This is a genomic window from Protofrankia sp. BMG5.30 (assembly GCF_001983005.1).
Lineage (GTDB): Bacteria > Actinomycetota > Actinomycetes > Frankiales > Frankiaceae > Protofrankia > Protofrankia coriariae.
Map to the genome: position 1 here is coordinate 1 of NZ_MOME01000017.1, position 57,671 is coordinate 57,671.

A 57,671-nucleotide genomic window follows, 5' to 3' on the forward strand; every position below is an offset into this window, starting at 1 on the left:
CCTACTTCCACGGCTGCTACTCGGTTGGTGAGGATCGGCTGTGGGGAGTCAACCGGCGTCGTAAGGGAACGGGGAACACCCTGGCCGCGTTGCGGTCGATCCGCGCGGCCCGTCCGGACGGCGCCCCGATCTGCATCGTCCTGGACAACCTCTCCGCGCATACCGGAACGAGGATCCGGTCCTGGGCTCGGCGGAACAGGGCCGAGTTGTGCTTCACGCCGACCTACGCCTCCTGGGCGAACCCGATCGAGGCCCACTTCGGCGCGTTGCGCCAGTTCACGATCGCTAACAGCGAGCATCCGAACCACACCGTCCAGACCCGCGCGCTGCACGACTACCTGGCCTGGCGCAACGCTCACGCCCGTCACCCCGACGTGCTGGCTGCCCAGCGCCGGGAACGGGCCCGTATCCGCAGCGAGAGACACATCCGCTGGGGCGGACGACCCCTGCCCACCGCAGCATGATCGCAAAAATCGGTGAACGTATCGGGCCACAGCACTAGATACGCGCGGCGAAGGTGACGGGTAGCTGGTTGACGCCGCGGGCGAGTACCGCGGGGATCCACTCGATCTGATCGTCGGGGACGGCCAGGCGCAGGCCCGGCAGGCGGGTGATCAGGGTGCCCAGGGCGATCTGGAGTTCGACGCGGGCGAGCGCGGCGCCGGGGCAGAAGTGGATGCCGTGGCCGAAGGCGAGGTGCGGGTTGACGGGGCGGTCGAAGTCCAGGGTGTCGGGGTCGGGGAAGCGTTGCGGGTCGCGGTTGGCCGCGCAGAGCGAGACGATCGTCGAGTCGCCGGCCGGGACGCGGGTGCCGTGCAGCTCCGCGTCCTCGGCGAGGAACCGCCAGGTGGTGAGCTCGAAGGCGCTGTCGTAGCGGAGCAGCTCCTCCACGGCCCGTTCCAGCAGCTCCGGCTGTGCGCGTAGCCGTTCCAGGTGGGAGGGATGGCGCAGCAGCGCCATCAGCGCCGTACTGATCTGGTTGGTGACCGGTTCCTGCCCGGCGACCAGGAGCTGGAAGATCATCGAGTCGAGCTCCTCCTGGCCGAGCTCGCCCGCATCCCGGGCCCGCACGAGCCGGCTGAGCAGGCTGTCGTCGGGATGCTCCCGGTGGTGGTCGGCCGTGTAACCCTGAGTCGTGTAGCCCTGTATGGCGGCGATGTAGCCCTGGAGCTCGTGCAGCAGCCCGATGTAGGCGGCCCGGCCCGGGTCCTGTGGGCCGACGGGCTGGACGACCTTGCCCCACTCCCGGCGGAAGCGGCGGGCGAGATCCGGGGGCAGGCCGATGACCTCGGCGAGCACCTGGAAGGGGAAGTGGGCCGCGAAGCGCGCCACCGCGTCGGTCGTACCGTCCGGTGGCATGGCGTCCACCAAGGCGTCGGCGAGCCGTTGGAAGCGGGGCCGTATCGCCTCCACCCGGCGCGGGGCGAAGGCGTCGAGCAGCAGCCGGCGCATGGCGGTGTGCCGGGGCGGGTCCTGGTGCAGCAGGTGGACCTGAAGCTGGGAGTGCTGGGGCTCGGGCATGATGGAGGCGAGCCGGCGCCACCGGTCGTTGCCAAGCGCGTGGCTCTTGCCCAGCCGGCTGTCGTTGAGGCTCTGGTGGGCCGCGTGGTAGCCGGTCACCAGCCAGCCGACCACGCCGCTGGGGAAGCGCAGCCGGTGGCCCCACTCCAGCCGGTCGGGTGAGGCGTCGAGGCGGGGTTTGAGCCGGCTCTCGTCGACCAGGTCGCGCACCCGGCCGCCGTGGGCGTCCAGGGCGTCGCGGGCCATCTCCTGCAGCCCGCGGTTGTAGTCGGGGTGGTGGGTGGCGGGGTAGTGGTTCTTCAGCCTGGTCAGCACGGACGCGGGCGCGAGTCCGCCGCCGGCCGCGCGCAGCAGGCTCTTCTCCCGCCCGTCGAAGCTCTTGCACGACCAGGGGACGCTGAAGACGTACTCGACCAGCCGGTGGTCGCAGTACGGCACCCGTACCTCGATGCCCTGCGCCATGCTGAGGCGGTCCTTGCGGTGCAGCAGCTGGCGCAGCCAGCGGGTGAGGGACAGGTGCTGCATCTCCCGCTGACGGTGCTCGGCAGCGTCCTCACCGTCGAGGTGCGGGACCGCCGCGAGCGCGTCGCGGTAGGTGTCGTCCCGGAACTCGCCGACACGCAGGGTGGCGGCGAGATCGGGGTGCAGCGGCACGGCGGCCTCGTCGCCGGTGACGAGCAGCCAGGGGAAGGTCCGCGCGGCGAGCGCCCGGGGGGTGTGGAACCACGGGTAGCCGCCGAAGAGCTCGTCCGCGGCCTCCCCGGACACCGCGACGGTGGAGGTGCGCCGGATCTCACCGAAGAGCAGGTACAGGGAGGTGTCCATGTCGCCGACGCCGACGGGCGAGTCGCGGGCGACGACGACGGCCCGGCGGTGCTCGGGGTCGAGCAGGGTGTGCGGGTCGAGCACGATCGTGCTGTGGTCGGTGCCGATGAACGCCCCGGCCTCGGCCGCGTACGGGGTGTCGTGGCCGGTGCGCAGCGCGTCCCCGGTGAACTGTTCGGCCTGGTCGCTGTAGTCCACGGAGTAGGAGCGGATGCGAGCGTCGGGGCCCTCCCGGCGGCGCAGCTCGTCCGCGAGGACGGCGGTGAGCACGGTGGAGTCCAGGCCGCCGGAGAGCAGGCTGCAGCGCGGTACGTCCGCCTCCAGATGGGCGCGGGCGGCGCGGTCGAGGTGGGCGCGTACCCGCTCCACGGTGGTCGTCGTGGTCGTCGTGGTGCGGCCGGGGCTCCAGGGCCCAGTACGTCCGTTCGGCCAGGCCGGCGCGGTCGACGGTGGCCACGGCGCCGGGCGGCAGTTCCCGCACGCCGGCCCACACCGTGGGTCCGGTGTTGAACAGCAGGCTGTACGCCTCCCGCAGGCCGTCGGCGTCGACCCGCGGGGCCAGCAGCGGGTGGGCGAACAGCGCCTTGGGCTCCGAGCCGAAGACGACACCGCCGGGGATCTCGGCGAGGAACAACGGTTTGACGCCGAGCCGGTCGCGTACCAGCAGGAGCCGCCGCTGCCGGGCGTCCCACACCGCGAAGGCGTACATGCCCTCCAACCGGTCGGCGAGACGCTCGCCCCACTGCTGGTAGGCGCGCAGCACCACCTCGGTGTCGCTGCGGGTGCGGAAGGCGTGGCCGTGGCGGCGCAGATGCGCCCGCAGCTCGTGGTGGTTGTAGACCTCGCCGCTGTAGGTCAGGACGATCTCGGTGTCGCCCTGGTGGGCGATCATGGGCTGGGCGCCGCCCGCGAGGTCGATGACCGCCAGCCGGCGATGGCCGATCGCAGCGTGTTCGCCGAGCCAGACCCCACCGGCGTCGGGGCCACGGCGGGCGAGGGTGGCGGTCATCGCCTCGATGACCGCCACCTGGGTACGCGGGTCCTCGTGGAACGACACCCAGCCGGTGATTCCGCACATGTCTGCTCCCTCCTTACGACGAGTGACCGGGCATGGGGCATGAGGCATGGAAAACGGGATCTACGGGATCTGAGGAACGGAATGTGATCGGCGGCGCCGGGCGGGGCACGGGTCAGTGGCTTCCAGCCGGTTCGGTACAGTCGGCGGCGATCAGCTCGGGCGCGCCGGCTGTTCGTGGGGCCCGCTGGACGACGGCGAGCAGGACGACGGCCGCACAGGCGGCCGCGGCGGCCAGGCCCAGCCCGGCACGCACTCCCGCCTCGCCGCGACCGGCCAGCCCCACCCGGCGGTGGCCACGGCCGGGCCCAGCGCGAAACCGAGACCGCGGGCGAGCTGTACGGCCGACCCGGCCGGTGGCCATCCGGTCGGCGGGTGCGGCGGTCATCACCAGGGCCTGCACCGGGCCGCCGTACAGCCCCATGCCGGCTCCGGCGAGGGCGAGCCGCCAGGCCACCTCGGCTGGCGACCAGGTGCCGCCGAGCGGGACGAGCAGCAGCAGCCCGAGCGCGGTCAGGCAGCAGCCGGCCACCGCGGTGGGGCGTGGCCCCAGGCGGTCGGCGAGGCCGCCCCCGAGCGGGCCGGCAAGGCCCATGGCGAGCGGGAAGGCGAGCACCGGTCACGCCGCACGAGAACCCCGCTGTCCTCCGCCCTGCGGGAGACAGCCTGGGTCACCGCCCGCATCGGCCAACATCTGCCAGACACGCCCAGCGGCCAACGCCGGCGAGGGCGTCCTACCTCTTCGGGGCCGAGGCCGGGGGAGTGGGCGCGTGGTCGTAGCCGTCGTCGTGGGGGAGGAGCAGGTGGGCCTCCCCGTCCCGGACGAGGATCTTCGGGCGCACCGGGCTGAGGTCCCGGATGCGCGCCGCCGTCAGGACGGACGCGACGGATGCGTGCTCGGCCAGCTCCCGCAGCGTGTGCACGGTGGGTGGCAGCATTGCCAGCTGTCCCGCCAGATGCTCGGCGAGGGCCGTGGCCGGCGACAGCCACAGCAGCCGGTCGGACTCGCCGGGTATCGGGCGGGTTCGCTGCTCGACCGRCATGGCGGCGATGAAGAAACGGGTGTCGTACCGACGGGGCTCCACCTCGGGGGTCACCCAGCGTGCCCACGGGCGCAGCAGGTCGACGCGCAGGCCCAGACCCCGGCGGGCCAGCAGGGCGGCCATGCTGAGCTGCCGTTTCTCCAGCGCGAGACGGTCGGCCTCCCAGCTGGGGTCGGTGACGTCGGCGACGCTGTCCGCGTCGGGGCCGGCGAGCAGCACGCCGCTCTCCTCGAACGTCTCCCGCACGGCGGCGCTCACCAGGGCGCGGGCCAGCGCCGGCTCGGCGTCGAGGGCCGTGACGATGTCCGCTTCGATGTCCGTCTCGACGTCTGTCTCAACGTTCGTTTCGGAGGTACCGAACCACCGCGGCTGGGCGGTGACGTCGGCCGGGTCCACCGTCCCGCCGGGGAAGACGTGCATGCCGGCGGCGAAGGCCATCGTCGACACCCGGCGCAGCAGGCAGACCTGGATGCCCGTCCCGTTCTCGGCGTCCCGGAGCAGCGCGACGGTGGYGGCGTCGCGGGTCGCGACCGGCTGGCTGTGGCCCGCCTGGAAGGCGGCCGCCCGCCGGGCGAGGTCCGGCGGCACCGGCTGTCGCAGCGCGCTCAGCGGATCCCGGCGCGCCCCACCCGTAAGATCAGCCATTCGACACATGTTAGGCCGCGCCCGCGCGAGCGGCATCCGTCCACAGCCGGACCGGGTCGGCGTGGCACCGGCCCGCGCGCTTGTTGCCGAGGGTGACGGCGAGGGCGGCGAGTCGGGCGCGTTCCGTCGCATGCCTCGGTGTGTCTCTTCGGACGTGACGACGATCGCAGGATCGTTTGCCGGGGTGGCTGGCCGACATCCGACGGACCGAACGGGAGCGGAAGCGTCTGTGGCTGCTGCGTCGCCGAGCCGTTCCGCCAGGAGCCCGTCCGGGCCCGGACGGCACTGTGGAAGTTCTACTACGAACAAGTGGTAGCTCAACTGCGTTGATCTGTGTCCGCGTCTCTCGCACGCTGTTTCTGGCGGCGCCGCGCCGGAACAGCCGGCACAGAACCGGCACCAGGCCGGCACCAGGCCGGAGTAGTTGATGGGGCACGCCGTGATTCGTGGGACTCCGCCTGCGGAGTTCCGCCTGCGCGCGACGAGGGATCGGACGGAAAATGGGTTACCGCACACTCGGCAAAACCGGTGTGAAAGTAAGCCGGCTCACCCTGGGTGCGATGAACTTCGGTTCGTACGGAAACAGCGACCACGAGGACGCGATCAGAATCATCCAGCGCGCTCTCGACGCGGGAATCAATATCATCGACACCGCGGACGTGTATTCCCAGGGCGAGAGCGAAACCATTGTCGGAAAGGCCCTCGCGGGGCGTCGCGACAACGTCGTCCTCGCGACGAAGTTCCACGGCCAGTTCGGTGACGGGATCAACACCCGCGGCAGCTCGCGCCGCTGGATCTTCCAGGCTGTCGAGCGCTCGCTGCGGCGGCTGCAGACCGACCACATCGATCTCTACCAGGCGCACAAGCCAGACCCGACGGTGGACCTGTCGGAGACGCTGAGCGCCCTGGACGATCTTGTACGGCAGGGCAAGATCCGCTACTACGGGACCACCACGTATGAGCCGTACCTGCTGGTGGAGGCGCAGTGGGTGGCCGAACGCGACGGTCTGCGGCGGCCGGCCACCGAGCAGMCGCCGTACTCGATCCTCGCCCGCGGTGCCGAGCGGGCGACGCTGCCGATCGCGGGCAGGTACGGCCTGGGCGTGCTGACCTGGAGCCCGCTGGCCGGCGGCTGGCTGTTCGGCCGGCACCAGGCCGGGCAGCAGGCGGCCCCTCCCGCCGGACCCGGCGGCAGCCGCAGCGGCACGACCCCGTCCTGCCGGTCAACCAGACCAAGCGGGACATCGCCATCCGGCTCGACGAGCTGGCGCGGGAGGCCGGGATCACCCTCCCGCAGCTGGCGGTCGCCTTCGTCCTCAACCACCCGCAGGTGACCAGCGTGCTGATCGGCCCGCGCACGTTCGAGCAGCTCGAAGGGCTGTTGGACGCCCCGGAGGTGGTCCTCGACCCGGCGCTGCTCGACGCGATCGACGAGCTCGTGCCCCCGGGCGTCACGCTCAACCGCGTGGACGAGGGCTACCTGCCGCCGTGGCTGGGAGAGGACAGCGCGGCCCGTCGACGGGTGCCGCCGCGCCCGGCGCTGGCCACTGCCTGATCTCACAGTCGCGCAAGGTGACCAGGAGAGGACGATGACCGAACAGCGACCGACCCTGCACCTCGGCGTGAACTGCCCGGGGCTGGGCTCCTACCGCGGGGCGTGGCGCCGGGCCGGGATCGACCCGGTCGGCACGTCGACCGCGGAGTTCTACGTACGGATCGCCCAGACCACGGAACGTGGGCTGTTCGACGCCGTCTTCACCGCCGACGTGCCGACGCTGACGCCGACCTGGGAGACCGAGCCGCAGCGCAACAGCCTCGACCCCGTGCTGGCGCTGACCGTGGCGGCACAGCACACCGAGTACGTCGGCGTGGTGGCCACCGTGTCGACGACCTGGCACCACCCCTACGACCTGGCCCGCTCGATCGCCAGCCTGGACCGGATCTCGCACGGCCGCGCCGGGTGGAACGCGGTGACCAGCTACAACCCGCTGGTCTCGCCGAACTACGGGCTCGACGTGCTGCCGCCGAAGGCACGGCGCTACGCCCGAGCCCGGGAGTTCCTCGACGTCGTCGACGCGCTCTGGCACACCTGGGCCCCGGACGCGATCGTCGCGGACAAGGCCACCGGCGTGTTCGCCCACGCCGACCGGGTGCGCCCGATCAGGCACCGCGGCGAGCACTTCACGGTCACCGGCGGAGCGACCGTGCCGCCGTCGGAGCAGGGCCTGCCGGTGGTCTTCCAGGCGGGGGCATCACCGGAGGGCCTCGACCTCGCCGCCCGGCACGCGGACGCCACGTTCGTCGCCGCCGCCACTCTCGTCGTCGCGCGTGGCTACCGTCGCCGGCTCGACGCGGCGTCGGCGGTGCGTGCGGCGGGCCGTCCGCCGGTGCTCGCGCTGCCCGGCCTCGTGTGCACCCTCGGCTCCACCGACGAGGAGGCGGCCCGCCGCCGCGACGAGCTCGACGACGCCGAGGCACGGGCGTCGACCCTGGGCACGCTGGCGGCCCGGCTGGGCCTGCCGGCCGACGAGATCGACCTGGACGCGCCGCTGCCGCTGGACCGCGTCGACCTCGAGCGGCAGCGGCACCTGACCTCGGAGGGATTCCTGCGGTCGCTGCTCACGCTCGCCGAGTCGGGCCGGCCGGTACGGGAGATCGTCCGGGACGGGATCGGGCACCTTGCCGTCACGGGCGGCCCGAAGACGGTCGCGGACACCATCGAGGAATGGTTCGCCACCGGTGCCGTCGACGGTTTCAACGTGATGTTCGATGTCGTCGAGGAGGGTCTGCCGCTGTTCGTGGACGAGGTCGTCCCGATTCTGCAGGAACGGGTCCTGTACCGGCGCCGCTACCCGGGCCGCACACTGCGCGAACACCTGGGAATCCCGATTCCACGCTGGTGAGAACCATACGGCCACGCACGGCGCCGCGGCGCCCGGGTAACGCGGTAACGCGGTAACGCGGCAGAACCGGTAACGCGGCAGAACCGGTAACGCGGCAGAACCGGTAACGCGGCAGAACCGGTAACGCGGCAGAACCGGTAACGCGGCAGAACTTCATAAAAGAACTTTCCCCAGAAAGGAGCGCGTCGTCATGGCGAGAATCCTGGAACTGAGCCCGCTGTTCAGCGAGGCCGGCAGCTCGGAGTTCCACATCGTCAACGGTGTGTGGAACGCGCGGGAGCAGGCGGAGCGGCAGGCGCTCGCCCGCGGCCACACCTACACGCGGCTGGCCGACGGCGGGCACGACCGGGCGGCGGTGGCCGAGGCGCTGGCCGCCGCCGACGCGGTGATCCTCGCGCCGGGCAGCGTGCCCCAGCCGGCCAGCGAGAGCGCGGGCCGGGCGCTCGGCCAGCGCCTCCTGGCGCAGGTGAGCGAGGCCCTGCCGGCGGCCCACATCGTTCTGGTCTCGCACTTCCTGGTCGGGCACGGCATCACGCACCGTAACGCCAAGCCCGGTACCTGGGCGCTGCGGGCGTTCGAGGCGCACCTGCGCGGCGGCCCGAACCCGTGGACCATCCTGCGTCCCACCTGGCTGTCGACCCGGCACGACGTCTCCTACCAGACGCGGCTGACCCAGGACCCGCACGCCGACGGGCTGGTCAGCACCGAGAGCATCGGGGCGGCCGCGGTGACGGCGATCGAGCATCCCGAGGTGGCCGCCGGCCGCACGGCGAGCATCTTCAACCTGAGTATCCCGGCCGGAGGCGACACCGATCTGGCCGCCCAGTACGCCGCTCTCGACCCCGACTTCGAGTACACCGCCCTCGAGTACGCGAAGGCGGGGGTATGAGCCTCCCGGCGGGTCAGCACGAGTGGGAGGCGACCGTCGGCAAGGACGACCTCGGCCGCCCCGTACCGCCCCGGTACCACGTCCTGCTCCTGGTCGACCTTGTCGGGCAGCCCGGTCAGGACGCCGCGCGGCACCTGGAGTCGGCCCTGCGGACGCTGGAGGAACGCTACCCCTACGGCCCGGACGGCCTGCTGAGCACGCGCTGGAGGAGGCGGGATGGCTGCGTGACCTCGGTTTCGGCGCCCTGCGGGTACCCGTCGAGTCCGGCGGTCTGGGCGCGAGCCTCCGCCAGCTCTTCGCGTTGCTCGTCGAGCTCGGCGCGGCCGAGTCGAACCTGGTGCAGGCCCTGCGCGTGCACTTCAGGTTCACCGAGGACCGGCTGGCCGAACGCGACACCGACTGCTGCCCCAGGTCGGCGCGACCCCCGGCGGGAGCGGCCGGCCGTAGACGGCATGCAGCAGGTAGCGGTGTCGTTCGGCGCTGTCCGCCCAGAAGGTCCGGTCGGTGGGGTGGGTGGCCAGCGCGTCCAGGGAGGCGCGCAGGTCGTTCAGCCATTGGGGGGAGAGGGTGACGGGTGTGGCCAGGTACTGGCTGCCGGGGGCTGCGACCGGGTCGGGGGCCAGGGTCATCAGCTCGGCGCACACCGGGATGCTCACCGGCTGGATGTGTGTCCATTCCACGCTGTCCAACAGCGTCGGTTTGTGGATGCCGCGCAGGGMTGCGGCGTCGCGGATGCCCGTCCACGCCTCCCGGTCCATCCCGTCCTCGTGGAAGGGGGCGACCCGTAGCCATGCCCGTTCACCCTGGTAGARCACCGGGCCGCTGATGCTGTCCGCGACGCTGGTAGCGGGTGCGCACGGTTCGACGCCCAGTCGCTCGACTGCGACTAAAGGCTGTACCCGGTGACGCAGCCCGGGAGCCGCTTGGTGGATCATGTTGGGGTGCAGGTCATCTCCGTTGCTGACCCTCAGTGGATCTTCCCGTTCACCGGGTTGAAGCCGACCCAGTTCCGTCGGCTGGTCCGCCTCGTCGCCCAGCGCGGCGGGGACCGGATCGCTGATGGCCGCCCGGGGCGGCCGTGGGCGCTGTCCCTGCCGGACCGGGTGCTGCTGGTAGCGGCGTACTGGCGGACGAACCTGACTCTGCGCCAGATCGGCCCGCTGTTCGGGGTCTCCTACTCGTCCGCCTACCGGGTGATCGACACGATCGGCCCGCTGCTGGCCCTGGCCCCGGTGAAACGACGTCCCCGCGACCAGATCGCGATCGTGGACGGCACGCTCATCCCGACCCGCGACCACGCCCTGGCCGCCCCGTCGAAGAACTACCGATACTCGACGAACCTGCAGGTCGCGATCGACGCGGACACCCRCCTGGTCATCGCCCTGGGCGACCCCCAGCCCGGGAACCGCAACGACACGATCGTCTACCAGACCAGCGGGATCGCCGACCGCCTCGCCGGACGTCTCGCCATGGCCGACGGCGGCTACCACGGCCACCCAGAGATGATCATGCCGTATCGGAAACCCCTCGACGGACAGCCACTGCCGGAGTGGAAGGAAGAACTCAACCGGGTGYACCGCAAGGTCCGGGCCCGCGTCGAGCACACCCTCGCCGGAATGAAGACCTGGAAGATCCTGCGTGACTACCGCCGCCAGGCCCGCACCCTCGGAGTCACCGCGGCCGGGATCGCTCATCTCTACAACATCAGCAGGGCCGGCTGACCGGCCCCGCGGACCAGCCGCGCCACACCCAAACCGAGTTACGAAACAGCCTCTAGGGTGACCCGGCCCGCCGTCCTGTCCTGGATGGCGGCGACGGCGCTCATGGCGGTGTCGACGGCCTGCAGGACTCGCCGGGCGTGCTCGGCGAGCACTTCCCCACTGTGCGTGAGTCGCAGCGTGCGGCCGTCACGCCGGAACAGGACCGCGTCGACCTCGTCCTCGAGCACACGCAGTTGCTGTGACACCGCCGAACTCGTGACGCGCCGGTTCCTCGCGACGGCGGTCATGGTGCCCAGATCGGCCAGTTCGCACAACAGCATGAGTCTTCGCAGGTCCAGCATCACCTGGCTCCCGTCCGGTCGAGAGGAGTGGTTCTCCCGGCAGAAAAGTGGAACGCGGACGTCGTGTGGCGTGGCATGAGGACCTTCGTGTTGGCGAATCGGGCTCCAGCGAGCGCCCGTCCGGATATGTGATCGGAACAGGCTGGCGAGTGATTGCTCGGGTGGGTTCCCGTCGCCCGCCAGACCGTGGCCCAGGGCCGGGGAGGGGGACGTGAGCCCAGATCGGCACGATGAGAACTCGTTCACCCGCCGGGGACGGGATGACGAGTGGTGGTGTGACAGTGCGCCGGAACCGGCAGCTGGTGCCTGCTGACGAGTGGTGGGGTGTGCGACGTCAGCGGGGACAGATCGAGCTACACGCCCGCATAAGGTCGACGTCGCGCCGCGCCACGAGGTCGATGGAGGTCACGAGACGGCATTATTGCACAACAGCGCACTTCCGGCGAATTAGAAGGTGAGCTGCGGTTTTGTTTCAGAATGATTGTAGTATTTCTACCACGGGCCGCGGCCGGGGCAGCGGAAGAGACACGGAGCGGATTGTGGACCGATCCGATCTGACCGCGGATAGGGCCGGGCAGCGGAATCTCCGCCATTCCGGCGGGCGGGGCGCCCGTCAGGCGGGGTGCGGCCGCGTCGGCTGGATCGTCGGCTCGAACAAAGTCGCACCAAGATCCTCACGGGTGACGAGGGAGACCGCGCGACCGTCCCGCAGAACCACGGCGGCGTGGTGAGCGCCCAGGGCGGCCCGAGCCGCGGAGATCGTCTGGCCGACGCCGACGGCCGGCAACGGGTCGGCGAGGTGCTCCAGCACCGGGCTGTCCGGGTGGATCCGCCCCGCGGCGATCGCCGCCCGAAGCGCGGCGGGCTCGAGCCAGCCGAGTATCTCGGTGGCGGTGATGCCGTGCCGTCGCTCGTCGCGGGGGAGGACGACCGCGACGGCCGTCGTCGACGCGGGCAGGCTGTCCACGGCCGCGCCGGCGGTGACCCGTGAGGAGACCGTGACCAGGCGGTCCGCCCAGCCGGGGACGCGGCTGACCGCCTGGCGCACCGTCGGCTCGGAGTCGGCGTCGTCGTCCTGCTCCTCCAGGAACCCCAGTCGCCGCAGCCAGTCGTCGCTGAACACCGTCGACAGGTAGGAGCGGCCCGAATCGGGCAGCAGGACCACGACGAGATCGTCCGGGCCGAGCGTACGGGCGACCCGCAGCGCGGCGGCGACGGCGGCGCCCGAGGACGGGCCGGCGAGCAGCCCCTCCTGCCTGGCCAGCCGCCGCGCGGTCAGGAGCGACTCCCGGTCCGGTATCCGCTCGAAGCGGTCGACCACGTCGCGGTGGTAGGACTGCGGCCAGATGTCCTCCGCCGTCTCGGGGTGCAGGAAGTGGCCGATGCTCTCGACGTAGTAGGYGCTGCCGTCACCGCCGGAGTAGACCGACGTCTCGGGGTCGGCGCCGACGACGGTGACCCGGCCCGCCGAGGCCCGTTTGAGGAACTCGCCCGTGCCGCTGATGCTGCCTCCGGTGCCGACACCGGCCACGAAGTGCGTCACCCGCCCGCCGGTCTGCCGCCAGATCTCCGGYCCGGTCGTGCGCAGGTGGGCCGCGGGGTTCGCCGGGTTGTCGTACTGGTCCGCCAGCCACGCGCCCGGGATCCGCTCCGCCAGGCGGCGCACCACGTTGAGCAGGTGGTCCGGGTGCTGCTTGGGGAACCTGGTGGAGGCGATCACGACTTCGGCGCCGTAGGCCCGCAGGATGTCCACCTTCTCCCGGGCCGACCTGTCGGACACCCCGGCGATCACCCGGTAGCCCCGCTGCCGGCCGACGATCGCCAGGCCGATCCCGGTGTTGCCGGACGTGGCCTCGACGATCGTCCCGCCCGGCCGCAGCAGCCCGTCGTGTTCGGCCTGCAGCACCATGGACAGCGCCGCCCGGTCCTTCACGCTGCCCCCGATGCTGAGGAACTCCGCCTTCGCGTAGATGGGCGTCGCGATCCCGCGGCCGAGCCACGGCAGCCGGAACAGCGGGGTCTCGCCGATCGCGTTGAGGACCGACTCGTAGACGGTCATGAGGCTCGTACGTCCTCACCGGTGAGCAGCTTCTGGAAGCAGCGGGAATAGGTCAGCGCCTCGTATGGTGGGAAGATCGGGATACGGGTGTAGCCGGCTCTGGCGTACAGCCGCTCCGCGTCCGGCTGCCGGTCGCCGGTCTGCAGCACGATCCGTCCCGCGCCCAGGTCCCACGCCGCCTGTTCGACCGCCGCCAGCAGCCTGGTCGACACCCCCCGGCCGCGATGCGAGGGGGCGACGTACATGCCCTTGAGTTCCAGGTCGTCCCCCAGCCAGCGCAGCGCGGCATGCCCGACCGGTAGCCGGTCGGCGGTGTAGGCGACACCGGTGTAGGCGACCGTCTCCGTCACGACGGCCCGGCCGGCCGACGGCGGCCGGGTGGCCAGCCGGTCGGCATAGCGCAGATGCAGCTCCGCGGCCATCGCGTTGCGCACTGCCGCCGCCGTCGGGTCGTCCCAGTTGACGCTCTCAACGTTGACGCTCTCAGCGTTGACGCTCTCAATGTCGACGCTCTCAGCGCCGACGCTCTCAATGTGGATCGTTGGTTCGGGTGCCACGCCTGGCTCCAACTCGATGAGGGGCCGCACGCCGGCCGCACGAGGGGATCGGTGCGTCCAGTATTCCCAACTTTATCGGTCGACAGATGGGAAATGCCCTGACGGGCGGCCACCGGTTCACCCCGGTGCGTAGGACCGGGCCGGCGGCCGAGGCGAACTCGATGCCGGCGCGGGGTGGCGCGCCAGAGAGCGGTCCCTCCCCGAAGGGGGAATCCCAGCGGCGGATCACATCAGTGATCACACTGGCGATCATCGTGGGAATCACCGCGGGGGCCGCGGTAAGAGCCGCGGTGAGGATCGCGGCAATGATCACGGTGGGGATCGCATACGCCCGTCGGGTCACCAGGCGCCGCCCGCGTTCCCGCGCCCCGTTCGGCGCCGCGTCGTGGCGGCCTTCACCTCCTTCCGCCATCGTCTCCGTCCGCCTCCCGTGGCGCGGAACAGTTAAGCAAATCTCCGGCAATTCGGTAGGCAAAGCCGCTTGTTTCACCGGGTGGCGACGGACAGTGTTGTTCGCTGGCTACCTTCTGCCGGGCGGTTCTCCAGTCGGGCGGCGCGGTCTGATGCCGCCCGGCCTCATCCAAGAAAGACTCCGATAAAGACGAGGTAACAGATCTGGTGGCTTATCAACTCGATCGCCGTGGTTTTCTGGGGCTGGGCGCCGCCGCGCTGGGATCGGGACTGCTCGCGGCGTGTGCCGGGGACGGTGACGGGCCGAGCGGCTCGAGCGGCTCGAGCGCGAGCGCCGCCGGCCCGACGGGCGCGCCGGTCCGGGGCGGCACGCCCGTCTTCTCCGACAACGAGCCGGTGCCGAGCTGGCAGAACCAGCGGCTCGGCAGTTTCAGCTCGGACAACCTGGTCTTCCCGGTGCAGATCTATCTGCTCCACTACGACACCGGCGCGAAGCGCCTCGAGCCCTGGGTCGCCTCGTCCTGGACCAAGAACGACGAGAACATCGAGTTCACCTTTACCATCCGGCCTGGTATCACCTTCAGTGACGGCACCCAGCTGACCCCGGAGGCCGTCGCCCGCAACTTCGACGTGTTCGGCCACGGCGACGAGAAGCGCCGCATCCCGGTACACGCGCAGCTCTCCCGCGGATACGACCATGCCGAAGTCGACGGCGACAAGGTCAGGATCGTGTTGTCCGCGCCCAACCAGCAGTTCCTGGTGGACACGACACGGATCAACTCAGGGCTGGTCGCCGCCCGGACCCTCGACCTCGAGTTCGAGGAGGCGGGCATCCCCAAGAACGTCATCAGTGCCGGGCCGTTCGTCTTCGAGTCCCAGGTGCCCAACCAGCAGGTGACGCTCCGCCGGCGCGAGGACTTCACGTGGGGGCAGCCGAGCTCTCCGAACAAGGGCGCGGCCTATCTGGAGAAGATCATCTGGAGGGTGCTGCCGGAGGTCGGGCTGCGGACGGGCGCGCTGCGTTCCGGCCAGGTCGACGTCGTCCGCAGCATCCAGCCGTCCGACGAGGAGGCGCTGYTGGCGGAGGGCTACCGGATTCTCGCGCCGCAGCCGCCGCTCGGCGCGGTCAACGCGGCGAACTTCCGGATCYCCAACCCGCTCGTCTCCGACGAGAGGGTACGCAGGGCGCTCCGGATCGGCACCAACCTGCGAGGGCTGCAGGAGACGGCGCTCACGCCCAGGTACCTGGTGTCGACGTCGCTGCTCCACACGGCCAACCCGAACCACTCGGACCTGTCGGGCCTGTTCGCCTTCGACCTGACCAGGGCGCGTGCCCTGCTCGACGAGGCCGGCTGGGCCCAGGGGCCGGACGGCGTGCGCGCCAGGGACGGCCGCTGCGCCTGACCGTGCCGCTGAGCGCCCAGCAGGTCGCTCTCGGCCCGACCTGGGAGTACATCGCCCAGCAGTGGCGCACGGACCTCGGCGTCGTTCTCGACGTCCGCAACGACCCCTCGTTCGCGGCCGCCTCCAACACCGACGTCAACGTGCCGATCACGCTGAGCCGGACGTCCATCGTCTCGCTCGGCCAGCAGTACGCGGCGAAGAACAACACCTCGTTGCTGGCCTCGCCCCCGGAGGTGGCAGCCCTGTACGACCAGGAACTGCACGCCAGGGACGACGAGGCATTCCGCGAGATCCAGGAGAAGGGGCAACGCGTGATCCTCGAGAAGGCGTACGCGATCCCCACGTTCGAAGAAACCCAGATCTATGGAGAGTCACAGAAGGTGGCGCTGAGCTTCCACGCCCAGGAGAACCCCGACTTCCTCAACGTCTGGAAGCAGCCGTGACCGGGCGCCGCCTGCACCTGAGCGTGCGGATCAACAGCACCGGGACGGCCACCAACTCGGGGTCCTGGCCTGGCACGAAGTGGAACCGGTTCAACGACTTCGACCACTATGTGCAGTCGGCGCGGATCGCCCGCGCGGGTGTGTTCGACGCAGTGTTCGTGTCCGACCACCCCGCGCTCAGCCGCGACCCCCGCAGCCGCCCCATCCACTCCTTCGACCCGATCGTGCTGTTCACGGCTCTCGCGGCGCGGGTCCCGGACATCGGGTTCCTGCTCACCGCGACCTCGTCGTACAACTCGCCGTACAACCTGGCGCGCCGGCTCGCGACGCTGGATGCGATCTCCGGCGGGCGCGTCGCGTGGAACGCGGTGTCGACGTTCAACCCGGACGTGGCGGCGAACTTCAGCGCGGATCCCCTGCCGGGGCGGGCGGAACGCTACCGGCGCGCGCACGAGTTCCTCGACGTGGTCAAGCGGCTCTGGCTGAGCTGGGACGCCCCCGGCCCCGACGCGCCAACAGACACGCTGTGGGATGAGACGACCGCGCGTCGCATCGATCATCACGGCGACTTCTTTCACGTCGCCGGCCCGCTGAACGTCCCGATCGGCCCGCAGGGACACCCGGTGATCGCCCAGGCCGGTGCCTCCCCGCAGGGCGTCGACCTGGTGGCAAGGCACGCCGAGATCATCTACGCTTCGCTCCTGCACAGGTCGGCGGCGCTCGGCTTCGGCGCGGCAGTGCGCGAGCGCGCCGCGGGCTACGGCCGGGATCCCGACTCGATCCGAATCCTTCCCGGTCTGACCGTCATCGTCGGCGACACCCGCGAGGAGGCGTACCGCAAGCACGAGGCGCTGCACGGGGTGCGCGGGGAGGACGGGCTGATCGCCGACTTCGCCAGGCGCACGGCACTGTTCGACATCACCGAGAAGCTCGACCCCGACAGGCCGCTGCGCCCCGAGCTGTTCGGCTACACCGAGACCCAGAACCGGCCGGTCGGGTTCGTCAGGTCGTTCGCCGAGCTGACCGCGGCTGAGGAGATCACCCCACGCCAGCTGGTCCGGCGGGTCGAGGGCGGCCACCGCCTCGCGATCGGCACGCCGCGAGAGGTCGCGGACAGCATCCTGGAATGGTGGAGCGAAGGGGCCGTGGACGGATTCAACATTCACATCCCGGTCCTGCCCGAGGGCATCGCCGAGTTCAACCGCGAGGTCATCCCGCTGTTGCAGACGGCGGGCGCGTTCCCGACGGCCTACGACGGCTCGACCATCCGCGAGCGGCTGCAACTGCGTGACCCGCGGGCGGCCCGCGGCGCGGCGCGGCCGGCGGCCGGGGCTGCCTGACACGGCTCGCCCGCCCCGGCCCGCCGGCGGCCGGAAAACCGAAAAGAAGAAATCCCGTCAGGAGCCGTAGAACGGTTCTCCCGAGACGCGTACGGACTCGCGCCCGTCGGCACCCTTCGGGATGTCGCCCTCGAGCGTGACACGGTAGAGCACGCGGTCGTATCCCAGGTGCCCGGCGTCGGAGATGGCCAGGTGTGAGGTCGCGCGGTTGTCCCAGAACGCGACGCTGCCCGGGGCCCAGCGGAAACGGACCGTGTACTCGGTGCGGGTGGCCTCCTCCCAGAGCAGATTGAGGATGCGCTCGCTCTGTGTGGGCGAGAAGCCGCGGATCTCGCGCGCCCCGCGGGTGAAACCCGGGCTGACGAACAGCGCGCGCTCACCGGTGACCGCGTGCACCCGGACGGCCGGGTGATAGGCGACCAGGTTCGCTTCGCGTATCTTCCGTTCGCGCTGGCTGCCGGCGGCCGCCGAGAGGCTGAACTGGTGTTTGATGTCCAGCTTGTCGACGAATGCACGCAGCTCCGCCGGCAGGATGTGGGCGCGCAGGATCGACGCGGCCGGCGGGTTCACCAGCGCGGTGACGTCGGTGTGCCAGCTGTTGTCGTAGGAGGTGCGCTTGCGGCCGAGGTTCGTCTCGTAGCGGCGGCTGTCGATCGGCAGGATCTCCGGGAAGCCCTCGGGCGGGTTCTCCTCGTGCGGGTGGGCGGGGGTCACCCTGCCGAACAGGCGCGCGAACGCGATCTGCTCACCATGACCGATTTCCTGGTTGCGGAAGAAGATTACCTTTGCCTGTGCAGCGCGGCGCGGATCTCCTCGACCACGCTGGGCTCCAGCGGGCCACGGAGGTCGACGCCGTGGATCTCGGCGCCGATGTACCCGGCGAGCGGAACGACGTCCAGGCCGAGCGCGGAATCCCTGAGTTCGGTCATGCGGAATGGCTCCCTTGTCGTGAGGCCCACGAGGCTCGGGCACGGGCGAAGAGAAATCCCGTGACGCTGTGGCCAGCATCTGCCCGCGCGCCGCGCGGAACAAGCATGATCACCTGTTGGAATCCTTCAGTCTGACTTAATCCGGAACTTCGCGCGGGCCCGGCCCGGCAGAAGCGCGTTTCGTACCGGCCCGAAGTTCTTCACCAGCGACGGCTTTTCTGGCGTGCTGGCCCGAAAAAAACCCGTGTGCTTCGTGCGCTGTTTTATGCGTCAGGCCCCGGACACTCGTCAACAGGCCCCACAGGATACACGCTGGATACCGCCGGCGAGTCATTTTCGGGAGATTGCCGGTATTGCGGTGGCCCAGGAGCGGCAGAAATATTGTGAATGGCAAAAACGGGCCGGCGATGTCGAACGCGCCGCGGTGGTCCACCGCGACGATCCGCTGGGACTGGGTGAACTCGCGGGCCGTGCGGTCCAGCGTGACGGACTCGACCGGCCAGCTGCGCCACAGCTCGCGGATGGCGACGACCGCGTCCGCCGCGGCGGCCACCGGCTCGGCGCTGGTCCACGGCGAGCCGGCCGGGGTGAGAGGATCCTCCGGGTCGATCAGCAGGCCGATCCGGCCGCCGGACGCGTGGTCGATGCTGGTCAGGCGGCGCGCGAGGTTGTAGGGATGGTCGCGTCGCACGGTGGCCGCCACCACCAGTCCGGTGCGACGGGTGTGGTGCGACAGCACCGTCGCGGCGACGCTGGGATCGACGCCCACCCCGCCATCGGCCTCGGCGGGCCCTGGGGCCGGTAGCGGGTCCGCGCCGAGCAGGACCGCGTCAGCCGCCGCGTCCAGGCGTTCACCGAAGTGCGGCAACCGGCTGGCGGCACGCGGGCCGAGTAGTTCGGCCAGTACGGCCCGGTCGAGGACGACGAGAACCAGCGGGGCCGTGCCGGTGCCGGTGGCCGACGCGGTGCCGGAGCCCGGCGTCGTCACACTCCCTCCCGTGGGGACGGCACGCCGCCGGTAGCCGACATCGGTGACGTGCGTGCGTTCACGTCGAGGTCCGACGGGCGTACCGACGGCGGCCGAGCGGTTACGGAGGGGCTCGGTGTGCGGCATACGGCGCTTCTCACCGGGTCGTCTCCTCCGCCGGGTCCTACCGGGCAAACGATGTTCTACGCGGGTCGGGTCGCCGGTGACCGACAGATGCAGGCCCTACTTTTCGCCGGCGCGGTGCCACGAGCAACACCGCGCCGCTACGAGATTCGTGAAGCTCTCCTTCACGAATACGCCGGGACGTATCAGGCGAACGACGCCAGGCATGGGCTAACGCCGAGTATCAGTTCCGATCATGGTGACGGTACCCGACCGGCGACGAAACCGATCATCGGTCCCGCTGTCCGTGAGCGCCTCATCTGCCCCAAGTGCCCTGGTCGCTCGCGTCGAGGTCGTGTTTGACGGGGTAGGGCGCGCCTGCTACGGTGATCCACAAATAACGATAATCGTTTCAGTTTTCATTACGCATTGTCTACCGGCCGGCGTACCGGTGGGGAGGACGGGGGTGCTCTGTTGTCCGTCAGCCGGCCCATGCGGCTGAACGACGTGTCCGGATCGCCGGGGAGGGTCGCTGTGCCACCGCCACGGGCGGGCACTGTCGCTACACTCGGCCCGGCGCGTGGCACCCCGTCCGCCGTCACCGTGGCGCCGTGGGCGGCCCACGGTCCACGGAACACATTTCTGCTCGCTGTTGTCGTCCTGCTGGTGGCGACCCCGATCGTGCTGGTCGCCGCTGTCAGCATCGGGGCGGCGGCGATCTCGCCCGCCGACGTGTGGTCGAGCATCCTCGGCCACCTCGTCGGCGGCGGTCACACCCCGCCGATCGACGACCAGATCATCTGGCAGGTCAGGACGCCGCGGGTGCTGCTGGCGTTCGTGGTGGGCGCGGGCCTGGCCGTGACAGGCGCCGTCCTGCAGGCGGTGGTGGGCAATCCACTGGCCGACCCATACGTGCTGGGGGTCTCCTCGGGGGCGTCGATCGCGGCGGTCGCCGTGCTCACCCTGGGCGGGGTCGCGACGACGGGGTTGCTGCCGACGATCGGAGTCTCCGGCGCCGCCTTCGCCGGAGCGGTCGCCACGCTCGTCCTGGTCATCGCGCTGGGGCGCCGGCAGGGCCGGCTGGATCCGCACCGCCTGCTGCTCGCGGGGGTGGCGATCGGCTACCTCCTGCAGGCGGGGACGAGCTTCCTGCAGCTGCGGGTCGGGTCGAACCAGCTGGCGGCGGTGCTGTTCTGGCTGCTCGGAACGGTCTCCGGGGCGGACTGGCAGAAACTGCGGCTACCCACGGTCATCGTCCTGGCCGCCACCGTCTGGCTGCTCGCGCAGGCCAGGCAGCTCAACGCCCTGGTGCTCGGGGACGAGGCCGCCGCCTCGCTGGGGGTCTCCGTCAGCCGGCTGCGCGCCCAGCTGCTGGCGGTCTGCGCCGCGCTCACCGCCGCGGTCATCTCCGTCGCGGGCGGTGTCACCTTCGTCGGGCTGGTGGCACCGCACTGCGTGCGGCTGCTCATCGGCTCCGACCACCGTCGGCTGCTGCCGGTGGCGGCGCTGCTGGGCGGGGTGTTCCTCGTCCTCGCCGATCTGGTCGGCCGGGTCGTGGCCCGGCCGATGGAGGTGCCGCTGAGCATCGTCACCGCCGTCGCGGGCGTGCCCTTCTTCCTGCTGCTGCTGCGCCGCTCGGGCCGGGTCAGCCGGCTGTCCACCGGAGCCGGGGCCGGGGGTGGCTCGTGACACGGCTGCGTCTGGACGGCGTGGGCGTGCGGATCGATCAGGCGCTGATCGTCCACGACGTCACCGTCGACTGCGCGCCCGGCACCTTCGTCGGCCTGGTCGGCCCGAACGGCAGCGGGAAGTCCACCGTGCTGAAGACCGTCTACCGGGCGGTTGCGCCGACGTCCGGGGCTGTTCTTCTCGACGAGCGGAACATGCTGCGGGAGCTCACGTCCCGGCGGTCCGCGCGGCAGGTGGCGGCGCTGGCCCAGGAGCACTCCCAGGGTTTCGACTTCACCGTCGCCGAGATCGTCGCGGCCGGGCGGACGCCGCACAAGAACCGGTGGGAGCTGACGTCCGCGGCCGACCGTCGCATCGTCGCCGACGCGCTCGACACGGTCGGTATGCCCGCGTATGCAGACCGGGCGTTCACCTCCCTGTCCGGCGGGGAGAAGCAGCGGGTGCTGCTCGCCCGGGCGCTGGTGCAGGAGCCGTCGGTGCTCGTCCTGGACGAGCCGACCAACCATCTCGACATCGCCACCCAGCTCAGCCTGCTCGCGCTGGTGCGTTCGCTGGGGATCACCGTGTTGGCCGCGCTGCACGACCTCAACCTCGCGGCGGCGTTCTGCGACCGACTTTACGTGCTGCGCGACGGTGTCGTCGTCCGCACGGGGGATCCCTGGGAGGTACTGACCCCGGATCTCGTCGCCGAGGTTTTCGGGGTGYGGGCCCATCGCGGCGTCCATCCGGTGACCGGACGCCTCCATCTTGCTTTTTCCGAGATCCCCGACAGAGACGAGAAGGCGCTGAAAGAACGCGAACTCGCCACGGAAGGAAACATATGAGAATCACCGCCGCGCGAAAATGCGCGCTCGTCGCGCTGGTGGCGTGCGCCGTCGGCCTCACGGCCTGCGGATCCGACTCCACCACCGAGGGGAACGGCACGGTGGGAGCCGCTCCGGCGCGGGCGACGGCCGGTGCCGGGTACCCGGTCGACATCCAGAACTGCGGCCGCACCCTGCACTTCGACAGGCCCCCGACGCGCATCGTCTCGGGCTGGACCACCAGCACCGAGCTGCTGATCGCCCTCGGCGCGACAGAGAAGACCGTCGGCCAGTACAACACCAGCAGCGGCACCCCGTTGCCGCAGTACGCCGAGGCGGAGAAGAAAATACCGACGCTGAGCGTGTCCGCCCCGACCCGGGAGGCGCTGCTGGCGGCGCGCCCCGACCTCATCTGGGCGGACGGTTCCTATCTTTTCGACGGCCAGCAGCTGCCGACCATCGACGATCTGAAGGCCCAGGGCATCCAGGTGCTGATCCTCAGCGGTTTCTGCACCGACGACGCCAGTAAGGCCAGGGTGCGTGACGTCGACGCGGACCTGACCGCGCTGGGCAGGATTCTCGGGGTCACCGCAAAGGCCGACGAGCTGAAAACCGACATCGACAACCGCCTGCGGCAGGTCTCCGCGCAGGTCGCCGGCAGGTCGCCCGTCCCGGTGGCGCTGATCAGTTCTTTCAACGGCACGATCTACACCTACGAAGGGGTGTACAGCGACATCGCGCGGCTCGCCGGGGCGACGAACATCTACGCCGGTATCCTGCCCGCCGGCAAGTACTACGGCCAGCTCTCCGTCGAGGACATCACCAAGAAGAATCCCGCCACCCTCGTCTATCTGCTCAGCGGCAGCGAGTCCGAGGAGAGCGCCCGTAAGTACCTGACGACGACCTTCCCGACCCTGGACGCGGTGAAGAACAACAGACTGGTCTTCCTGCCGCAGTCGTACTCGACCAACCTCAGTGGTGTCGACGGGGTCGTCCGGCTGGCCACGTCCCTGCACTCCGGACCGTCCTGACCGGTGATGACGGTATTCCTGATGGCAGTTCCAGCAGCATTTCTGATGATGTTCCAACCTGTGTTCCCGGTGAGATTCCCGAGCTCCCGGCGAAGCTCCCGACGATGACGGTGTCGCGATGAACACGGCATCGACGTTCCGGCTGTTCCTGGTCAGCCGGGCCGTTTCGTGGGTCGGGAGCGCGATGTCGCTGGTGGCGTTCCCGGTGCTGCTCTACCAGCGCACCGGGAGCGCGGCCGCCGCGGGTGTGCTGGCCGGCCTGGAAGCGGTGCCCTATCTCGTCCTCGGGCTGCCGGCGGGCGCGCTGGTGGACCGCTGGGACCGGCGCCGCACGCTGGTGCTCACCAGCGTCGCCAGCGGCCTGGTGATGGCGAGCGTTCCCGTCGCGTCCTGGGCCGGGGCGCTGACGACAGCGCACCTGTTCGTGGCCGCGGTCGGTGTGTCGTCCCTGTTCGTGTTCTTCGACGCCGCCGGTTTCGGTGTCCTGCCGGCCATCGTCGGACGCGACGGGGTGCCCGCGGCGACCGCGGCGATGGTGTCGGTGAGCACCGTGGTGAACCTGACCGGCCCGGCTGTCGGCGGTGTCGCCGTGACCACCCTGGGCGCCCCGGCCGTCCTCGCGCTGGATGCCCTCAGTTACGTCGCCGCCGCGCTCCTGCTGACCCGGGTGCGCTGGGACGCGCAACCCGGCAGCGCCGGTACTGGCAACGTCGGTACTGGCAGCGTCGCCGGTGGTGGCACCGGCGACCGCGGCGCCGCCGGCGGCCCGGGCGGCGGGCGGCGGTGGGTCGCCAGAACCCGCCGCGACATCGCCGAAGGGCTCCGCTACATCTGGGATCACCGTGTCATCCGGACGCTGACCCTGCTCGGGACCGGCGCCAGCGTCTCCGGGGGCGCGGTCAGCGGCCTACTGGTCGTCGTCGCGGTCGAGCAGTTCGGCCTGGCCGACGACGACGTCCGGATCGGGCTGCTCTACGTAGCCACGGCCGCCGGCACGCTGATCACCAGTACCTTCCTCGGCCGCATCCACCGGCGGGTGCCCATCGGACTGATCACGCTGTGCGCGCTCGGGGGCAGCTGGCTCGCGCTGCTGTGCTGGTCGCGGAACACGATGTGGCTGCTGGGGCTGGGGATTCTCGTGCTGTGGCAGGCCGCCAACTCCCTGGTCATCCTCAACGGCATCGTCGTCCGGCAGGCTGTCACACCGGACCGGCTGCAGGGCCGGGTCAACACCACGGCACGGATGATCGCCTGGGGTGGGACGCCGCTCGGCGCCATGCTCGCCGGCGCGTTGGCCGACGTCTGGGGCACCCGCGGCGCCCTGCTCGTCACCTCCTCGGGTGTCGGCGTGGCGCTGCTGATCGGTATCGGAACGAGCCTGCGCCGTACCGRCACGCTCGCGGATCTCGTCGCGGCCCGGGACGCGCTGGAGGCAGCGGCGCCCAGCGAACGTCATGACCGACCGCATGCAAATGCTCACACTGCGGTGGCACCGGAATAGAGCACCCCGCACCACTTCCGCGTCGCACCGGAGCATGTTAACGTTCTATACGTAATGAAAACCATTTCCATTATTGAAGGGAGGTAGCCATGGAGGAGATCTCTTTCGAGGTGCTGAACGAGGAGCCGGTTCTCGCTGCCCCGCAGGACCCGACCACCCACGCACTGGTCCAGAACCCGTTCGCGTGGGACGAGGAGAAGTAGTTCGCTGACCGAAGGCGGTGAGCTGCTTCCGGCCGTGGTCGTCGGAGACGTCTGCGCCTCCCCGCGCCGCCCCGACGACCACGGTTCCCGGCCGCCGTCCCTTCCCCCACGGCATCCGGGCCCACGTTTCGCGGCAGAGTTCCACGGCATTTCACGGCAGAAAGAAAGGCATGCATGTGCTCGCGCCCGGCCATCACCTGTACCGGACTGCCGACGGCAGCTGGCGCTACAGCACCCCGGGAGACGTCTTCGTTCGCGTCGGTGGTGACGACCGGCTGCTCGCGCTGGTCCAGCGGCTCGAAGCCGGTGACACGGACGTGCGCGTTCCCGCCGCCGACCAGGCTGGCGTCGAACGGATCACTGCCGCGTTGGCCGGCCGTGGCGTGCTGGCGAGCGCGGAGCGGGACGCGCCCGTCCCGTCCGGCTGGAAGGTGCACGTGGACGGCGACGGCCCGCTCGTCGACAAACTCCTCGAGCTTCTCTGCGAGGTCAGGTGCGGCGTGGGCCCGGTGGACGAGGCCGCGGTGGCGGACTCGGACGTCGTCGTCAGTTGCGCGCGGTGGCTGCCGGACGCCCGATGGCGCCAGCTGGACGCCTGGTGCGCGCGGCACCGCACACCGTGGCACGGCTGCTGTGCCGAGGGCGGCACGTTCGTCCTCGGGCCGCTGTCGATCCCCGGCCGTACCGCCTCCTACCAGGACACCCGGGGGCGCCGGCTCGCCGCGGCGGCCCTGCCCGACGAGCTGATCGCCCACTGGGCGTACCTGGACTCCGACGCGCCCAAGCCGGCCGCGCGGTTCATGCCCGCGGCCGTGTCGGTGCTGGCCGGCCTGCTCGCCGCGGACCTGCTGGCGCTGGCGGCGGGCGGCGACATCCCCAGCGAGGGCCATCAGCTCGTCGTCGACGCCACCACACTCGCGATCAGCCGCCATCGGGTGCTTCCCCTGCCCGTCCTCGCGGTCAACCCGGCGTAGCCGTGGGCAGCGGTGACACCGACACCCACGCGAGGACGGGCGGGGCTGGCGGCGGGACGGGCGGGGCCGGCACCAGGACGGGTGGGGCCGACACCAACCAGTTCGTACCCGCGGCGGACGGGGTCGCGCTGGCCACCGACGTGTACTTCCCCGGCCGGCTGCCCGCCCCCGTGGTCGTCACCCGTACCCCCTACGGCCGATCGGCGCTGCTGGCGAACGGCCTCGGATGGGCCCGCAACGGCTTCGTCCACGTCGTCCAGGACGTGCGGGGTCGCTACGGCTCGGAGGGAAGCTGGACTCCCTACCATCACGGGCGCGCGGACGGCCGGGCGCTCGTCGAATGGGTGCGCGCGCAGCCGTGGTGCGACGGGAACGTGATCCTCGCGGGCGCCTCCTACGGGTCGTTCACGGCGTGGTCCGCCGCGCTCGCCGCGCCCGGCCTCGTCCGCGCGGTGATCAGCGAGGTGCCGGCCGCCGGGCTGCGCCCGGCCAACGTCGAGCCCTCGGGCATCCTGCGGCTGGCCGAGTACGTCGGCTGGTGGGCCGAGCACGCGGACGGCCGGACCAGCCGCGACGGGCTGTCCGCTCAGATGCTGCGAGCCCGCCCGCGGCTGCTGCGCCATCTTCCGGTCGCCGGGATCGGCGGGTGTCTGTGGGCGCGGCTACCGCACTGGTGGAGCACGATCGACCCCGACGGCCCCGGCTGCGGGCAAACACCGGCCCACGCGGAAGCGCTGGACGATCAGGAGCTTGCCGCCTGCGGGTTGCCGTCCCTGCACATCGGCGGATGGTACGACCTGTTCCTGCCGCAGACCCTCCACCAGTGGGCGACCGTCGGCGCCGGCCGTGGCCCGCGGCCCGCACGTGGCCTGGTGGTCGGGCCGTGGCGGCACGAGCTGTCCACCCCGCACTCCCACTCCGCCGGCGGCCGCGACCACGGCCGCGAGTCCCAGCTGCCGCTGGGCGCCCTTCAGGTCGACTGGATCTCCCGGGTGCTGGCCGGCGAGGACGCGTCGATCACGAAGATCTTCCTGATGGAGGACGGCCGGTGGCTGGATCGCTGGCCGGCGTCGACCGGCGTTCTGCGGCTGCACGCCACCGCGGACGGCGCGCTGTCACCGACACCCCCGCGGCGGGCCGCCGAGCATCGTTTCGACCACGACCCGCTCAACCCCTTTCCCAGCATCCCGGCCTATCGCGACCGGGCCGTCCTCGACAGCCGTCGCGATGCCGTGATCTTTCGCGGCGGCCCGCTGACAGTGCCCGTTACCGTCACCGGGACGCCCACGGTTCGGCTGGCCGTGGGCACCACCGCGCCGAGTGCCGACTGGATCGTCCGCCTGGTGCAGCGTTTCGACGACGGCCGGGCCCTTGAGATCACCTCCGGTTCCGCCGTCGCCGAGCGCGACGTGCGCACCCTCGATGTCGTCCTCGGCGCCACCGCCCTGGTGCTGCGGCCCGGCAGCCGGCTTGAGCTGCACATCACCGGCAGCGACTTCCCGCGGCTGGCACGTAATCTCGGCACCGGTTTCGACCGGTACACCTCAAGTATCACCAGAACAGCCACCCAGACGGTTCACAGCGGGCCGGCCCACGGCTGTTTCGTCGACTTACCGGCAATGGAGCGGCATTGACTCTCACGGAGATCATCGCGGATGTCCCGCCGGCCGAACGCCGGCTGGTCGACGCCCGGCTCGGCGTCGTCACGCAGGTCCTCCCGTACGAACCGAGCCCCCGCATGCCGAGTTCCTGGGTCGGGTGGAGCGCGCGGGCCGGCGACAGCCGGGCGTTCGCCGCCTGGGCGGGCGAACGGTACGGTTTCGGCGCGTCCCTGGGAGATCACGACCGGGCGCGCCGAGCTGCCGTCGGCGAGGTCGTGGAACGCTACTGCGGCAACGCGGTACCCGAGAAGCTGGAGATCGCCAGCTACGCCGCCCTGRCCGCGGCGGGACGCGACACGCTGGACCCGGCGTCCTTCGCGCTCTACTCCGACCGCCAGTACGACGCCCGCGGCTTCCCCTTCCAGCGTTTCACCCGCGACCTGCCGGTGGCCTGGGTGCCCGGCCGCGACCTGCACACCGGGCGGCCGGTGCTCGTGCCCGCGTCGATGGCCTACCTGAACTACTTCCGCGGCGGGCACGCGGGGGAGCCCGTCACCCACGCGATGCTGTACGCGGGAATAGCCACCGGGGAGAACCGCGAACACGCCGAACGGTTCGCCCTGGAAGAGCTCTTCGAACGCGACGCGAACACCATCTGGTGGGCCAGCGGGACGAGCCCGCACACCGTCGCCGACGCCGCCGACCTACTGGCACAGTACAACATCCCGTTTTCTCCGGACGGCCGCGACGGATACAATATCGAACGCGGTGACGGAAATAAAAAAGGGCACGACAGTGGATGCGTAATCCGTCTTTTCCGTATACCGGGGCAGTTCGACGTCCCGGTTCTCGCCGCATTCCTCACCGACCCCGGGAATGGCCTCATCTCCTACGGCACGGCCTGCCGGGCCAAGCCGCGGGAGGCGGCGAAGAAGGCGCTCGTCGAAGCCTTCGCGATGCTGGAACTGACCGCCGAGCTGGCGGATCCCGACAGCGCGCACTGGCGGGCCGTCGCCCGTGGCGAAATACCCGCGCACGCCTACCGGCCCTACCGCGCCGACCGGCGTTACGCCGAGGACTTCCGGCCGGACTTCCGCGACCTCGTCGACCTGCCCGCCGTGGCGCAGCTCTACCTGGACCCGCGGATGCAGGGCAGGCCGCTCGACCGGCTGCGGGAACGGGCCCGACCCGTCCGGCTCGCCGACATACCCGCCGTCGAGGAGGCCCGGGCCCGCCAGCACTACCTGGACATCCTGGCCGAGCGGGACCTGCGGGCCGTCTCGGTGGACGTGACCACCTCCGACGTCCGCGCCGCCGGCCTGACGGTGGTACGCGTGGTCGTGCCGGGGCTGTACTGCAATCCGCCGGCGGCCTTCCCATATCTCGGTGGCAGCCGGCTCTACACCATGCCCACCGAACTGGGCTGGGTCAGCGAGAAACTGACCGAGGACACGGTGTACCCGTATCCGATTCCCCACGTGTAGGGCGGGCAGATGGACATCTCCACGATTCTCGACTCGCGTACGGGCATCATTCGCCGACTCGAAAGGAATACCGTCGCGCACGCCCTGCCGGCGGAATTCTTCATGGTCACCGCGGTGCTTTCCGACACCACGAGGTTCTCCCCCTGGGCCAGCGATTTCGCCGGGGCCGGATACGCCCTGCTGGACGAGGCCGCCGCGATCGGGCCGGCCGTCGGGGAGGCCGTCGAGCGGTACTGCGGCAACCTGGTGCCGGCCGGGCTGCGCCGGGCCACCTTCGCCGAGCTCACCGCGTCCGGCCGCCAGGTTCTCGACCCGCGTTCGGTGGTGCTGTTCGCCCCGGAGCAGTATCGTTCGCCGCGTTTCCCGTTCGTCGAGTTCAGCGAGAACCACGAGCTGGAATGGGCGCTCGGCACCCGGCTGCCGGACGGYGCCGCCGTCTGGGTGCCGGCGAACCTCGTCTGGGTGTCGTACGCGCATCAGGCGCCCGCCYGCGGCGTGCCGTTCCTCAACCCGGTTCTCAGCTCCGGGCTGGCCGCCGGTGTCGACGAGGCCGGCGCCCAGTGGTCGGCGCTGTGCCAGATGCTCGAACGCGACGCGGTGACCATGGCCTGGCACGGCCGCCGGCCGCTGCGGGAGGTGATCCCCCCGCCCTGGCTGGCGCGGCTGGGCACCGGGGCGCGGGGGAGCCTGACGACCCGTTTCCTGGAGTTCCCGAACGAGTTCGGGATGGTCGTGATCGGCGCGCTGGTGTTCGACGAGGCCAGCGGCTACCTCAGCATGGGCGCGGCCTGCCGGGCCACCGCGCAGCCGGCGATGCGCAAGGCGCTGGCCGAAGCCTTCCAGCTACAGATGTTCGTCGGTGACCTCGACGACCCGGACGGGCCGTACATGCGTGCCGCGAACCGTCCGGACAGCCCGCTCAAGCGGTGGCGGGCCGACCGGCGCTACCTCGACGACTGCCGGGACGACCTCGCCGACGTCGTCGAGTACTGCACCCACCTCCAACTCTTCCTCGACCCGCGGATGCACGACCAACTGGCGACCGAACTCGCCGACGCCGTCACCGGGACGGTCACCTGGGAGGCCCTCGACGCCGACGCCCCCTTCGCCGCGACGACCGATCCCGCGGTGCTCGCGGCCGCGCTGGCGCGGGCCGGCCATCCAGTGGTGTCGGTCGACGTCACCACCGACGACGTCCGCCCGACCGGCATGCGCGTCGTCCACACGCTGGCGCCGGGCCTGTACTCGAACTCCTCGGTCGGCCTCCCGTTCCGCGGCGGCACCCGCCTGCCCAAACAACTCGCGACAGCAGGCAAACCCCGCCGAGATTTCCCACTGCCGCATTAGCCCCCCACGACGAACCTTGTGATCATCTGTTCCGCTGTCCCGCGGAGCGCATTGCGGGTGGTGCTGTCTGCTGACTCGGGGAGGCTTCCGGGCACTGGTCATGCCGGGTTGTGTGTATGGCGCAGGTGGATGGCGATGGCGTGGGAGCGGTTTGCGGCCCCGAGTTTGCGCAGGATGGCGCGGACGTGGCTCTTGACGGTCGCGGGTGAGATGACGAGGCGTTCGCCGATCTGTTCGTTGGGCAGGCCGGTGCACATCAGGTCGGCGACCTCGCGTTCGCGGCTCGTGAGGATGCCCGGTGACTCCTCGGGGGCGTCCACCGGCGGGCTGGCGGTGTCGGGCTCATAGCGCCCGGGCGCGCGCGGCGCGATGGGGAGAAGGTCGATGGCGTGGTCGGGCGGCGCGGTGTCGAGATCCTGGCGCTGGGCGGCCCGCTGGACCAGACGCCGTTGCGTGTCGAGACGCTGCCGGTGGACCGCGCGTTCGTAGACACGCCCGAAGCCCTCGGCGAAGGCCCAGGCCACCTCGAGGTCGTCACGGTCGACCTCGCGCGCCTCGCCCGAACGGTCGAGGTGCAGCAGGCCGATCACGGTGTCGGCCGGGGCGATCGGGGCGACCACGAACGAGCTGGTCAGCAGCCGGCGCAGCGCCGGGTGGACGCGAGGATCGCTCGCCGGACGTTCGACGAGAACCGGGCGTCTCTCGGCCGCGACCTCGGCCTCCAGCGGAAGGCGCTCGATGGGCATCGGGCCGAGCTCCTGCCACGCCGCCGTGGTGCCCGTGCCGGCCGAGAGCGCCGTGCCGGCCGAACTGCTCCGGCCGGCGGAACCGTCCCGGCCGGCCGAGCCGGTTTCGCCGGCCGGGACGGTCGTGTCGGCCGATCGCCAGGGGGACCAGACACCGTCGCTGACCCGGCTGAGCATCGCGCGCCGCACACCGCAGCTACGCAGCGCCTCGACGCAGGCGCGGTCGAGCAGATGTGCCGGATCCGCCACCGGCCGCAGGCGCTCCAGCCCGCGTCGCAGGGCCGCCCGGCGCGCGGATCTGCGGGTCAGGATGTGGCGGCTGAGGTGGAGTTCGAGCTCGAGGGCGCGCAGCAGATCGTCGCGGATCTCCGGATCGACGGGGCCCGCCCGTCGGCGAAGTTCGGCCAGGGCCTGGTCGGCTGTTGCGCGCAACTGATGCAACGTCTGGACGGGCTGGCTCTGGACAGCACCGCGCGGGTGTGGCGGCAGCGCGAGGCCCCAMGAGTGGTGGGCACGCTGAGCGAGCCGGGCAGCCTCGGCGATGATCTGACGTTCGCTGGGATCGCGCCGCCCGCCGGCCGGGGGCGTCGACGCTGCCGGGCACGCCGGAGGCATCGGCTCCGCCGGCTCTGCCAGCTCTGTCGGCACCGCTGACGCTGCTGGCTCTGTAGGGGGCATGATCCTCCTCTGACGGGGACAGGCTCTTCCGGGGACGGGCCGTCACCGGCCCCGCATGCGCAGGTAGCGGGCGGCGGCCTCGGCCCGGCTGGTCGCGCCCAGCTTGCGCAGGACGCGCGCGACGTGTGTCTTGACGGTCTGTTCGCCGAGCACGAGCTCACGGGCGATGCCGCTGTTGGTCTCCCCGGCGACGATGAGGTCGAGCACCTCGCGCTCGCGGGTGCTCAGCAGCGCGATCCGTCCTGGCGGTGGGGTGCTGTCCCGGTGATCGTCATCCGGGTCGTCCTCGGGCGTGGGCGGCAGCTGGAGGCGCAGCTCGGCGTTGCTGACCGCGTCGAGGTCAYGCGCGAGCGCGAGCTGGGCCGCCTGGACGCGGGCGCGGCGGTGCTGGAGCTCCTCCGCGAAGACGGCGCGTTCGTACAGCAGCCCGACATGCTCGGCGAAGAGCACGATGTTGTCGAGGTCGTCCTGGGTGACCGGATGGTCCTGTCCGCGGCGGTCGGCGTGCAGGAAGCCGATGACACGACCGCTGGGCATGAGAGGCGCGCCGACGTAGCTGCGCGCACCGGCGACCGTGACGAAGGCTTCGTGGCAGCGCGGGTCGCTGGCCGCGTCGGCCACGAGGATGCCGATGCGTCGGCGCACCATCTCGGCCTCGAGCAGCATGTGCCGGAGGGGCAGCGTGGGCTCGTCCCCGAACGCGCGTCGGAACGCGTCGGTGTCCGGGTCGACTCCCGGTGGCGGCAGGATCGGGATCCACTCGGAGTGGTGGACGCGCGAGATCATCGCCCGGGCGAACCCGCACGCCCGGGTGAGTTCGGGCGGGACGCGCTCGAGCAGTTCGGCGCTGGAGGCGCACCGGCGCAGCCGGCCGAGGGCCTGGTGGATTCCGACGCGCGCGCGGTCGCCCATCCAGAGGTTCTGTTCCTCGCACGCGCGCAGCTCGTCCGCCGTGCGTACGAGGATTTCCAGCTCCTCAAGGCCGGCAGAGCCGGCGGGGGCCGCGGGGCCGGCAGAGCCRGCGGAGGGGGCCTGGGCGCGCACGGCCGCGATGCGCTGGTCCAGCTCCGTCCAGAGCTGTTTCTCGACGTAGCCACGGACCGCCCGGGCCCGCGCGCGCTGGCTGCGGATGCGCTGCGGCAGCTCGTCCACTGCCTGGCAGCGTAGCGCAGCTACGCGACACAGAGCGTGCGCATCACAGGGCGGAGCTGTCTACGCCCAGCGGGGGAGGGTGTTCACTCGCCGGGCAGTAGCCCCCGATCAACAACGGTGGCAGCGTCCTGGGGTGCTACCGGAGGAGGCACGGGCCCATGAGCGTGGCAACCACACCACCGACGACCGCACCGCCAAACAGCACACCGCCAAACAGCACATCACCAGCCAGCAGACCACTGAACACCACGATCCAGTCGATCTTATCCGAGCCCACACTGTGCCAGGCGTTCTTACGGGTGGCGGACGCCAACGCCGACCACGTGGCGCTGAGCGACTTCGGTTCGGRCCGCAGTCTGACGTTCGGCCAGTGGCGCGAACAGGCGGCGCGGGTGGCCGGTGGGCTGGCGGCGTGGGGGATCGGACACGGTGACCGGGTCGGGCTGTTACTGGGCACGCGGCTTGAGTTCCACGTGGTCGACATGGGGGCGCTGCTGCTCGGGGCGGTGCCGTACTCGATGTRCGCCACCTCGCCGGTCGAGCAGTTGGCGCCGTGCGTCGAGAACTGCGCACCGAAAGTTGTAATCACTGAAGCGGCCCTGGCCTACAAGGCCCGCGCGCTGCAACGGGCCTGCCCGGTCATCGAGCACCTCGTCGTCATCGACGGCGCACAGGACGGCGAGTACGACCTCGCGTCGCTGCAGGGCCGCAGCCCGGCGGACTTCGACGTCACGCGGACGGCGGCGCGCGTCACACCCGGGGACCTGTGCAGCCTCGTCTACACCTCGGGGACGACGGGCTCCCCCAAGGGCGTGCCGTACCTGCACCGCTGCCTGATGCGGACGATGGCCTCCATCCACGCCCACGTCCCCGTCTCGCCCGGGGCGCGGGTCATCTCCTATCTGCCGATGGCGCACATCGCCGAGCGGATGTTCGGCCACTACGCCGGTTTCGTCTTCGGCTGCCACATCACCTCCCTGGGCGACCCCACGCAGTTGGGTGCGGCGCTGCGCCAGGTGCGTCCGACCCGGTTCTTCGGCGTGCCGCGGATCTGGGAGAAGCTGCTGGCCGGGCTGCACCGGGCGCTGGCCGAGTCGATCGAGCCCGAGCGGGCCCGGACGATCCGCGCCGCGTGGGAGCGCGCGATCGAGCGGGTCGAGGCCGAACAGGCCGGAGATGAGGGCACGCCCCGGTCGGAGCAGGACGCGGCCGCGCTGGCCGCGTTACCGGCGCTGCTCGGGCTGGACGCGACCGAGTGGCTGGGGGTGGCCGGCGCGCCGGCCGGCCGGGACACGCTGGTCGCGCTGCACGCGATCGGACTGCCCGTCAACGAGCTCTACGGAATGTCAGAGACGATCATCATCTCCACCAGCCCGCCGGACCGGATCAGGATCGGTACCTGTGGTGTGCCGCTGCCCGGCGTGGAGGTCAAGATCGCCGAGGATGGCGAGATCCTCGTCGGCGGCGTCACGGTCATGCCCGGCTACTTCGACGACCCGCGGCGCACCGCCGAGGTCCTCGAGGACGGCTGGATGCACACCGGCGACATCGGCGTCATCGACGACGACGGCTACCTGACGATCACCGACCGCAAGAAGGCGCTGATCATCAACAGCGGCGGCAAGAACATGTCGCCGTCGGCGATCGAACAGGCGATCAAGGGGGGTCAGCCGCTGATCGCCCAGGTCGTCGCGATCGGTGACCGCCGCCCGTACAACGTCGCGCTGATCGTGCTCGACCGCGACGGCCTGGAGGCGTTCCGCGCCAGGGCCGGTATCCCGCCGACCGACTTCGCGGCGCTCACCCGCCACCCGCAGGTCGCCGCCGCCGTCGAGGACGTGGTAAAGCGGGGCAACCAGAAGCTCGCGCGGATCGAGCAGATCAAACGCTGGAAGGTGCTCGACCACGACTGGGCGCCCGGGGGCGACGAGCTGACCCCGACGGCGAAGCTCAGGCGCAGGCCCATCGAACAGCGCTACGCCGAGACCATCGAGGAGCTCTACGCATGAGCGTCACGTTCGCCACCGGTCACGTCGTCGAGAGCGACGACCTGCGCCACCGGGTCGCGCCGGGTGTGAAGACCCGCGACAGCCTGTTCTGGACCCTGATCCTGCCCGACGAGCGGATCGCCGCGCAGGTGTACGTCTGGACCGACGGGCGCGGTGTCGCCGGCCGGCAGGTCTGCGTCTACTTCCCCGACCGCGAGCGGAACGTCGTCCTGGGCGCCTTTAACGTCGAACTGGGCGACGCCAGCGAGCTGGACGACTGGCACTGCGCGGGCCTGTACCTGCGCCAGCCCGACCCGCTGCGCACCGCCGAGATCGTTTTTGCCGGCGACGAGGCGGACATCGACTACCGTTTCGAGGCCAGTCACCGGCCCTTCAGCTACCGCGAGAACCCGGCGGGCTGCCCGCCGTGGATGGCGACCAACCGCTTCGAGCAGGCCGGGCGCGCGTCGGGCACCCTGCGGGTCGGCGAGCGGGTCATCCCGTTCGCGGACGTGTGGGCCCACCGCGACCACTCCTGGGGACGGCGGCACTGGAGCGGTGTGCAGCACTGGAAGTGGCTCGCCGCCGGCACCCCGTCCGGTAGGGAGCTCAACGCGATGTTTCACATCGCCCGCGGYGAGCTGGGCGTCAACGGCTACGTGCTGCGTGACGGCGAACCGGTGGCGATCGTCGACAGCCGCCACCACGCCACCTACGACAGGGAGATGGGCCAGGAGAGCCTGGAAGCTGAGCTGACCGACGCCCACGGCGGGACAACGCACCTGTGGATGCGGCGCTACGCTATCCTGCACCTGCCCGTCGGCTCCGACACGCTGATGTCCGAGGCTGCCTGCCAGGTGACCATCGACGGCGAGGCCGGCGCCGGGCAGTTCGAGACGCTGTGGCCCCGCGGCTACCTGAAGCGGCTGGTCGACGCGCAGTGAGCGCATCCTCCGAGACCGCCCCGCCCGCCGAGACCATCGGGGCCGCTCTGCCCGCCGGGGCCGCCCCGTCCGTCGAGGGCGCGCCGCCCTTCGACACCGCGCGGCTCGAGGCCTACCTGCGCGACCGCGGGCTGGTCAGCGGGCCGATCACGCTGCGGCGCATCGGTGAGGGCCACTCCAACCTGACCTACCTGGTGTCCGACGGCGAGCGCCGGGTGGTGGTGCGCCGGCCACCGCCACCGCCGATCCCGCCGGGCGGCCACGACGTCGTCCGCGAGGCGCGGGTGCAGCGGGCGCTGTGGGACGAGCCGGTCCCGGTGCCGCGGATCCTCGCCGTCGAGGAGTCCACCGCGGTGATCGGCGCGCCGTTCTACGTCATGGCACATGTCGCCGGGATCGTCGCCACCACCCGCACGCCACCGGCGCTCGACACGCCGGCCGGCAGGCGCGCGGTCGGTGAGGCGCTCGTCGACACGCTCGCCGCGCTGCACCGCGTCGACCACGCAGCCGCGGGCCTCGGGGATTTCGGGCGGCCCTCCGGCGACGTCACGCGTCACCTGCGGCGCTTCGCGCGGATCGTCGACCCCGACGGGCACGGCCTGCCGGGGGAGCTCGGCGCGCTGCTGGACTGGCTGGTGGACGACCCGCCGGCGCCGGCCGCGCCGACGATCGTCCACGGCGACTTCCGGCTGGGCAACGTCATGCTCGCAGCCGACCCGCCCGCCCGGCTGGTCGCCGTGCTCGACTGGGAGCTGGCGACGATCGGCGACCCGCTGCGCGACGTCGGCTACCTGCTGGCCACCTACGCGGTGCCCGGCGAGCCACCGCACGCGCTGACCGAGATGAGCGCGGCGACCCTCGCCGACGGCTACCCCTCCCACGCCGAGCTGGCCGCCCGCTACGCGGCCGCCACCGGCACCGAGGTGTCCAACGTCGACTGGTACACGGCGATGGCGCTGTGGAAGCTCGCCGTCCTGTTCGAGTACCAACGCCGCCGGGTGGCCGACGGGATCGGCGACGCCTACTACTTCCGGCCCGGCCTCGTCGAGGGCTTCCTCGCCGCGGCCCGGCCCCTCACGACAGGAGCGAACCTGTGATCGCCTTACCCGTCGGAACCGGCATCGAGGCGTTCGCCTGCCGGGGCCGCGGCCGCGCCGAGCGCCGCGAAGCCTTCACCCGGCCGCGCCGCGGCCTTTCGAACCTCACCAACGTCTCGGACGTCACCAACGGGATGCGCGGGGTGCCGGCGACCTGGGCGGTGAAATGAGCCAGGCGGCGGACAAGGTCCTCTACGAGAAGAAGGGGCCGATCGCGTACGTCACACTGAACCGGCCCGAGAAGCACAACGCGATCGATCCCRATGCCAACGAACGCCTGCGGGAGATCTGGACGGACTTCCGTGACGACGAGGAGATCCGCCTGGCGATCCTCACCGGCGCCGGGGACAAGGCGTTCTGCGCCGGGGCGGACCTGTCGACGATGGTCGGGCACTGGACGGGCGCCGGGCCGAGCCTCGGCCGCGAGGCGCTGCCCAGGGGCTTCGCTGGCGGGATCACCCGCGGGCTGCACCGCACGAAGAAGCCCGTCATCGCCGCGCTGAACGGCTACGTCATCGGCGGCGGCCTGGAGCTCGCGCTGGCCTGCGACATCCGCGTCGCCGCCGAGCACTGCGTGTTCGGCTCGTTCGAGCTACGCCGCGGGATGCACCCCGCCGACGGCGGCATCGTGCGCCTGGTGAACATCTGCGGCGCGGGGATCGCGCTCGAGTTGGAGCTGACCGGCGAGCCGATCGACGCCCGGCGGGCGTTGCAGTGCAACCTCGTCTCCCGGGTCGTGCCCGCCGGCGAGCTGATGGCCTGCGCGGAGGACCTCGCGGCAAAGATCCTGCGCAACCCGCAGCGCGCCGTGGAGTCGGCGAAGGACACGATCCTCGAAGTCATCGGGCGGCCGCTGGAGGACCAGCTCCGCATCGAAGCGCTCTACGGCTATTCGATCATGGATAATCCGGAGATCGACGCCGAGCGCAAGCGCTTCCTCGCCGAAGGCGACCCGCGATGACCGGCCGCTCCGCCGCCGGCAGCCACCCCGCCGCGTTCGCCGGGCGCATACAGGAGCAGTCGTGACTGAAGCGGTCAACATCGGCCTGTCGGTCTTCAGCGACGACCTCGCGCGGTACCCGGCGCCCGAACGCCGCCGGCTGCTGGGGCTGGCGGCCGAGGTCGGACTGCAGCACCTGCACTGCGGCGACCACGTGAGCTTCCACGGCGGCTACGGCTGGGACGGTCTGACCAACGCCACGATGCTGCTCAACCTGCAGGACACGCTGCCCGTACACGTCGGCATCTACCAGTTGCCGCTGCGCCACCCGACCACGGTTACCCGGCAGCTGTCGACCCTGTGCGAGATGCACCCGGGCCGGCTCGTGCTCGGCGTCGGCGTCGGCGGCGACGACCGCAAGGAGATGGAGGTCTGCGGCGTCGACCCGCGCACGCGCGGCAAGCGGATGGACGAGAGCCTGCAGATCATCCGCCGTCAGATGACCGGCGAGGCCGTGACGTTCGTCGGCGAGATCTTCAACCTGGTCGACGCGGCGGTGCACCCGGCGACCGACCCGCCCGTGCCGCTGCTCGTCGGCGGTCGCGGCGACGCGGCCCTGCGCCGGACCGCCAGCCTCGGCGACGGCTGGCTGGCCATCTGGGCCTCCCCCCGGCGGGTGCGCTCCTTCATCGAGCAGGTCGACGAGGAGGCGGCGCGCATCGGCCGCACCGGCATCGCCTGGCGTCACGGCATCATCGTCTGGTGCGAGTTCGGGCCGGACCCCGACCGCGCCGCGCGCCGGCTGGCCGAGAACATGCAGAACGTCTACAAGCTGCCCCGCGAGGCCTTCGAGAAGTGGTCGCCGGCCGGGACGCCCGAGGCCGTCGCCGAGTTCTGCGCCCCGTACCTGGACACCGGGATCACCGACCTGACCTTCATCACCCAGGGTGAGGACCTGGCGGCGTCGATCCAGTCCGCCGCCGAGGTCCGGAAGCTCCTGGGCCTGCCCGCCCCGGTGTGAGCGACGCACCCGGCCCGGTACGAAAGGCGCACCCGGCCTGCCTGGAGATCAACTGCCGGTGGAGCGGTAGTGGCGCAGGCCGGCGCGCCAGGCCGTGGCGGCGAGGGCCAGCAGAACGGCGGCCACCAGCGGGGAGGCGAAACGGAACAGGGACGGCAGGCCCAGCGGGTCGGGCTTGTCGAGCACGTACAGGGCGGGCTGCCAGTTGAGGAACGCCAGTGGGACGAGGAAGGTCAGCAGCCGCATCCCGTCCCGGCCGTAGATCGACATCGGGTACTGGGTCAGGAAACTCCCGCCATAGGTGACCGCGTTCATCGCCTCCGCGGCCTGCTCGACGACGAACTGGAACGCCGCCCCGGCGATCCAGACCGCGCTGAAGATACCGACCCMACAGATGACCATGGTGGCGACGAGCAGGACGCGGYCGGCCGTCCAGGGCACATTCAGCCCCGCGAGGGACAGTCCGAGAACACCRACGCCCTGGACGATCCCGCCGAGGCGGCGGGGGGAGAAACCGTCCGTGGCGACCTGCACGAGCAGCCCGACCGGCCGGACCAGCATCACGTCGAGGCTGCCGTCCCGGATGCGTTCGCCGACCCGTTCCAGCGTCCCGAACAGCATGTTGGACACGGCAAAGGCGGTGCAGGACGTCCCGAAGAGGAAACCCACCTCGGCAAGGCCGAAACCGGCCAGGTGCGGCACGCGGGTGAACAGCACGCCGATCACCGCGATGTCCAGCCCGGTCGCCAGGAACTGCCCGACGGCCAGCAGCAGCACCGAGGCGCGGTACTGCCAGGCGACCCGCGTCCAGGCCCCCGCGAACAGCAGATAGTGCCGCACCGCTTCGTACCGGCGGCCCCGGTTGTGCCGTTTGTGGCCGGGGCGGGTCGCGCTGTTGTCAGCCACCCTGGACGACCAGCTTCCGGGTGGCGTGGGCGGTGAGCGCGCGGCCGGCCGCGAGGAGCACGACGGCCCAGCCCACCTGGAACGCGATCGCCGCGACCAGCGATGCACCTGTCCGGTTGCCGAGCAGGACGTCCGCCGGCACCTGCATCATCGCGGCGAAGGGCAGCGCCTCGGCAAGGTCCCGCAGCACCCCCGGCATGATCGTCAGGGGCATGGAGATACCGGAGAAGAACACCGTGAACAGGGTGTAGGCGCTTTCCAGCCCCCGCTGGTCGAGCAGCCAGAAGGTCGCGAGCGCGATCAGATAGCGCAGCCCGAAACTGACCAGGAAACCCAGAACCACGGACACGGCGAACAGCCCCCACACGGCGGCGGCACCCCACACCCCGGCGGCGGTCGTGCCCGCGGCGGCGGCCGGGCTCGCGGGTGTCGGCAGGCGCAGATCGAACAGGAGGGCCGCGACCAGCATGGGCGGCAACCCCCGGGTGAGCAGCTGGATGGCGGCGCGCCCGGCGTCGTCCGCCAGCCACCAGGTCTGGAAGCCCACCGGCCGGGCCATGTCCATTGCCACGGCGCCGGAACGGATGCGTTCGGGCAGGTCGATGCCGCCGCCGAACAGCGCCATCGACGTGATCAGCCCCTGCCCGAGGAAGACGAACGTCACGACGCCGCTGGTGTCGTACCCGCCAAGACCGGGCCGCTGGTGCCACACCTGGAGCAGGACGTAGGCACGGATGATCCCGAACACGGTGTTGGTGAACACGCCCGCGGCCGTGGCGGCCCGATAACCGGCATACCGCCGAGCKCTGTACCGGGCGACCGCAAGGTAGGTACCGACGCCCCCTCTCACCGCGACGCCACTGTCGATAATGCCGCTGCCGGTGATGCCACGGTCACGGATTCCTCGCGCCCGAGGATTCCTCGATGTCCGGGGAACTCGCAGCGTCCAAGGTGCTCACGATGCCTGAGGTGTTCATGGTGCCTGCGGTGCCTGCGGCGTCCATGGTGCCCGAGGTGTACAGCCGGGCGATGATCTCCTCGATCGCCGGTTCGCGGATGGACAGGTCGACCAGCGGATACCGGTCGGCCACGGCGGCGACCAGCGGCGCCGCGCTCTCGCCCGCCGGGAACGCCAGCCACTGGCGGGGCCCGTCCACCTCGACCACCCGGGTACCGGCCACGTCGATCGGCGGCCGCGGCTCGGCCAGGTCGACGACCAGGACGCGCTCCCCGCCGATCTGGGCGCGCAGGTCCGCCAGCCGCCCGTCGAAACCGAGCCGGCCGTGGTCGATGACGAGCACCCGCGGGCACATCTGCTCGATGTCGGTCATGTCGTGGGTGGTGAGCATGATGGTGGTCCCGCGCTCCCGGTTGAGCGCGGTGAGGAAGCCGCGTACGGCGGCCTTGGAGACGACGTCGAGACCGATCGTCGGCTCGTCCAGATACACGATCTCCGGATCGTGCAGCAGCGCGGCCGTGAGATCACCGCGCATACGCTGACCGAGCGAGAGTTGCCGGACGGGTGTGTCAAGAAAAGAGGCGAGCTGTAACAGCTCGACAAAGTGGTCAAGGTTTTCCTGATACCGCCCCGCCGGGATTCGGTAGATACGCCGGAGCAGATCGAAGCTGTCCCGTAACGGCAGATCCCACCACAGCGTCGTACGCTGCCCGAAAACCACTCCCAGTCGACGCGCCAGTTCCGTGCGCTGTCGGGACGGGTCAAGACCGCAGACCCGAATGCGCCCGGCGCTGGGCACCAGAATTCCGATCAGCATCTTGATCGTCGTGGATTTCCCGGCCCCGTTCGGCCCCAGATACCCGACCATCTCCCCGGCGTCGACCTGAAAGGTCAGGTCACTCACGGCGGCAACGTCCACCCGCTCCCGCCGCGCCCGCCCGGCCCTGCGCCGCACCACAAAGGTCTTCCCAACCCCGTCCACCTCAATAACAGGCCCGGACCCCACACCCCTGCCCGCAGCCCCCACACCCGTGCCCACCGCCCGCCCGTCTACACCGAGATCACCCAGGCCATCCCCGCCGCCCCACCCACCCGGCGCGGCTGCCGACGAGGGAAAGACGGTAGTCACAACTGATCATAATACCGCCTCGCCCAGCCGCCCCCGGCAACGGCCACCATCACGGGCGGCACCGCCTACCGTGTTTGGCCCGAGCCCCACAACCAGATTCTCTCCTGTTCGCGGGAAATACGGATCGGCGCCACCCTTATATGGCTCGAGCGATTGCAGTCCGATTCGTTTTTTCCCACACGAAGACAGCATCTTGGGGCTTCAAGACGAAAGAAACACCCGTTTCAATCCGACTCGGCTTCTGCCCGCGCGGGGACGRCAAGTACCGGAAGAGGACATTGGGGATGGCGGTTGTTGCAATCCGACTCGGATTTTGCCTGCGCGGGGACCCTACCACAGTTTTCACCCCCGCTGACCTGCGACGATGCAAGATCGTTTCAGAACCTCCGGGAGGGGCCGTGGATAACCGGGCCAAAATCCATGATCGATAACGTTTGTGCAGGTCAGCGAGATGTCGATGTTTTCCAGAACCTTCCCCGATCCGCGGCGTGTTGGAGGTTCTGGGCGACGATCAAGGTTGTGTGGTTTGACGGGCAGCCGCATCGTGTGCTGCTCGGCTGGCCGTGCGCGGTGCCGGCGGGCCCGTGGAGCCTCCCTTGGGACTGCGCTCCAGGCCCCGCCCCTCCCGACCGACCAGAGGGCGCGCCTGTGACCTGGCCATCGACACCACCTCCTGCCCGGGTACCGACGACTGTTCCCGCTCGACGCTCTACGAGCTGTGGGTGGACGGCAGATGCGTGACGCAGGCGGAGAAGCCCGGTGGCGCCTTTCGACGGTTGGTCCATGGCGTCTTTATCCGCTGGCGGAATGGATCACCGCCAACTGGTGGCCGCTGGCTGACACAGGGCACATTCGTCCCTCGGCTACCAGGCCCATATCCTGGACATGGTTCAACCTGCGTTGCTGCCAACTCCGTGTGGTCGTTGCCAGGCGGTCTGGACCGGCTGCCGTTAGCATGGCTACGTGGCCTTCGAGCGGATCACCGTTGACCCGGCGCGGATGGGCGGTCTGCCCTGCATCAGGGGCATGCGGGTCACGGTCAGCGCTGTGGTCGGGCAGCTCGCGGCGGGCCGTACCATCGACGAGATCCTGGCGGACTACCCCTATCTCGAGCGCGCCGACGTCCTGGCCGCGTTGGAGTATGCCGCCGCGGCGGTGAGTGAACGTGAGCTGCCGCTTGCCAAACCCGCATGAGGGTTCTGGTCGACGCCAACCTGTCTCCCCGGGTGGCCGCGGCCCTGYGGAAGGCCGGATACGAAGCCAGCCACGTCGTCGACGTTGAACTTGGCACAGCGACCGACGTCGACATCGTCACGTGGGCGACCGAGCACGACCACATCATCATCTCCAGCGACAGCGACTTCAGCGCGATCCTTGCGCGGCAGCGCCGGGCAGCGCCATCCTTCGTGCTGTTGCGGCATCTGAACGGTCTGACGCCTGACCAGCAGGCTGACCTGCTGCTCGCCAATCTCCCGCAGGTGGAAGACGATCTTACGGCAGGCGCGGTCGTCACGCTGCTGCGGGACCGGATACGGGTGYGCTTCCTACCCTTCCGTACCAGTTGACTTCGCTACCCACCAGATCTACGGAACGCATGCTCGACCACGATATGTGACGCCCGTCCCAGTGTCGACCTCAGAATGCTCCGGGCTCGGCGCCGCGACACATGACCTTGTCCGCGTCCGGCATGACGCGAATCCTGTCCGCAGCCATCCGCACAGGCCATGATCGGCGCGAGTTTGTCGTTGTGTACGCTTTTTGGCCGCATCGGCGTACGCAATGGCAAAGTCGCGCCGATCTTCTCTGATGGCCAGCATCCATCGACGCGTGCCGCTGTTCGCGGAGATATGTATACAACAACAAAGTAGTTTGGATCATGGCCTGTGCGGGTGATGATGGACGGGATTCGCGGTACTTGACCGGTGCCCTGGGGGCGGAACCCGTTGAGAGCACCACGCGAGACACCTGAACGCGGCACTGACGCGAGGCCCGTAGGTGGAAAACGTCATCACAACAACGTTTTCCACCTACCGCTTCCGCGCCTGTAGGTGGAAAGGGTCGTCAGGACAGCGCTTTCTACCTACGAGTGGCAGGTGCCGGCCGTGGTCGGGGTGGTTTCCGGCGTCATGACGCCCCTCGGATGGATGTCCGGGGTCGGCGTTGAGGGTGTGGGCGTGGTCGAGTGCGCCGGTGAGGGTGAGCCGCGGGGCTTGCCTCACTGGTCGTCAACGATTTTTGTGTGGACGAGGAAGCGCCTGGGAAGAGCAGGAGGCTTTCCATCTGGAGCGGCCACAGTGGTCGTGGGGCTGGATGGCGTTCGAACGGATCACCGTTGACCCGGCGCGGATGGGTGCCCTGCCCTGGACCAGGGGTATGTGGGTCACGGTCAGTGCTGTGGTCGGGCAGCTCACGGCGGGCCGTACCGTCGACGAGGTCCTGGCGGACCACCCCTGTCCTGAGCGCGTTGACGTCCTGGCCGCGTTGGGGTGTGCAGCCGCGGCGGTGTGAGTGGGCCTGAGCCGGTGACGCATCGTCCGGAGATCGGCCCGGCCAGGTGTCGCGATGCCATCGAGCAGGGGGCTGTCAGCGTGGGACGGGCTGGGCGGTCTGGGTGGGCTGGGGGGTTTGGAGCGCTTCGGGTGCCTGGCGGGCTCGGGCGCGCTGGGAGACGGTGTGGACGGTGGCGGCGGCGATCATCGTTGCGATGCCGCCGAACCACAGCCCGGCGCGGGCGTTGAGCCGGTCCGAGAGGAAGCCGACCCACAGGGAGCCGAGCGGCGTCGATCCGATCATGATGGTCGTGTAGACGGACATCACCCGTCCCCGGAAGGCCGGATCGCTGCCCAGCTGGATGCGATGGTTCGCGGCCTGGGCAAAGAAGATCGCCCCGAACCCGGTGGCGAACAGGCCCACCGCGGCGGTCGCGAACGTCGGGGCCCAGCCGGTCAGCGTCATCACCAGACCGAGGCCGAACGCTCCGCCGGTCACCAGCCCGGCCGCCGGCCGGCCGCGCCGCCCGGTCGTCACCAGCGCCGAGAGCAGCGAACCGGCGGCGAACGCGGTGGTGAGCAGCCCGAACGCCGCCGCGTCGGTGTGGAACACCGTCCTGGCCAGCAGCGGCAGCGTGAGCTGGAAGTTCATCGCGCACAGGCCGACGGCGGCGACCAGCGCCAGCGGCAGCGGCAGCGGCAGATCCTGACGGGACGCGAGGTAGCGCAGCCCGTCCACGATCCGCGTGCCCGTGGCCGGCCGGGTGACCCGGTGCAGCTCCGCGGGCCGCATCATGCGCAGGCCCACCACGGTGCCCAGGTAGCTCACCGCGTTGACCACCATCACCGGGCCGGTGCCGAACGCGGCGATCAGCAGGCCGGCGAGCGCCGGCCCGGCCACCCGGGCGACGTTGAAGTACGCGGCGCTCAGCGCCGAGGCGTTCGGCAGCAGCTCGGGGCCGACCATCTCACTGACGAACGCCAGCCGGGTTGGCATCTCGACGGCGTTCACCACGCCCAGCGCCAGCGCGAACAGCTGGATGTGCCACAGCGCGACACCATCGGTGAGCACCAGCACGGCGAGCCCGAGTGCCAGCATCCCGGAGACGAGGTTGGCGACGGTGAGCAGCAGCCGTTTGTCGTACCGGTCGGCGAGCCGGCCGCCGAGCAGCGTCAGCAGCAGTGACGGGGTGAACTGCAGCGCGGTCACGATACCGAGTGCGCTCGCGGAGTCGTCGGTCAGCTCGAGCACCAGCCAGTCCTGGGCGACGACCATCATCCACGTCCCCGCGACCGACAGGAGCTGGCCGGACGCGAAGAGCCGGAAGTTGCGCACGGACAGGGAACGGAACGGGTTCACGGTCCTCCTCATCCGCCGGTGGTCGACGCATCCCCGCCTCTGCCCGGGGACGCGCGGCCCGACCGGTGGCCCTTGGCCTGACGCAACAAGCATCTCTCGCCGAGGGCTGATCCGGTCGGGACATTGCGCCCGGCGCGGTGCGGAAACAGCCGCACCACCAGGGGCAGTGCCATCTGGGCTCCGAACGGGGCAGTGCCAGTTGGGCCCCGAACGGGGCAGTGCCAGTTGGGCCCCGAACGGGGCAGTGCCAGTTGGGCCCCGAACGGGGCAGTGCCAGCTGGGCCGGCCACGGAAGCATGCGGCACAACTGGTCCGGTTCGTCCCAAGAAGCCCGTGCTTCTTCGACCTGACCGTGGTGGGTGCGCCGCTCGGTGGGCACGGATCGTGGCTGGAGCTTTCGGATGGAGTGGCAGTCGCTTATCGTGCCGGTGAGGAGGAGTGCCGTTCGGGTCACAGGATGYTACTTCCAGTGACGAGCGCTGGGGCTGGGCTGTCGCCGTGTTTCTGACGTTTTTCGATAAGTGTCATTTTTCCGTGAATGTCAGTGKACCGTTTCGGACCCAGGTACGAACGGTTCGTGGCGAAACCGATGTCGTCACGCCACCGGCGATCGTGCCGCTCCGGCGCCGCCCGGCACAGAGCCCAGCTTGGTCAAGGAGGAAGAGCATGACAGAACGGACAGTATTCTCACAGGGAGTGACCGCGCCCCGGGCGGGCACCTACCGTGTCGATCCGGCCCGGTCCACCGTGCGTTTCACCACGCGTGGGCTGTTCGGCCTGATCAAGGTGGTCGGGACCCTGGCCGTCCGGGAGGGTTCGATCGTCGTCGCCGACCCGCTGGACAAGTCCACCGTGCGTGCCGTGGTCGACGCGACCAGCCTGGACACCGCCAGCAGCACCCGGGACAAGCATCTGCGGGAGCCGGGCTTCCTGGACGTTGAGACCTACCCGGACATCACCTTCGTCTCCGAACGGCTAGTGGAATCCTCGGGCAGCTGGACCCTTTCCGGCACCCTGACGGTGCAGCGGGTCTCCCGCCCGGTGGAACTGACCATCACGGCGGCCGAGCCGACCAACGGCGAGGTGCGCTTCCAGGCCATCGCGCGAACCGACCGGCATGCGTTCGGCATCAGCAAGGGCAAGGGCGCGGTCGCCCGATACCAGGCGATCGACCTCGACATCGTGGCCGTACTGCAGTAACCGGGCTGTGGTACCTGGGCTGCGGTAACCGGAGACTGCGGTAACCGGCCAGACCGCTGTCGCGAGCCCGGCCGGGCACCACCCGCGCCGGCGACGCCCGCACCGGCGGCACCGCCGGACACCCGCCGACCGGGGGACCCGTAGGGTGTGCGGTGTGGCGCTGATCCTTCTTCCTGCCGTGGACGTCGCCGACGGCCGTGCCGTCCGGCTCGTCCAGGGCAGGGCCGGTTCCGAGACCTCCTACGGCGATCCCCGCGAGGCCGCGCTGGCCTGGCAGCGCGACGGCGCCGAGTGGATTCATCTTGTCGACCTCGACGCGGCCTTCGGCCGGGGCTCGAACCGTGACCTGATCGCCGAGGTGGTGCGGTCGGTCGACGTGGCCGTGGAGCTCTCCGGCGGGATCCGCGACGACGACTCCCTGGACGCGGCGCTGGCGACCGGCGCGGCCCGGGTGAACATCGGCACGGCCGCGCTGGAGAACCCCGACTGGGTGCGCGCGGCGATCGACCGGGTCGGCGACCGGATCGCCGTCGGCCTCGACGTCCGCGGCACCACCCTGTCCGCCCGCGGCTGGACCCGCGACGGCGGCGAGCTGTTCGACGTCCTCGCCCGGCTGGACGCCGACGGCTGCGCCCGCTACGTGGTCACCGACGTCCACCGGGACGGCACCCTCACCGGGCCCAACCTCGACCTGCTGCGTACCGTCACCGCCGCCACGTCCCGGCCGGTGGTCGCCAGCGGCGGGGTGTCGTCGCTGGACGACCTGGTGGCCATCGCGGGTGTGCCGGGCGTCGAGGGCGCCATCGTCGGCAAGGCGCTCTACGCGGGGGCGTTCACCCTGCCGGAGGCGCTGGCGGCCGCCGGCGGGCCCGCGCGCGTCCAGTGACTGTCGCCGTCCGGGTGATCCCGTGTCTGGACGTCGACGCCGGCCGGGTGGTCAAGGGCGTGAACTTCACCGACCTGCGGGACGCCGGCGACCCGGTGGAGATGGCGAAGCTCTACGACGCCGAGGGCGCCGACGAGCTGACCTTCCTCGACATCACCGCGTCCAGCGGGAACCGTGAGACCACCTATGACGTGGTCCGGCGCACCGCCGAACAGGTCTTCATCCCGCTGACGGTCGGTGGCGGCGTACGCGCGGTCGATGATGTCGACCGGTTGCTGCGCGCCGGCGCCGACAAGGTCGGCATCAACACCGCCGCGGTCGCCCGTCCGGAGCTGGTCCGCGAGTGCGCGCTGCGGTTCGGCAGCCAGTGCATCGTGCTGTCGGTGGACGCCCGCCGGACCCGGGCTGTGGATTCCCCGGGGGGCTCACCGGGCCGCGGCACGCCCCGGTTCGAGGTGACGACCCACGGCGGCCGTACCGGCACGGGCATCGACGCGGTCGCCTGGGCGGCGCGGGCGGTGGAGCTCGGAGCCGGGGAGATCCTGCTCAACTCGATGGACGCCGACGGGACCAGGGACGGCTACGACCTGGAGATGATCGCCGCGGTGCGCGCGGTCGTGGACGTGCCCGTCATCGCCAGCGGCGGGGCGGGACAGCTGGCGGACTTCGCCCCGGCGGTCGCCGCCGGCGCCGACGCGGTGCTCGCCGCGAGCGTTTTTCATTTCGGAGACCTGCGTATCGGCGCGGTCAAGGACGCGCTGCGCGCCGCCGCGGTGCCGGTCCGCTGAACGCGCCGGTCCGGCCGGGTGCGGCGGCCGCTGAACGCACCGGGTCCGTCAGCGGGCAGATCGTGCCGTTGGGGGCGGCGGTTCCGGGCGCGGCGTTTCGCTGAGCGGGCCAGCCCGCTGGGCGCACCGGTTTGCTGGATGTTTGCTGGGCACCCGTCAGCTCACGGCCGTCTGCCGGACACCTCGCGGGTGGACGATGCCGATGTGGGTCAGCCACCACGCGGTAGCCGTTGCGCACAGTAGCTGGCGTATGCGAGCTGACGTACGCCAGATGTCGTGTACGAGTCGTYGTGTGCGCTGTGCGCGCATGGACCGGACGTCACCCGCCGGGCGATGATTGCGTCGGGCGATGATTGCGTCGGGYGACGATTCCGGCGGGTGACGACTTCGGGAGAGTGTGGCGTCGGTCAGAAGACGTTGCGGTGTGCGGCGTTGTCGAGGTGAATGCGTCCCGGCGGTGTCGACCGGGGCCGGCGGCCGTGGTGAGCGCAGCGTCAGCGGTGAGCAGGCCAGCAGTGAGCGGCGCGGCCGTGGTGAGCAGCGGAGGGGAGAACCGTGCCCGAACACGCCCCGAACCACGCGCAGGCAGCCCCGAGCCACGCGAAGGCGCTGACAGCCGCGGAACCGGACATGGTGGCGGCCGCGAGAGCACCGGCGTCCAGGACTTCCGCGCCCACGGCTCCCTCGTCCGCGCCCTCGTCTGCGTCTGCGTCCGCGCATGTGGGCGTTGCCCCCGAAGCGGACGCCCCGGCAACGAACACGGCGGAAGCGGACGTGGACGTGGTGGGGGCGTCGCCTTCCGCGGGCTCGCCCGCCGTCATCCGCCGGGGGCTGGCCATCCTCGGTTCGGGGATCCGGGACGAGCCGGGTACGTTCGTCGTCGCGGTCGTCGGCAGCGGCCTGTTCGGCTTCATGATGGTGACGAGCGCGGTGGTGCTCGGCGAGGTCGTCGACAGGGTCGTGCTGCCGTCCTTCGCGACCGGCCGGGCCGGTGTCGGCGGCCTCGTGCTGGCCGCGGCGGTCCTGTTCACGGTCGGGGTGGGGCGGGCCGTCGGGATGTTCGTACGCCGGCTCGGCGGCGGTGTGATGACCTACCGGTTGCAGGCCGCCTATCGTCGCCGCGTCATCCGGCAGTACCTGCGGCTGCCGCTGTCCTGGCACCAGCGCCATCCGACCGGTCTGTTGCTGTCGAACGCGAACGCCGACGTCGAGGCGAGCTGGGCGCCGGTCATCCCGCTGCCGTTCGCGGTGGGGGTGCTGGGTACGCTGGTCTTCGCCCTGGTGGTGCTGATCGTCACCGACCCGTTGCTCGCCGGTGTGGGATGTGTCGTCTTCCCGGCCTTCGGCGTTGTCAACATCATCTATGGCCGGAAGATCTCCCCGCTGCTCGCCCGCGTCCAGCAGCTGCGGGCGGAGGTCAGCGGGCTCGCGCACGAGTCCTTCGACGGCGCGCTGGTGGTCAAGACGATGGGCCGGGAGGCCGACGAGACGGCCCGGTTCGCCCGCAAGGCGGACGAGCTGCGCGCGGCGATGGTGCGCGCCGGGCAGGTCCGGGGGTTGTTCGACCCGGTGATGGACGCGTTGCCCAACATCGGCGTGCTGGTCGTCCTGCTGGTCGGGACGGCCCGGATCTCCGCGGGCAGCCTGGAGGTCGGGGAGTTGGTGCGGGTCGCCTACCTGTTCACGCTGCTGGCCTTCCCGCTGCGGGCGATCGGCTGGGTGTTCGGCGAGCTGCCCAGGTCGGTCGTCGGTCACCGCCGGGTGAGCACGGTGCTGCGGGCGCGCGACGACCAGTGTTTCGGCTCGACGGCCGTGCCGGGGCRCGCGCCGGTGGCGCTGGCGGTGGACGCCGTCTCCTACGCCTATCCGCGGCCGTTCGCGCGGCGTCCGGCGCTGGAGCGTCCGGCGCTGGAGAAGGTGAGCTTCGAGGTGCCGGCGGGCCGGGTGGTGGCGCTGGTGGGGCGGACCGGCGCGGGCAAGTCGACGCTGGCCGGCCTGCTGGTCAGGCTGTACGACCCCGACACCGGAACGGTCCGGGTGGACGGGGTCGACCTGGCGGAGCTCGCGCGCGACGAGGTCGCCGCGGTGGCGGCCCTCGTCCCTCAGCAGGCGTTCCTGTTCGACGACACCGTCCGCGCCAACGTCGCCCTCGGCCTCGCGGTGGACGACGACGCGGTCCGGGATGCGCTCGCCCGGGCCCAGGCGGACCGTTTCGTCGCCGCGCTGCCCGCCGGGCTGGACACGCAGGTCGGCGAGCGGGGCACGACGCTCTCGGGTGGTCAGCGGCAGCGGATCGCGCTGGCCCGCGCGCTGGTCCGCCGGCCCCGCCTGCTGGTGCTCGACGACGCGACGTCCAGCGTCGACCCGCGGGTCGAGTCGGCGATCGTCGCGGGTCTGCGGGCGCGGGCGGGCGCGTCCACGGTGGTTGTCGTCGCGCACCGGCGGGCGACGATCGAGCTCGCCGACGACGTCGTCTACCTGGAACGGGGACGGATCGCCGGGCGCGGCAGTCATCGTGAACTGATGGTCACCACGCCTGGTTACGCGGCGTTGCTGTCCGCGTATGACCTGGCAGATGTGGACGGCGGCCGGTCCGAGGACGCGGGGCTGCCGGGATGAGCGCGCACCGGTCAGCGACACAGGAGGGCACGGTCGGTGACGTCGGGCTGGCGTGGTGAGCGCCGCCGTCGTGCCCACACCTCGTGATCCAGGCGGTGATCCGGGCTGGGAGCCGGGCGGTGATCCGGCGCAGGCCCCGGCGCAGGCGCGGACAGCGGCCCCGCCCCCGCGGTCCCGGGAGTCGCTGTGGGCCACGGTGGGCCGGATCCGCCGGCTCGCGCCGGAGCTCACCGCCGGCCTGCCCGTGACACTGGCCCTTGCCGCGGTCGCGACCGTGGGACGGGTGGTGATCCCGATCGCCGTCCAGCAGACCGTCGACCGTGGCCTGCTGGCCGGCCGGCCGGACCCTGCCGTGGTGCGCCACGCGGTGGTGGCCGCGGCCGTGGCGATCGTGGTGACGGCGCTGGCGGCCTACCGGATGAACGTCCGGCTGTACCGGGCGTCGGAGGCGGCCCTGGCGACCATGCGGGTGCGGGCGTTCCGGCACATCCACGAGATGTCCGTGCTGGCCCAGGCGCGGCAGCGGCGCGGGACGCTGACCTCCCGGGTGACCAGCGACGTCGACCAGATGTCGCAGTTCCTGCAGTTCGGCGGCATGGTGCTGCTGCTCTCCGCCGGGCAGATGATGGTCGCGACCGCGCTGATGGCGGTGTACTCCTGGCTGCTGACCATCGTCGTCTACGCCTGTTTCGTCCCGATGGCCGTGGTGGTGTGGCGCTTCCAGTCGCGGGTCGCCAGGCGGTACCTGACCGTGCGGGAACGGGTCGGGGACATGCTGGGCGCGATCTCGGAGTCGGTGGTCGGCGCGGCGGTGGTGCGCGCCTACGGCGTCCAGGCGCGCACGGCGGCCCGGGTGGACACCGCCGTCGACCGGTACCGCTCGGCGCAGACGGCCGCGCAGCGCCTGGTCGCCATGGTCTTCTCCGCCGGGGAGCTGGTGGCGGCGGGCGCCACCGGCGCGGTGGTGGTCGGCGGGGTGCTGCTCGGGGTGGGCGGCCATCTCAGCGCCGGGCGGCTGGTGGCCTTCCTCTTCCTGGTGACGCTGTTCGTGGTGCCGTTGCAGACGCTGACCGAGATGCTCAACGAGGGCGCGGGCGCCCTCGCCGGCCTGCGCCGCGTCCTGGACGTGCTGGACACCCCCCGCGACGTGCCCGACCCCGGCCCGGACGGGCGTCAGCTGCCCGCCGGCCCGCTGTCGGTGTGCTTCGAGCGGGTCTCGTTCGCCTATCCGGGCGGCCCGCCCGTGCTGTGCGGCGTCGACCTGTGGATCGCGGCCGGCAGCCGGGTCGCGGTGGTCGGCGAGACCGGGTCGGGCAAGACCACGCTCGCCAGGTTGCTCGTCCGCCTGACGGATCCGACCGCCGGCCAGGTGCTCGTCGCCGGGGTACCGCTGGCGCGGGTGCGGTTCGCCGCGCTGCGCCGGCGGGTCGTGATGCTCCCGCAGGAGGGGTTCCTCTTCGACGCGAGCATCGCCGACAACGTCCGCTACGGACGCCCGGATGCCACTGACAGTGATGTCAAGGACGCGTTCGATGCGCTGGGGCTCGCCGACTGGATCAGCGGGTTCACCGACGGTGTGCGGACCCGCGTCGGTGAGCGCGGCGGCCTGCTGGCCGCGGGCGAGCGCCAGCTGGTGGCGCTCGCCCGCGCCCAGGTCGCCGCTCCGGACCTGCTCGTCCTCGACGAGGCGACGTCGGCGGTGGATCCGGCGACCGAGGTGCGGCTGGCCGGCGCGCTGCGCGAGATCACCCGTGGGCGGACGTCGGTCACGATCGCCCACCGGCTGTCCACGGCCGAGTCCGCGGACCTCGTCGTCGTCGTCGACGCCGGCCGGATCGTCCAACAGGGCACCCACGCGGAGCTGGTCGTACTCCCCGGCGTGTACCAGCGGCTGCACGCCTCGTGGGCCGCCGGTACCGGCGGCCCGTGACGGCCAGGGCCGGCGGCCCGCCAGGCCACGCCCGGGGCGGTGCGGTGGGGCGCGGCCACCAGCGGGTCCGGCTGGTGTCGTCCCGTTGCGTCTCCGGCGTCTCCTGGCTGCCTTGGCGCTGGCCTGGCTGGCCTGGCTGGCCTGGCTGGTTACCGGGCAGATGGCTGCCGGACAGATCGGCATGCTTCGCTCATCGGGTATGCCGGGCCGTCGGGCGCGGCACAATGAGCTCGTGCCCGCCCCATCCCCCCAGCTGGACCCCGCGATCGCAGACCGGCTCAAACGTGACGCCGCCGGCCTGTTCCCGGCGGTCGCCCAGCAGTACGACACCGGCGAGGTGCTGATGGTTGGCTGGATGGACGACGAGGCCCTGCGCCGGACGCTGACCACCGGACGGGCCACCTACTGGAGCCGCAGCCGCCGGGAGTACTGGGTCAAGGGGGACACCAGCGGCAACCTGCAACTGGTCCGCTCGGTGTCGCTGGACTGCGACGGGGACACCGTCCTGGTCCAGGTCGACCAGATGGGACCGGCCTGCCACACCGGCAGCCGGAGCTGTTTCGACGGCCGGACGCTGCCGGCCACCGTCATCGATCCGCCCATCGATCCGGCGCAGGCGCGCGACGCCCGGCGCGCGGGCGTCGCCGAAGAACCCGCGAGGGGAGCACAGCCGTGACCACAGGGGAGATCAGCCCCGGCCGCTCGCGGTTCCACGAGCTGGCCGCCGAGTACCCGGTGGTCGCGGTGACCCGCAGCCTGCTCGCCGACGGCGAGACCCCGGTCGGGATCTACCGCAAGCTCGCCGGCGGCCCCGGCACGTTTCTGCTGGAGTCGGCCGAGAACGGCGAGGCATGGTCGCGGTATTCGTTCGTGGGCGTCCGGGCCGCGGCCACCCTCACCGAACGTGACGGATCGGCGGTCTGGCTGGCCGGTGACCCCCCGCCGGGGCTGCCCACCGGCGGCGACCCGCTGGAGATCCTGCGGGCGGCGCAGGCGACGTTGCGCGCACCCCGGCTGCCCGACGGCCCGCCGCTGACCGGCGGACTGGTGGGCTACCTGTCGTACGACATCATCCGACGGGTGGAACGGCTGCCCTCGACCGCCGTGGACGATCTGGGCATGGCCGAGCTGCGCATGATGCTCACGGCCGACCTGGCCGTCTTCGACCACCGGGACTGCTCCTGCCTGCTGATCGCCAACGTGTTCACCCGCGGCGGCGGCGATCTGGACGCGGCCTACGACGACGCCCTGCACCGGCTCGAGGTCATGACGGCCGGCCTGTGCAAGTCGACCGAGCCGACCGTGGCCAGCACCGGGGTGCCGGCGAAGCTGTCGATCGCGGACTTCGTCTCGGCAACCCCACCGGAGCGTTTCGAGGCGTCCGTCGAGACCGCCATCGAGGAGATCCGGGCCGGCGAGTGCTTCCAGATCGTGGTCTCCCAGCGCTTCGAGCGGCGGACGACGGCCGCCGCCCTGGACATCTACCGGGTGCTGCGGGCGTCCAACCCGAGCCCGTACATGTACCTGCTGCGCTTTGACGACCATGACGTGATCGGCTCCTCGCCGGAGGCGCACGTGACGGTGACCGGGCGCCGCGCCCTGCTGCACCCGATCGCCGGCAGCCGGCCCCGCGGTGCCACCCCGGAGGCGGACGCCGAGCTCGCCACGCAACTGCTCGCCGACCCCAAGGAACGGTCCGAACACGTGATGCTCGTCGACCTGGTCCGCAACGACCTGGGCCGGGTCTGCGAGCCGGGGTCGGTGCGGGTGGTCGAGTTCGCCGCCGTCGAACGGTTCTCGCAGATCATGCACATCGTCTCGACGGTGACTGGCGAGGTCGCCGCGGACCGCTCGGCCGTGGATGTCCTCACGGCGACCTTCCCCGCCGGGACCCTCACCGGCGCGCCGAAGGTGCGCGCGATGGAGATCATCGAGAGCCTCGAGCCCACCCGCCGGGGCCTGTACGGGGGCGTGGTCGGCTACCTGGACTTCGGCGGTGACCTGGACACCGCGATCGCCATCCGCACCGCCGTGTTGCGCGACGGCGTCGCCTACGTGCAGGCCGGCGCGGGTATCGTCGCCGACTCCGTCCCCGCGGCCGAGAACGACGAGAGCCGCACCAAGGCGGCGGCGGTGCTGCGGGCGATCGAGATCGCCGAGTCGCTGCGTCCGCCGACATGACCGGGGGAGCACCACCGCGGACGCCGTCCGCGACCGCCGGTGAGCACCGCGACGACGGCACCCGCGCGGCCCACGACACCACGGCTCCCGGTGCTCCCGGTGCTCCCGGTGCTCCCGCGGACCGTGACGCGTCCGCGGCCGGGGGTGGACAGGCCGTTGCCGGCCGGCGACGGGAGATGGCCGCGGCGGTGGCAGCCTGCCTGCTCGGCGCCGCGGTGGTGCTGCTCACCGTCGGGGCGACCTGGGTGCGGGTGCGGGTCGCCGCCACGGTGGCGGACGAGCCGGTGGCGGCCGCGGCGCCGCTTGCCGCCAGCCTGAGCGGCTCCGAACTTGCCCCGGCCCTCGCCGGGCTGGGCCTGGTGGGGCTCGCCGGGGTGGTGGCGATCGCCGCGACCAGGCGTGCCGGCCGGGTGGTCGTCGGCGTGCTCGTCCTGCTCGCCGGAGTGGCGGCCGCCGTCGTCGCCGGCCGGATCGCGGCCGATCCCCTCTCGGCGGCACGGGCCACCGCGCGGGTGCGTGACCTTGCCCCCGGCGCCACCGCCGACCTGCGGGACCTGCGGCGCACCGCCGCGCCATGGCTGGCCGCCACCGGCGGCGTGCTCCTCGCCGGCGGCGGGCTGCTCGTCGCGCTGCGCGGGCGCACCTGGTCGGCGCTGTCCGCCCGCTACCGAAGCCCGGCGGCCCGGCCGGTCGATGCCTGGGAGGCCATCGACCGCGGCGACGACCCGACCTGATCCCGGCCCCGGCCTGATCCCGGGTCTGGCCCGATCCGGGCCCGATCCGGCCGCGTGGTGGGCTGGGCTCGGGCTCCGCCCGGTGGGCCGGTGCGGTGCCGGGGCGGACCGGCCGGGTGCGCCGTAGAGGGCGCCGCGGCGGATCGCTGGTGGGCCGGCAACCGGTCGGCGGTGGGCGGACTGCCGAGTGTCGGCTACTTTACGGTCGGCAGCAGTCTCTCCAGGTAGCCAACAAACAGACAATCACGGTACGTGGGCATGGCGTCCGCGTATCCGATGTGCAAAGGTTTTTCGGCTCCCTCGTTTCACCGCCGCCGGGCCTGTGTCAACCGGTGAGCAACCGGCGGATGTGAGCATGCGAGCCCTTCGGCGGGGGGCGGATGCCTGTCGCACACGCCTGGCCTAACATCGGCGCCATGGCCGAGACAGCCACGGGCACAGATCGATGAGCGTTCTCGACGACATCCTTGACGGGGTCCGTGCGGACCTCGCCGAACGGGAGGTCGCGACCCCCCTGGCAGCGCTGAAACGACGCGTCGAGCGCGTTCCCGATCCCAGGGACGCGCTGGCGGCGCTGCGCAGCCGGGCAGTCGCGGTGATCGCCGAGGTCAAGCGCCGTTCCCCGTCCAAGGGCGAGCTCGCCACGATCGCCGACCCGGCGGAGCTGGCGGCCCAGTTCGAGACGGCGGGCGCGGCGGCGATCAGCGTCCTGACCGAGCGGCACCGGTTCGGCGGGTCGCTGGCCGACCTGGACGCCGTGCGCGTCGCGGTGGACGTGCCCCTCCTGCGCAAGGATTTTGTGATCTCCCCCTACCAGGTCTTCGAGGCGCGGGCGCACGGCGCCGACATCGTCCTGCTGATCGTGGCGGCGTTGGAGCAGCCCCGGCTGATCGGCCTGCTCGAACGGGTCGAGTCGCTGGGTATGACCGCCCTGGTCGAGGTGCACGACGAGCAGGAGGTCACGCGGGCGGTCGACGCGGGAGCCCGGCTGATCGGCGTCAACGCGCGTGACCTGCGGACGCTGGACGTCGACCGCGACACCTTCGCCCGGCTGGCGCCGCTGCTGCCGCCAGGGGTGCTCAAGGTCGCCGAGTCCGGTGTGCGCGGGCCGCACGACCTGCTCGCCTACGCCGCGGCCGGAGCCGACGCGGTCCTGGTGGGGGAAGCCGCGGTGACCGGCACGGATCCCCGTCAGACGGTCGCGGATCTGGTCACCGCCGGTGCGCATCCAGCCACCAAGGTCGGTCGCTGACCAGCTGCTGACCAGTCGCTGACCACACCGCACCTGGCGCGTCTCCGGGAGGATAGGGTCACGCCGTGACCTCCGCCGTGACCTCCGCCGCCGGGTTCGCCAACGCGGATGCCGCGCCGGTGAGCCCGGTGCCCGACAGCGCCGGGCACTTCGGCCGTTTCGGCGGCCGTTTCGTCCCCGAGGCGCTGTTCGCCGCGCTGGACCAGTTGACCGAGGCCTACGCGGCCGCGCGGGCCGATCCCGGTTTCACCGCCGAACTGGGCGGGCTGCTCGCGACGTACGCCGGCCGGCCCACCGCGCTCACGGACGCGGCCCGGCTGACCGCGCACGTCGGCGGCGCCCGCATCCTGCTCAAGCGGGAGGACCTGGCCCACACCGGCTCCCATAAGATCAACAACGTGCTCGGCCAGTGCCTGCTCACCCGCCGGATGGGCAAGACCCGGGTGATCGCCGAGACCGGCGCCGGCCAGCACGGGGTGGCCACGGCCACCGCCTGCGCGCTGCTCGGCCTGGACTGCGTGGTCTACATGGGTGAGGAGGACACCTCCCGGCAGGCGCTCAACGTCGCCCGGATGCGGCTGCTCGGCGCCGAGGTCGTCCCCGTCGCCGCGGGCAGCCGCACCCTCAAGGACGCGATCAACGAGGCCATGCGGGACTGGGTGGCCACGGTGGACACGACCCACTACTGCATCGGCTCGGTGATGGGACCGCACCCGTTCCCGATGCTGGTCCGCGACTTCCAGCGGGTCATCGGGGTGGAGGCGCGGGCGCAGGTGCTCGAGCGCGTCGGCCGGCTGCCCGACGCGGTGGTGGCCTGCGTCGGCGGCGGCTCGAATGCGATGGG

General features: G+C 71.3%; 48 protein-coding genes and 6 pseudogenes (1 of these 54 running past the window's edge). 37 read left to right on the top strand and 17 right to left on the bottom strand.

Going from position 1 to position 57,671, the window contains the following annotated elements; all coding sequences use genetic code 11:
* The coding region (locus tag BL254_RS10995) for a transposase (protein ID WP_175648349.1) at positions 1 to 464 on the top strand (464 nt) is incomplete at its 5' end.
* Between the two features lie 34 nt (positions 465 to 498).
* On the opposite strand, the pseudogene BL254_RS29365 reads toward BL254_RS10995, so the two are convergent.
* The 5 genes and pseudogenes from BL254_RS29365 to BL254_RS11010 all read right to left on the bottom strand — a co-directional run.
* A pseudogene (locus tag BL254_RS29365) lies at positions 499 to 1,659 on the bottom strand (cytochrome P450); the annotation flags it as partial.
* A gap of 75 nt (positions 1,660 to 1,734) precedes the next feature.
* Positions 1,735 to 2,955: pseudogene (locus tag BL254_RS29370) on the bottom strand (asparagine synthetase B); the annotation flags it as partial.
* A gap of 25 nt (positions 2,956 to 2,980) precedes the next feature.
* Positions 2,981 to 3,472: pseudogene (locus tag BL254_RS28290) on the bottom strand (asparagine synthetase B); the annotation flags it as partial.
* 64 nt (positions 3,473 to 3,536) lie between these two features.
* A complete protein-coding gene (locus tag BL254_RS11005) occupies positions 3,537 to 4,037 on the bottom strand; it encodes an MFS transporter (protein ID WP_047221839.1) in 501 nt (166 codons plus the stop codon).
* Between the two features lie 118 nt (positions 4,038 to 4,155).
* Positions 4,156 to 5,109, bottom strand: a complete 954-nt coding sequence (locus BL254_RS11010; protein ID WP_076843244.1) for a hypothetical protein — start codon at positions 5,107 to 5,109, stop codon at positions 4,156 to 4,158.
* Between the two features lie 500 nt (positions 5,110 to 5,609).
* Between BL254_RS11010 and BL254_RS11015 the strand changes: the two are divergent.
* From BL254_RS11015 to BL254_RS29375, 4 genes and pseudogenes are all read left to right on the top strand, one after another.
* Positions 5,610 to 6,664, top strand: a pseudogene (locus tag BL254_RS11015) (aldo/keto reductase).
* Positions 6,665 to 6,698: 34 nt separating this feature from the next.
* Positions 6,699 to 8,012, top strand: a complete 1,314-nt coding sequence (locus BL254_RS11020) for an NtaA/DmoA family FMN-dependent monooxygenase (protein ID WP_076843245.1) — start codon at positions 6,699 to 6,701, stop codon at positions 8,010 to 8,012.
* Positions 8,013 to 8,202: 190 nt separating this feature from the next.
* Positions 8,203 to 8,901 carry an NAD(P)H-binding protein gene (locus BL254_RS11025; RefSeq protein WP_047221838.1) on the top strand — a complete coding sequence of 233 codons (699 nt, stop codon included), beginning with the start codon at positions 8,203 to 8,205 and terminating at the stop codon, positions 8,899 to 8,901.
* 205 nt (positions 8,902 to 9,106) lie between these two features.
* Positions 9,107 to 9,286, top strand: a pseudogene (locus tag BL254_RS29375) (acyl-CoA dehydrogenase); the annotation flags it as partial.
* Here BL254_RS29375 and BL254_RS27000 read toward each other — a convergent pair.
* Complete coding sequence (locus tag BL254_RS27000) at positions 9,267 to 9,716, bottom strand: hypothetical protein (RefSeq protein WP_175648350.1); 450 nt, start codon at positions 9,714 to 9,716, stop codon at positions 9,267 to 9,269. The pseudogene BL254_RS29375 and the gene BL254_RS27000 sit on opposite strands and share 20 nt — an antisense overlap.
* 126 nt (positions 9,717 to 9,842) lie before the next feature.
* Here BL254_RS27000 and BL254_RS11035 point away from each other — a divergent pair, with 126 nt between their 5' ends.
* Positions 9,843 to 10,622, top strand: a complete 780-nt coding sequence (locus BL254_RS11035) for an IS5/IS1182 family transposase (protein WP_076843246.1) — start codon at positions 9,843 to 9,845, stop codon at positions 10,620 to 10,622.
* 38 nt (positions 10,623 to 10,660) lie between these two features.
* Here the strand turns inward: BL254_RS11035 and BL254_RS11040 are convergent, their stop codons facing one another.
* The 3 genes from BL254_RS11040 to BL254_RS11050 form a co-directional block, all read right to left on the bottom strand.
* Positions 10,661 to 10,963, bottom strand: a complete 303-nt coding sequence (locus BL254_RS11040; protein WP_052914293.1) for a LysR family transcriptional regulator — start codon at positions 10,961 to 10,963, stop codon at positions 10,661 to 10,663.
* A 613-nt stretch (positions 10,964 to 11,576) separates the two neighbouring features.
* Positions 11,577 to 13,022 carry a pyridoxal-phosphate dependent enzyme gene (locus tag BL254_RS11045; RefSeq protein ID WP_076843247.1) on the bottom strand — a complete coding sequence of 482 codons (1,446 nt, stop codon included), beginning with the start codon at positions 13,020 to 13,022 and terminating at the stop codon, positions 11,577 to 11,579.
* Positions 13,019 to 13,579 (bottom strand): GNAT family N-acetyltransferase, encoded by a 561-nt coding sequence (locus BL254_RS11050; protein ID WP_235433308.1) that lies wholly within the window; start codon positions 13,577 to 13,579, stop codon positions 13,019 to 13,021. Before BL254_RS11050 ends, BL254_RS11045 begins: the two co-directional genes overlap by 4 nt.
* A gap of 618 nt (positions 13,580 to 14,197) precedes the next feature.
* Between BL254_RS11050 and BL254_RS11055 the strand changes: the two genes are divergently transcribed.
* The 3 genes from BL254_RS11055 to BL254_RS11065 are packed head-to-tail and all read left to right on the top strand — an operon-like array spanning position 14,198 to position 17,177.
* Positions 14,198 to 15,394 (top strand): ABC transporter substrate-binding protein, encoded by a 1,197-nt coding sequence (locus BL254_RS11055; RefSeq protein WP_076843248.1) that lies wholly within the window; start codon positions 14,198 to 14,200, stop codon positions 15,392 to 15,394.
* A gap of 2 nt (positions 15,395 to 15,396) precedes the next feature.
* Positions 15,397 to 15,837 carry a hypothetical protein gene (locus BL254_RS11060; protein WP_076843249.1) on the top strand — a complete coding sequence of 147 codons (441 nt, stop codon included), beginning with the start codon at positions 15,397 to 15,399 and terminating at the stop codon, positions 15,835 to 15,837.
* The gene (locus BL254_RS11065) at positions 15,834 to 17,177 is read left to right on the top strand and encodes an NtaA/DmoA family FMN-dependent monooxygenase (protein ID WP_217699264.1); all 1,344 of its coding nucleotides are present in this window, start codon (positions 15,834 to 15,836) and stop codon (positions 17,175 to 17,177) included. Before BL254_RS11060 ends, BL254_RS11065 begins: the two co-directional genes overlap by 4 nt.
* A gap of 57 nt (positions 17,178 to 17,234) precedes the next feature.
* Here the strand turns inward: BL254_RS11065 and BL254_RS11070 are convergent.
* Together BL254_RS11070 and BL254_RS11075 are read right to left on the bottom strand one after the other, a co-directional pair.
* Positions 17,235 to 18,106: pseudogene (locus tag BL254_RS11070) on the bottom strand (TauD/TfdA dioxygenase family protein).
* 136 nt (positions 18,107 to 18,242) lie between these two features.
* Positions 18,243 to 19,220 carry an LLM class flavin-dependent oxidoreductase gene (locus BL254_RS11075; RefSeq protein ID WP_052914290.1) on the bottom strand — a complete coding sequence of 326 codons (978 nt, stop codon included), beginning with the start codon at positions 19,218 to 19,220 and terminating at the stop codon, positions 18,243 to 18,245.
* Positions 19,221 to 19,730: 510 nt separating this feature from the next.
* On the opposite strand from BL254_RS11075, the gene BL254_RS11080 reads away from it, so the two are divergent.
* From BL254_RS11080 to BL254_RS11115, 9 genes are all read left to right on the top strand, one after another.
* Positions 19,731 to 20,885: an iron ABC transporter permease gene (locus BL254_RS11080; RefSeq protein ID WP_235433307.1), complete on the top strand. Its 1,155-nt coding sequence runs from the start codon at positions 19,731 to 19,733 to the stop codon at positions 20,883 to 20,885.
* A complete protein-coding gene (locus BL254_RS11085) occupies positions 20,882 to 21,709 on the top strand; it encodes an ABC transporter ATP-binding protein (RefSeq protein ID WP_076843250.1) in 828 nt (275 codons plus the stop codon). Before BL254_RS11080 ends, BL254_RS11085 begins: the two co-directional genes overlap by 4 nt.
* Entirely contained in the window at positions 21,706 to 22,719 is a 1,014-nt protein-coding gene (locus BL254_RS11090; RefSeq protein WP_047221834.1) for an ABC transporter substrate-binding protein, read from the top strand. The genes BL254_RS11085 and BL254_RS11090 overlap by 4 nt, the downstream gene beginning before the upstream one ends.
* A 118-nt stretch (positions 22,720 to 22,837) precedes the next feature.
* Positions 22,838 to 24,220, top strand: a complete 1,383-nt coding sequence (locus tag BL254_RS11095; RefSeq protein ID WP_076843251.1) for an MFS transporter — start codon at positions 22,838 to 22,840, stop codon at positions 24,218 to 24,220.
* 89 nt (positions 24,221 to 24,309) lie between these two features.
* Positions 24,310 to 24,423 carry a streptamidine-related RiPP repeat protein gene (locus tag BL254_RS28295; protein WP_013873264.1) on the top strand — a complete coding sequence of 38 codons (114 nt, stop codon included), beginning with the start codon at positions 24,310 to 24,312 and terminating at the stop codon, positions 24,421 to 24,423.
* 170 nt (positions 24,424 to 24,593) lie between these two features.
* Positions 24,594 to 25,397: a hypothetical protein gene (locus BL254_RS11100; RefSeq protein ID WP_047221833.1), complete on the top strand. Its 804-nt coding sequence runs from the start codon at positions 24,594 to 24,596 to the stop codon at positions 25,395 to 25,397.
* 2 nt (positions 25,398 to 25,399) lie between these two features.
* Entirely contained in the window at positions 25,400 to 27,031 is a 1,632-nt protein-coding gene (locus tag BL254_RS11105; protein ID WP_076843252.1) for a CocE/NonD family hydrolase, read from the top strand.
* On the top strand, positions 27,028 to 28,482 hold the full coding sequence (locus tag BL254_RS11110; protein WP_076843253.1) for a YcaO-like family protein: 1,455 nt from the start codon (positions 27,028 to 27,030) through the stop codon (positions 28,480 to 28,482). The genes BL254_RS11105 and BL254_RS11110 overlap by 4 nt, the downstream gene beginning before the upstream one ends.
* A 9-nt stretch (positions 28,483 to 28,491) precedes the next feature.
* Positions 28,492 to 29,829, top strand: a complete 1,338-nt coding sequence (locus BL254_RS11115; RefSeq protein ID WP_076843254.1) for a YcaO-like family protein — start codon at positions 28,492 to 28,494, stop codon at positions 29,827 to 29,829.
* Positions 29,830 to 29,927: 98 nt separating this feature from the next.
* Here the strand turns inward: BL254_RS11115 and BL254_RS11120 are convergent, their stop codons facing one another.
* Both BL254_RS11120 and BL254_RS28300 read right to left on the bottom strand, forming a co-directional pair.
* Positions 29,928 to 31,253: a LuxR C-terminal-related transcriptional regulator gene (locus tag BL254_RS11120; protein WP_083730988.1), complete on the bottom strand. Its 1,326-nt coding sequence runs from the start codon at positions 31,251 to 31,253 to the stop codon at positions 29,928 to 29,930.
* Between the two features lie 42 nt (positions 31,254 to 31,295).
* Positions 31,296 to 32,405 carry a LuxR C-terminal-related transcriptional regulator gene (locus BL254_RS28300; protein ID WP_076843255.1) on the bottom strand — a complete coding sequence of 370 codons (1,110 nt, stop codon included), beginning with the start codon at positions 32,403 to 32,405 and terminating at the stop codon, positions 31,296 to 31,298.
* A gap of 158 nt (positions 32,406 to 32,563) precedes the next feature.
* On the opposite strand from BL254_RS28300, the gene BL254_RS11130 reads away from it, so the two are divergent.
* From BL254_RS11130 to BL254_RS11150, 6 genes are all read left to right on the top strand, one after another.
* Complete coding sequence (locus BL254_RS11130) at positions 32,564 to 34,414, top strand: long-chain fatty acid--CoA ligase (protein WP_083730989.1); 1,851 nt, start codon at positions 32,564 to 32,566, stop codon at positions 34,412 to 34,414.
* A complete protein-coding gene (locus BL254_RS11135) occupies positions 34,411 to 35,337 on the top strand; it encodes a hypothetical protein (RefSeq protein ID WP_047221831.1) in 927 nt (308 codons plus the stop codon). The genes BL254_RS11130 and BL254_RS11135 overlap by 4 nt, the downstream gene beginning before the upstream one ends.
* Entirely contained in the window at positions 35,334 to 36,434 is a 1,101-nt protein-coding gene (locus tag BL254_RS11140; protein ID WP_083730990.1) for a phosphotransferase family protein, read from the top strand. The genes BL254_RS11135 and BL254_RS11140 overlap by 4 nt, the downstream gene beginning before the upstream one ends.
* Positions 36,431 to 36,604, top strand: a complete 174-nt coding sequence (locus BL254_RS27005) for a hypothetical protein (RefSeq protein ID WP_157180385.1) — start codon at positions 36,431 to 36,433, stop codon at positions 36,602 to 36,604. The genes BL254_RS11140 and BL254_RS27005 overlap by 4 nt, the downstream gene beginning before the upstream one ends.
* Complete coding sequence (locus BL254_RS11145; protein ID WP_076843256.1) at positions 36,601 to 37,395, top strand: enoyl-CoA hydratase/isomerase family protein; 795 nt, start codon at positions 36,601 to 36,603, stop codon at positions 37,393 to 37,395. The genes BL254_RS27005 and BL254_RS11145 overlap by 4 nt, the downstream gene beginning before the upstream one ends.
* 61 nt (positions 37,396 to 37,456) lie before the next feature.
* Entirely contained in the window at positions 37,457 to 38,395 is a 939-nt protein-coding gene (locus BL254_RS11150) for an LLM class flavin-dependent oxidoreductase (protein ID WP_047221829.1), read from the top strand.
* 48 nt (positions 38,396 to 38,443) lie between these two features.
* Here the strand turns inward: BL254_RS11150 and BL254_RS11155 are convergent, their stop codons facing one another.
* From BL254_RS11155 to BL254_RS11165, 3 genes are read right to left on the bottom strand one after another with little or no spacing between them, the layout of a single operon-like run.
* Positions 38,444 to 39,301, bottom strand: a complete 858-nt coding sequence (locus BL254_RS11155) for an ABC transporter permease (RefSeq protein WP_076843257.1) — start codon at positions 39,299 to 39,301, stop codon at positions 38,444 to 38,446.
* Positions 39,294 to 40,151: an ABC-2 family transporter protein gene (locus BL254_RS11160; RefSeq protein WP_076843258.1), complete on the bottom strand. Its 858-nt coding sequence runs from the start codon at positions 40,149 to 40,151 to the stop codon at positions 39,294 to 39,296. Before BL254_RS11160 ends, BL254_RS11155 begins: the two co-directional genes overlap by 8 nt.
* Positions 40,152 to 40,194: 43 nt before the next feature.
* Positions 40,195 to 41,298: an ATP-binding cassette domain-containing protein gene (locus tag BL254_RS11165; RefSeq protein ID WP_371390465.1), complete on the bottom strand. Its 1,104-nt coding sequence runs from the start codon at positions 41,296 to 41,298 to the stop codon at positions 40,195 to 40,197.
* Between the two features lie 1,053 nt (positions 41,299 to 42,351).
* On the opposite strand from BL254_RS11165, the gene BL254_RS11170 reads away from it, so the two are divergent.
* The 3 genes from BL254_RS11170 to BL254_RS11180 all read left to right on the top strand — a co-directional run bounded on the left by BL254_RS11170 (position 42,352) and on the right by BL254_RS11180 (position 43,896).
* Positions 42,352 to 42,582 (top strand): DUF433 domain-containing protein, encoded by a 231-nt coding sequence (locus BL254_RS11170; RefSeq protein ID WP_076843259.1) that lies wholly within the window; start codon positions 42,352 to 42,354, stop codon positions 42,580 to 42,582.
* Positions 42,579 to 42,953: a DUF5615 family PIN-like protein gene (locus BL254_RS11175; protein WP_076843260.1), complete on the top strand. Its 375-nt coding sequence runs from the start codon at positions 42,579 to 42,581 to the stop codon at positions 42,951 to 42,953. Before BL254_RS11170 ends, BL254_RS11175 begins: the two co-directional genes overlap by 4 nt.
* A 745-nt stretch (positions 42,954 to 43,698) precedes the next feature.
* Entirely contained in the window at positions 43,699 to 43,896 is a 198-nt protein-coding gene (locus BL254_RS11180; RefSeq protein WP_047221825.1) for a DUF433 domain-containing protein, read from the top strand.
* A 75-nt stretch (positions 43,897 to 43,971) separates the two neighbouring features.
* On the opposite strand, the gene BL254_RS11185 is transcribed toward BL254_RS11180, so the two are convergent.
* Positions 43,972 to 45,249 (bottom strand): MFS transporter, encoded by a 1,278-nt coding sequence (locus BL254_RS11185; protein WP_047221824.1) that lies wholly within the window; start codon positions 45,247 to 45,249, stop codon positions 43,972 to 43,974.
* Positions 45,250 to 45,903: 654 nt separating this feature from the next.
* Between BL254_RS11185 and BL254_RS11190 the strand changes: the two genes are divergently transcribed.
* From BL254_RS11190 to trpB, 10 genes are all read left to right on the top strand, one after another.
* Positions 45,904 to 46,437 (top strand): YceI family protein, encoded by a 534-nt coding sequence (locus BL254_RS11190; RefSeq protein WP_047221823.1) that lies wholly within the window; start codon positions 45,904 to 45,906, stop codon positions 46,435 to 46,437.
* Positions 46,438 to 46,591: 154 nt separating this feature from the next.
* Positions 46,592 to 47,323 carry a bifunctional 1-(5-phosphoribosyl)-5-((5-phosphoribosylamino)methylideneamino)imidazole-4-carboxamide isomerase/phosphoribosylanthranilate isomerase PriA gene (gene priA, locus BL254_RS11195; RefSeq protein WP_047221822.1) on the top strand — a complete coding sequence of 244 codons (732 nt, stop codon included), beginning with the start codon at positions 46,592 to 46,594 and terminating at the stop codon, positions 47,321 to 47,323.
* Positions 47,320 to 48,111 (top strand): imidazole glycerol phosphate synthase subunit HisF, encoded by a 792-nt coding sequence (gene hisF, locus BL254_RS11200; protein ID WP_047221821.1) that lies wholly within the window; start codon positions 47,320 to 47,322, stop codon positions 48,109 to 48,111. Before priA ends, hisF begins: the two co-directional genes overlap by 4 nt.
* 630 nt (positions 48,112 to 48,741) lie before the next feature.
* Entirely contained in the window at positions 48,742 to 50,730 is a 1,989-nt protein-coding gene (locus BL254_RS11205; protein WP_371390467.1) for an ABC transporter ATP-binding protein, read from the top strand.
* Between the two features lie 52 nt (positions 50,731 to 50,782).
* Positions 50,783 to 52,660, top strand: coding sequence for an ABC transporter ATP-binding protein (locus BL254_RS11210; protein ID WP_052914302.1), 1,878 nt, complete (start codon positions 50,783 to 50,785; stop codon positions 52,658 to 52,660).
* Between the two features lie 199 nt (positions 52,661 to 52,859).
* Entirely contained in the window at positions 52,860 to 53,336 is a 477-nt protein-coding gene (hisI, locus tag BL254_RS11215; protein WP_047221819.1) for a phosphoribosyl-AMP cyclohydrolase, read from the top strand.
* Positions 53,333 to 54,841 carry an anthranilate synthase component I gene (locus tag BL254_RS11220; RefSeq protein WP_047221818.1) on the top strand — a complete coding sequence of 503 codons (1,509 nt, stop codon included), beginning with the start codon at positions 53,333 to 53,335 and terminating at the stop codon, positions 54,839 to 54,841. The genes hisI and BL254_RS11220 overlap by 4 nt, the downstream gene beginning before the upstream one ends.
* Positions 54,838 to 55,575, top strand: coding sequence for a Trp biosynthesis-associated membrane protein (locus BL254_RS11225; RefSeq protein ID WP_076843262.1), 738 nt, complete (start codon positions 54,838 to 54,840; stop codon positions 55,573 to 55,575). Before BL254_RS11220 ends, BL254_RS11225 begins: the two co-directional genes overlap by 4 nt.
* A 445-nt stretch (positions 55,576 to 56,020) precedes the next feature.
* Positions 56,021 to 56,827: an indole-3-glycerol phosphate synthase TrpC gene (gene trpC / locus BL254_RS11230; protein WP_047221817.1), complete on the top strand. Its 807-nt coding sequence runs from the start codon at positions 56,021 to 56,023 to the stop codon at positions 56,825 to 56,827.
* Positions 56,828 to 56,904: 77 nt separating this feature from the next.
* A protein-coding gene (gene trpB / locus BL254_RS11235) for a tryptophan synthase subunit beta (protein ID WP_047221875.1) crosses the window boundary here: on the top strand, positions 56,905 to 57,671 show its 5' portion. The gene runs 466 nt beyond the window's last position; the window shows 767 of its 1,233 coding nt (coding positions 1–767); it begins with the start codon at positions 56,905 to 56,907; its stop codon lies off the right edge, out of view.

Excerpts from the sequence above, each read along its gene's own strand:
- BL254_RS11180 (WP_047221825.1), top strand. The coding sequence starts at position 43,699 with ATGGCGTTCGAACGGATCACCGTTGACCCGGCGCGGATGGGTGCCCTG.
- BL254_RS11100 (WP_047221833.1), top strand. The coding sequence starts at position 24,594 with ATGCATGTGCTCGCGCCCGGCCATCACCTGTACCGGACTGCCGACGGC.
- BL254_RS11040 (WP_052914293.1), bottom strand. The coding sequence starts at position 10,963 with ATGCTGGACCTGCGAAGACTCATGCTGTTGTGCGAACTGGCCGATCTG.
- BL254_RS11025 (WP_047221838.1), top strand. The coding sequence starts at position 8,203 with ATGGCGAGAATCCTGGAACTGAGCCCGCTGTTCAGCGAGGCCGGCAGC.
- hisI (WP_047221819.1), top strand. The coding sequence starts at position 52,860 with ATGCCGGGCCGTCGGGCGCGGCACAATGAGCTCGTGCCCGCCCCATCC.
- BL254_RS11225 (WP_076843262.1), top strand. The coding sequence starts at position 54,838 with ATGACCGGGGGAGCACCACCGCGGACGCCGTCCGCGACCGCCGGTGAG.
- BL254_RS28295 (WP_013873264.1), top strand. The coding sequence starts at position 24,310 with ATGGAGGAGATCTCTTTCGAGGTGCTGAACGAGGAGCCGGTTCTCGCT.
- BL254_RS11090 (WP_047221834.1), top strand. The coding sequence starts at position 21,706 with ATGAGAATCACCGCCGCGCGAAAATGCGCGCTCGTCGCGCTGGTGGCG.
- BL254_RS11020 (WP_076843245.1), top strand. The coding sequence starts at position 6,699 with ATGACCGAACAGCGACCGACCCTGCACCTCGGCGTGAACTGCCCGGGG.
- trpC (WP_047221817.1), top strand. The coding sequence starts at position 56,021 with ATGAGCGTTCTCGACGACATCCTTGACGGGGTCCGTGCGGACCTCGCC.
- BL254_RS11190 (WP_047221823.1), top strand. The coding sequence starts at position 45,904 with ATGACAGAACGGACAGTATTCTCACAGGGAGTGACCGCGCCCCGGGCG.
- BL254_RS11075 (WP_052914290.1), bottom strand. The coding sequence starts at position 19,220 with ATGCCGCACACCGAGCCCCTCCGTAACCGCTCGGCCGCCGTCGGTACG.
- BL254_RS11185 (WP_047221824.1), bottom strand. The coding sequence starts at position 45,249 with ATGAGGAGGACCGTGAACCCGTTCCGTTCCCTGTCCGTGCGCAACTTC.